At 70.6% G+C, this 54760-nt stretch carries 58 protein-coding genes and 2 pseudogenes (2 of these 60 running past the window's edge); 25 read left to right on the top strand and 35 right to left on the bottom strand.

The features are described from left to right. Positions 1–979: pseudogene (locus tag NBT67_RS04185) on the top strand (ABC transporter ATP-binding protein); its annotated part reaches 233 nt to the left of the window's first position; the annotation flags it as partial. A 326-nt stretch (positions 980–1305) separates the two neighbouring features. Here NBT67_RS04185 and NBT67_RS04180 read toward each other — a convergent pair. After that, the gene (locus tag NBT67_RS04180; RefSeq protein WP_251343552.1) at positions 1306–1587 is read right to left on the bottom strand and encodes a transcriptional regulator; all 282 of its coding nucleotides are present in this window, start codon (positions 1585–1587) and stop codon (positions 1306–1308) included. A gap of 98 nt (positions 1588–1685) precedes the next feature. Here NBT67_RS04180 and NBT67_RS04175 point away from each other — a divergent pair, with 98 nt between their 5' ends. Then, positions 1686–2654, top strand: a complete 969-nt coding sequence (locus tag NBT67_RS04175) for a nucleotidyltransferase family protein (RefSeq protein WP_251343551.1) — start codon at positions 1686–1688, stop codon at positions 2652–2654. Here NBT67_RS04175 and NBT67_RS04170 read toward each other — a convergent pair. The 15 genes from NBT67_RS04170 to coaBC all read right to left on the bottom strand — a co-directional run bounded on the left by NBT67_RS04170 (position 2651) and on the right by coaBC (position 15819). Then, a complete protein-coding gene (locus NBT67_RS04170) occupies positions 2651–3382 on the bottom strand; it encodes a diphthine--ammonia ligase (protein ID WP_251343550.1) in 732 nt (243 codons plus the stop codon). The genes NBT67_RS04175 and NBT67_RS04170 overlap by 4 nt on opposite strands. Positions 3383–3465: 83 nt before the next feature. Continuing rightward, positions 3466–4434, bottom strand: a complete 969-nt coding sequence (locus tag NBT67_RS04165) for a phosphoadenosine phosphosulfate reductase family protein (RefSeq protein ID WP_251343549.1) — start codon at positions 4432–4434, stop codon at positions 3466–3468. Positions 4435–4498: 64 nt separating this feature from the next. Beyond that, the gene (locus tag NBT67_RS04160) at positions 4499–5209 is read right to left on the bottom strand and encodes a Stp1/IreP family PP2C-type Ser/Thr phosphatase (RefSeq protein ID WP_251343548.1); all 711 of its coding nucleotides are present in this window, start codon (positions 5207–5209) and stop codon (positions 4499–4501) included. 3 nt (positions 5210–5212) lie between these two features. Then, a complete protein-coding gene (locus NBT67_RS04155; RefSeq protein ID WP_251343547.1) occupies positions 5213–5908 on the bottom strand; it encodes a hypothetical protein in 696 nt (231 codons plus the stop codon). Between the two features lie 96 nt (positions 5909–6004). Continuing rightward, positions 6005–6436, bottom strand: a complete 432-nt coding sequence (locus tag NBT67_RS04150) for a type IV pilin N-terminal domain-containing protein (RefSeq protein ID WP_251343546.1) — start codon at positions 6434–6436, stop codon at positions 6005–6007. A 42-nt stretch (positions 6437–6478) separates the two neighbouring features. Then, complete coding sequence (locus NBT67_RS04145) at positions 6479–8224, bottom strand: Na(+)/H(+) antiporter subunit D (protein ID WP_251343545.1); 1746 nt, start codon at positions 8222–8224, stop codon at positions 6479–6481. Further along, positions 8224–9915 (bottom strand): proton-conducting transporter transmembrane domain-containing protein, encoded by a 1692-nt coding sequence (locus tag NBT67_RS04140; RefSeq protein ID WP_251343544.1) that lies wholly within the window; start codon positions 9913–9915, stop codon positions 8224–8226. The genes NBT67_RS04145 and NBT67_RS04140 overlap by 1 nt, the downstream gene beginning before the upstream one ends. After that, complete coding sequence (locus NBT67_RS04135) at positions 9912–11402, bottom strand: proton-conducting transporter transmembrane domain-containing protein (protein ID WP_251343543.1); 1491 nt, start codon at positions 11400–11402, stop codon at positions 9912–9914. The genes NBT67_RS04140 and NBT67_RS04135 overlap by 4 nt, the downstream gene beginning before the upstream one ends. Next, a complete protein-coding gene (locus tag NBT67_RS04130) occupies positions 11395–11760 on the bottom strand; it encodes a sodium:proton antiporter (RefSeq protein WP_251343542.1) in 366 nt (121 codons plus the stop codon). The genes NBT67_RS04135 and NBT67_RS04130 overlap by 8 nt, the downstream gene beginning before the upstream one ends. Continuing rightward, positions 11761–12309, bottom strand: a complete 549-nt coding sequence (locus tag NBT67_RS04125; protein ID WP_251343541.1) for an MnhB domain-containing protein — start codon at positions 12307–12309, stop codon at positions 11761–11763. Next, the gene (locus NBT67_RS04120) at positions 12306–12842 is read right to left on the bottom strand and encodes a DUF4040 domain-containing protein (protein WP_251343540.1); all 537 of its coding nucleotides are present in this window, start codon (positions 12840–12842) and stop codon (positions 12306–12308) included. Before NBT67_RS04120 ends, NBT67_RS04125 begins: the two co-directional genes overlap by 4 nt. Beyond that, positions 12839–13177, bottom strand: a complete 339-nt coding sequence (gene mnhG, locus NBT67_RS04115) for a monovalent cation/H(+) antiporter subunit G (RefSeq protein ID WP_251343539.1) — start codon at positions 13175–13177, stop codon at positions 12839–12841. Before mnhG ends, NBT67_RS04120 begins: the two co-directional genes overlap by 4 nt. Beyond that, positions 13174–13455, bottom strand: a complete 282-nt coding sequence (locus NBT67_RS04110) for a cation:proton antiporter (protein ID WP_251343538.1) — start codon at positions 13453–13455, stop codon at positions 13174–13176. Before NBT67_RS04110 ends, mnhG begins: the two co-directional genes overlap by 4 nt. Position 13456: 1 nt before the next feature. Next, positions 13457–14524, bottom strand: coding sequence for a monovalent cation/H+ antiporter subunit E (locus NBT67_RS04105; protein WP_251343537.1), 1068 nt, complete (start codon positions 14522–14524; stop codon positions 13457–13459). Positions 14525–14664: 140 nt separating this feature from the next. Then, positions 14665–15819: a bifunctional phosphopantothenoylcysteine decarboxylase/phosphopantothenate--cysteine ligase CoaBC gene (coaBC, locus tag NBT67_RS04100; protein WP_251343536.1), complete on the bottom strand. Its 1155-nt coding sequence runs from the start codon at positions 15817–15819 to the stop codon at positions 14665–14667. 102 nt (positions 15820–15921) lie between these two features. Here coaBC and NBT67_RS04095 point away from each other — a divergent pair, with 102 nt between their 5' ends. The 4 genes from NBT67_RS04095 (at position 15922) to NBT67_RS04080 (ending at position 19818) form a co-directional block, all read left to right on the top strand. After that, positions 15922–16173 carry a hypothetical protein gene (locus NBT67_RS04095; protein ID WP_251343535.1) on the top strand — a complete coding sequence of 84 codons (252 nt, stop codon included), beginning with the start codon at positions 15922–15924 and terminating at the stop codon, positions 16171–16173. Positions 16174–16213: 40 nt separating this feature from the next. Further along, entirely contained in the window at positions 16214–16756 is a 543-nt protein-coding gene (locus NBT67_RS04090) for a type II toxin-antitoxin system RatA family toxin (protein ID WP_251343534.1), read from the top strand. A 70-nt stretch (positions 16757–16826) separates the two neighbouring features. After that, a complete protein-coding gene (gene trkA, locus NBT67_RS04085) occupies positions 16827–18164 on the top strand; it encodes a Trk system potassium transporter TrkA (RefSeq protein ID WP_251343533.1) in 1338 nt (445 codons plus the stop codon). A gap of 49 nt (positions 18165–18213) precedes the next feature. Continuing rightward, the gene (locus NBT67_RS04080; protein ID WP_251343532.1) at positions 18214–19818 is read left to right on the top strand and encodes a TrkH family potassium uptake protein; all 1605 of its coding nucleotides are present in this window, start codon (positions 18214–18216) and stop codon (positions 19816–19818) included. Between the two features lie 366 nt (positions 19819–20184). On the opposite strand, the gene NBT67_RS04075 is transcribed toward NBT67_RS04080, so the two are convergent. Genes NBT67_RS04075 through gatC form a run of 4 tightly spaced genes read right to left on the bottom strand, consistent with a single transcriptional unit; the run spans position 20185 to position 24110 of the window. Next, a complete protein-coding gene (locus NBT67_RS04075; protein WP_251343531.1) occupies positions 20185–21837 on the bottom strand; it encodes a TrkH family potassium uptake protein in 1653 nt (550 codons plus the stop codon). Continuing rightward, positions 21837–22517: a potassium channel family protein gene (locus tag NBT67_RS04070; protein WP_251343530.1), complete on the bottom strand. Its 681-nt coding sequence runs from the start codon at positions 22515–22517 to the stop codon at positions 21837–21839. Before NBT67_RS04070 ends, NBT67_RS04075 begins: the two co-directional genes overlap by 1 nt. Positions 22518–22563: 46 nt before the next feature. Then, positions 22564–23835 carry an Asp-tRNA(Asn)/Glu-tRNA(Gln) amidotransferase subunit GatA gene (gene gatA, locus NBT67_RS04065; protein ID WP_251343529.1) on the bottom strand — a complete coding sequence of 424 codons (1272 nt, stop codon included), beginning with the start codon at positions 23833–23835 and terminating at the stop codon, positions 22564–22566. Continuing rightward, entirely contained in the window at positions 23832–24110 is a 279-nt protein-coding gene (gatC, locus tag NBT67_RS04060) for an Asp-tRNA(Asn)/Glu-tRNA(Gln) amidotransferase subunit GatC (protein ID WP_251343528.1), read from the bottom strand. The genes gatA and gatC overlap by 4 nt, the downstream gene beginning before the upstream one ends. Positions 24111–24224: 114 nt before the next feature. Between gatC and trpB the strand changes: the two genes are divergently transcribed. Beyond that, the gene (gene trpB, locus NBT67_RS04055; protein ID WP_251343527.1) at positions 24225–25376 is read left to right on the top strand and encodes a tryptophan synthase subunit beta; all 1152 of its coding nucleotides are present in this window, start codon (positions 24225–24227) and stop codon (positions 25374–25376) included. 3 nt (positions 25377–25379) lie between these two features. Here the strand turns inward: trpB and NBT67_RS04050 are convergent, their stop codons facing one another. Further along, positions 25380–27749 (bottom strand): xanthine dehydrogenase family protein molybdopterin-binding subunit, encoded by a 2370-nt coding sequence (locus NBT67_RS04050; protein WP_251343526.1) that lies wholly within the window; start codon positions 27747–27749, stop codon positions 25380–25382. A gap of 569 nt (positions 27750–28318) precedes the next feature. Between NBT67_RS04050 and NBT67_RS04045 the strand changes: the two genes are divergently transcribed. From NBT67_RS04045 to NBT67_RS04035, 3 genes are all read left to right on the top strand, one after another. Next, complete coding sequence (locus NBT67_RS04045; protein ID WP_251343525.1) at positions 28319–28768, top strand: GlcG/HbpS family heme-binding protein; 450 nt, start codon at positions 28319–28321, stop codon at positions 28766–28768. A gap of 5 nt (positions 28769–28773) precedes the next feature. Continuing rightward, the gene (locus tag NBT67_RS04040; protein WP_251344335.1) at positions 28774–29931 is read left to right on the top strand and encodes a glutathione-independent formaldehyde dehydrogenase; all 1158 of its coding nucleotides are present in this window, start codon (positions 28774–28776) and stop codon (positions 29929–29931) included. Between the two features lie 62 nt (positions 29932–29993). Next, a complete protein-coding gene (locus NBT67_RS04035; protein WP_251343524.1) occupies positions 29994–30146 on the top strand; it encodes a hypothetical protein in 153 nt (50 codons plus the stop codon). On the opposite strand, the gene NBT67_RS04030 is transcribed toward NBT67_RS04035, so the two are convergent. Beyond that, positions 30143–31240 (bottom strand): CobW family GTP-binding protein, encoded by a 1098-nt coding sequence (locus NBT67_RS04030; RefSeq protein ID WP_251343523.1) that lies wholly within the window; start codon positions 31238–31240, stop codon positions 30143–30145. The two genes, NBT67_RS04035 and NBT67_RS04030, sit on opposite strands and share 4 nt — an antisense overlap. Positions 31241–31424: 184 nt before the next feature. Between NBT67_RS04030 and NBT67_RS04025 the strand changes: the two genes are divergently transcribed. Then, entirely contained in the window at positions 31425–32411 is a 987-nt protein-coding gene (locus NBT67_RS04025) for a transcription initiation factor IIB (RefSeq protein WP_251343522.1), read from the top strand. A 19-nt stretch (positions 32412–32430) separates the two neighbouring features. Here NBT67_RS04025 and NBT67_RS04020 read toward each other — a convergent pair whose 3' ends face one another. Further along, complete coding sequence (locus tag NBT67_RS04020) at positions 32431–32577, bottom strand: hypothetical protein (protein WP_251343521.1); 147 nt, start codon at positions 32575–32577, stop codon at positions 32431–32433. An 87-nt stretch (positions 32578–32664) separates the two neighbouring features. On the opposite strand from NBT67_RS04020, the gene NBT67_RS04015 reads away from it, so the two are divergent. Further along, the gene (locus tag NBT67_RS04015) at positions 32665–33138 is read left to right on the top strand and encodes an NUDIX hydrolase (protein WP_251343520.1); all 474 of its coding nucleotides are present in this window, start codon (positions 32665–32667) and stop codon (positions 33136–33138) included. Here NBT67_RS04015 and NBT67_RS04010 read toward each other — a convergent pair. Then, positions 33135–34223, bottom strand: a complete 1089-nt coding sequence (locus NBT67_RS04010; protein WP_251344334.1) for an asparagine synthase C-terminal domain-containing protein — start codon at positions 34221–34223, stop codon at positions 33135–33137. The genes NBT67_RS04015 and NBT67_RS04010 overlap by 4 nt on opposite strands. Then, entirely contained in the window at positions 34223–34906 is a 684-nt protein-coding gene (locus NBT67_RS04005) for a PHP domain-containing protein (protein WP_251343519.1), read from the bottom strand. The genes NBT67_RS04010 and NBT67_RS04005 overlap by 1 nt, the downstream gene beginning before the upstream one ends. Before the next feature lie 123 nt (positions 34907–35029). Between NBT67_RS04005 and purL the strand changes: the two genes are divergently transcribed. Beyond that, entirely contained in the window at positions 35030–37153 is a 2124-nt protein-coding gene (gene purL, locus NBT67_RS04000) for a phosphoribosylformylglycinamidine synthase subunit PurL (protein WP_251343518.1), read from the top strand. A gap of 62 nt (positions 37154–37215) precedes the next feature. Here the strand turns inward: purL and epsC are convergent, their stop codons facing one another. From epsC to NBT67_RS03985, 3 genes are all read right to left on the bottom strand, one after another. Further along, positions 37216–38088 (bottom strand): serine O-acetyltransferase EpsC, encoded by an 873-nt coding sequence (epsC, locus tag NBT67_RS03995; protein ID WP_251343517.1) that lies wholly within the window; start codon positions 38086–38088, stop codon positions 37216–37218. A 60-nt stretch (positions 38089–38148) separates the two neighbouring features. After that, positions 38149–38307: a DUF7550 family protein gene (locus tag NBT67_RS03990; RefSeq protein WP_251343516.1), complete on the bottom strand. Its 159-nt coding sequence runs from the start codon at positions 38305–38307 to the stop codon at positions 38149–38151. Between the two features lie 74 nt (positions 38308–38381). Next, entirely contained in the window at positions 38382–39056 is a 675-nt protein-coding gene (locus NBT67_RS03985) for a hypothetical protein (protein WP_251343515.1), read from the bottom strand. Positions 39057–39169: 113 nt separating this feature from the next. On the opposite strand from NBT67_RS03985, the gene hisF reads away from it, so the two are divergent. Next, positions 39170–39985 (top strand): imidazole glycerol phosphate synthase subunit HisF, encoded by an 816-nt coding sequence (gene hisF / locus NBT67_RS03980; protein ID WP_251343514.1) that lies wholly within the window; start codon positions 39170–39172, stop codon positions 39983–39985. On the opposite strand, the gene NBT67_RS03975 is transcribed toward hisF, so the two are convergent. The 3 genes from NBT67_RS03975 to NBT67_RS03965 all read right to left on the bottom strand — a co-directional run bounded on the left by NBT67_RS03975 (position 39982) and on the right by NBT67_RS03965 (position 41810). Further along, positions 39982–40266 (bottom strand): DNA-directed RNA polymerase subunit L, encoded by a 285-nt coding sequence (locus NBT67_RS03975; RefSeq protein WP_251343513.1) that lies wholly within the window; start codon positions 40264–40266, stop codon positions 39982–39984. The genes hisF and NBT67_RS03975 overlap by 4 nt on opposite strands. 366 nt (positions 40267–40632) lie before the next feature. Continuing rightward, positions 40633–41259 (bottom strand): uracil-DNA glycosylase, encoded by a 627-nt coding sequence (locus NBT67_RS03970; RefSeq protein ID WP_251343512.1) that lies wholly within the window; start codon positions 41257–41259, stop codon positions 40633–40635. A 77-nt stretch (positions 41260–41336) separates the two neighbouring features. After that, positions 41337–41810, bottom strand: a complete 474-nt coding sequence (locus NBT67_RS03965) for a DUF5793 family protein (protein ID WP_251343511.1) — start codon at positions 41808–41810, stop codon at positions 41337–41339. Between the two features lie 256 nt (positions 41811–42066). Between NBT67_RS03965 and NBT67_RS03960 the strand changes: the two genes are divergently transcribed. The 10 genes and pseudogenes from NBT67_RS03960 to NBT67_RS03915 form a co-directional block, all read left to right on the top strand. Beyond that, positions 42067–42591, top strand: a complete 525-nt coding sequence (locus NBT67_RS03960) for a DUF7549 family protein (RefSeq protein ID WP_251343510.1) — start codon at positions 42067–42069, stop codon at positions 42589–42591. 224 nt (positions 42592–42815) lie between these two features. Then, on the top strand, positions 42816–43712 hold the full coding sequence (dapA, locus tag NBT67_RS03955; RefSeq protein WP_251343509.1) for a 4-hydroxy-tetrahydrodipicolinate synthase: 897 nt from the start codon (positions 42816–42818) through the stop codon (positions 43710–43712). Further along, positions 43709–44467 carry a 4-hydroxy-tetrahydrodipicolinate reductase gene (gene dapB / locus NBT67_RS03950; RefSeq protein WP_305881854.1) on the top strand — a complete coding sequence of 253 codons (759 nt, stop codon included), beginning with the start codon at positions 43709–43711 and terminating at the stop codon, positions 44465–44467. Before dapA ends, dapB begins: the two co-directional genes overlap by 4 nt. Beyond that, positions 44464–45297: a 2,3,4,5-tetrahydropyridine-2,6-dicarboxylate N-succinyltransferase gene (locus NBT67_RS03945; RefSeq protein WP_251343508.1), complete on the top strand. Its 834-nt coding sequence runs from the start codon at positions 44464–44466 to the stop codon at positions 45295–45297. Before dapB ends, NBT67_RS03945 begins: the two co-directional genes overlap by 4 nt. Next, the gene (gene lysA, locus NBT67_RS03940) at positions 45294–46550 is read left to right on the top strand and encodes a diaminopimelate decarboxylase (RefSeq protein WP_251343507.1); all 1257 of its coding nucleotides are present in this window, start codon (positions 45294–45296) and stop codon (positions 46548–46550) included. The genes NBT67_RS03945 and lysA overlap by 4 nt, the downstream gene beginning before the upstream one ends. Continuing rightward, entirely contained in the window at positions 46547–47428 is an 882-nt protein-coding gene (gene dapF / locus NBT67_RS03935) for a diaminopimelate epimerase (protein WP_251343506.1), read from the top strand. The genes lysA and dapF overlap by 4 nt, the downstream gene beginning before the upstream one ends. Beyond that, entirely contained in the window at positions 47425–48537 is a 1113-nt protein-coding gene (locus NBT67_RS03930) for a M20 family metallopeptidase (RefSeq protein ID WP_251343505.1), read from the top strand. Before dapF ends, NBT67_RS03930 begins: the two co-directional genes overlap by 4 nt. Positions 48538–48576: 39 nt before the next feature. Further along, a complete protein-coding gene (locus NBT67_RS03925; RefSeq protein ID WP_251343504.1) occupies positions 48577–49272 on the top strand; it encodes an RNase P subunit p30 family protein in 696 nt (231 codons plus the stop codon). Next, positions 49256–49858: a class I SAM-dependent methyltransferase gene (locus tag NBT67_RS03920; protein ID WP_251343503.1), complete on the top strand. Its 603-nt coding sequence runs from the start codon at positions 49256–49258 to the stop codon at positions 49856–49858. Before NBT67_RS03925 ends, NBT67_RS03920 begins: the two co-directional genes overlap by 17 nt. Next, positions 49855–50196, top strand: a pseudogene (locus NBT67_RS03915) (Rpp14/Pop5 family protein); the annotation flags it as partial. The gene NBT67_RS03920 and the pseudogene NBT67_RS03915, both read left to right, overlap by 4 nt. On the opposite strand, the gene NBT67_RS03910 reads toward NBT67_RS03915, so the two are convergent. Next, entirely contained in the window at positions 50196–50645 is a 450-nt protein-coding gene (locus NBT67_RS03910) for a DUF5518 domain-containing protein (protein ID WP_251343502.1), read from the bottom strand. The pseudogene NBT67_RS03915 and the gene NBT67_RS03910 overlap by 1 nt on opposite strands. Before the next feature lie 279 nt (positions 50646–50924). On the opposite strand from NBT67_RS03910, the gene psmA reads away from it, so the two are divergent. After that, positions 50925–51764, top strand: coding sequence for an archaeal proteasome endopeptidase complex subunit alpha (gene psmA / locus NBT67_RS03905; protein ID WP_251343501.1), 840 nt, complete (start codon positions 50925–50927; stop codon positions 51762–51764). An 89-nt stretch (positions 51765–51853) separates the two neighbouring features. Here psmA and NBT67_RS03900 read toward each other — a convergent pair whose 3' ends face one another. The 3 genes in view from NBT67_RS03900 to folP are tightly spaced (at most 51 nt apart) and all read right to left on the bottom strand, a layout consistent with a single transcriptional unit that may run on beyond the window. Continuing rightward, positions 51854–52216, bottom strand: a complete 363-nt coding sequence (locus NBT67_RS03900) for a helix-turn-helix transcriptional regulator (protein ID WP_425498894.1) — start codon at positions 52214–52216, stop codon at positions 51854–51856. Between the two features lie 51 nt (positions 52217–52267). Further along, positions 52268–53047 carry an NRDE family protein gene (locus NBT67_RS03895; RefSeq protein ID WP_251343499.1) on the bottom strand — a complete coding sequence of 260 codons (780 nt, stop codon included), beginning with the start codon at positions 53045–53047 and terminating at the stop codon, positions 52268–52270. 33 nt (positions 53048–53080) lie between these two features. Then, positions 53081–54760: the 3' portion of a dihydropteroate synthase gene (gene folP, locus NBT67_RS03890; protein WP_251343498.1), read on the bottom strand. It continues 771 nt past the right edge of the window; the window shows 1680 of its 2451 coding nt (coding positions 772–2451); the start codon falls outside the window, past its right edge — the gene reads right to left on this strand; the stop codon is at positions 53081–53083.

Raw genomic sequence — 54760 nt, 5'->3', positions numbered from 1 at the left:
GGACGTGACGGCGTACGACGACGCGGCGCTCAAGCGGTTCCGGCGCCGCGCCCAGATGGTGTTCCAGGACCCCACGTCGAGTTTCGACCCGCGGATGAGCGTCGGCGAGTCGGTGGCCGAACCGCTCCGGGTCCACGGGATGCGCGACCGGGAGCGCCGGCGGCGCATCGTCGGCGACCTGCTGGAGCGGGTGGGACTCGACGCCGCCGACGTGGACCGCTACCCCCACGAGTTCTCGGGGGGGCAGAAGCAACGGATCGGGCTGGCGCGCGCGCTGGTCATCAACCCCGACCTGATCGTCGCCGACGAACCCGTGAGCGCGCTCGACGTGAGCGTGCAGGCGGACATCCTCGACCTGATCGACCGCCTCCAGGAGGCGTTCGGCCTCGCCATCCTGGTCATCAGCCACGACATGGGCGTCGTCCGCGAGGTGTGCGACCGGGTGGCGGTGATGTATCTGGGCGAGATCGTCGAGACGGCCCCGACCGAGGACCTGTTCGAGGATCCCCGTCACCCGTACACGCGGGCGCTGCTGGGATCGACGCCGGTGGCCGATCCGCGGCGCCGGGGGCAGGGAACGAACCTCACCGGGGACGTGCCGAGTCCCTCGGATCCGCCGCCGGGCTGTCGGTTCCACACCCGGTGTCCCGAGGTGATCCTCGACGAGGACTACGACCTCGACGAGTCGACGTGGCGGTCGGTGTTGAACCTCCGCCTGCGGGTCGCCACCGAGGGCATCGACGTCGACGCCGTCCGCGAGTACGCCGCCGAGGGCGACGACCCCGCCGACGCCGACCCGGACGCGGTGCGGGCGGCGATCCGCGAGGAGTTCGACGTCCCCTCCGAACTGGCGGACGCGCGCGCCGAGGCGGCGCTGTCGGACGCGCTGGATCGGATCGTCGTCGAGGACGTCGACGGCGCGGCCGACCGACTGGCCGAGGCCTTCCCGACGGTGTGTCGACGGGAGCGTCCGGGTCTCGTGCCCGGCGACACGGCCCTCTCGGCCGACGAGTGGGCGGCGATCAAGGGGTTCCGGGTGTGGGTGGCGACGCTCGTCGACGCGCCGTCGGCGGCGGTGACCGACCGCCTCCGCGAGCGGTGCGTCGAGGGGAGCGACCGGGAGGGCGGGATCGACCGCCTCGCGGTGCGGGCGGCCTTCCGCCTCCCGGAACCCCTCTCGGACTCGGACGCCGAACGCGCCGTCGGGGCGGCGATCGACGCCCTCCTCGCCGGGCGGGCCGACGACGCGGCCGACGAACTGTACGGCGCGTTCGGCCCGCTCCGGGAGAGCGCCTGTCATCTGGACTAGTCGACCCGGAAGGCGGGCTCGGCGACGCTCTCGCTCCGGCACTCGGGGCAGTTCGAGGGGTGGTTGATCGGGTCGTCGAAACCGTCGAACCCGCAGTCCCGACAGGTCGGCGGCGAGACGAGCAGTCGCTCGTCGGTCCCGGAGAGCGAGCGGGCGACGTGTCGGAGATGGTCGTAGACGGCCGACCGGGCGGTGTCGACGCGGGCGGAGAGTTCGCTCGGCGTCGCGGCCTCCTCCCGGAGGGCGGCCACGATGCGCTCCCGTGTCGTGGACTCCATACCCCTCGTTCTCGGGTGGCGCTCAAATCCCTTTCTGCGACGGCCGACCGGGACGGCGATACAAAACAAACTTGGCACTGTAGTCGGTCGGTCTCCGTATGAAGGCTATCGTTCTGGCTGGCGGGTACGCGACGCGGCTCTGGCCGATCACCAAGCATCGGCCGAAGATGTTTCTCCCCGTCGGCGAGTCGACGGTCATCGACACGGTGTTTGCGGATCTGGAGGCCGACGACCGCGTCTCGGAGGTGTACGTCAGCACCAACGAGCGCTTCGCCGACGAGTTCGCCGACTACATCGCCGACAGCGAGTTCGAGAAGCCGACGCTCTCCGTCGAGGAGACGACGGCCGAGGACGAGAAGTTCGGCGTCGTCGGCGCCCTCGCCCAGCTCATCGACCGCGAGGGCGTCGAGGAGGACCTGCTCGTCGTCGCCGGCGACAACCTCATCAGCTTCGACCTCTCGGAGTTCGTCGACTTCTTCGAGGCCACGGGGACGCCCGCCCTCGCGGCCTACGACGTGGGGTCGAAGGAGCGCGCCAAGTCCTACGGGCTGGTCGACATCGACGGCGACCGGGTCGTCGACTTCCAGGAGAAACCCGACGACCCCAAGAGCACGCTCGTCTCCATCGCCTGTTATGCCTTCCCCGCGGACACCCTCTCCCTGTTCGAGGAGTATCTGGCGGCGGGCGAGAACCCCGACGAACCGGGGTGGTTCGTCCAGTGGATTCAGGACCGACGCCCCGTCCACGCCTTCACCTTCGACGGCGCGTGGTTCGACATCGGTACCCCCGAGAGCTACCTCGACGCGGTGGCCTGGCATCTCGACGGCGACGTGCGCGTCGATCCGACGGCCACCGTCGAGAACGCCACGCTCCGCGGGAACGTCCACGTGATGGCGGGTGCGGAGGTGGCCGACTCGACGCTCGAACGCACCGTCGTCTTCCCGAACGCGACCATCCGCGACGCGGACGTCCGCGGATCGATCATCGACGAGGAGACCCGCATCGAGAACCTCGACCTGGCGGACGCGCTCATCGGCGCGCACTCGACGATGACGGACGGGGCCTAACCGCTCGATCCGTCGGTCGGAGCGAGGCGTGCGTCCGTGATCTTCAGATGGCCGCGCGTCCCCTCCCACACCGGTTCCCACGCGAGTTCGATCGGTCGGCGCATGTGGGGCGCGTCGGTCACGAGCGTCTCGAACTCCCCGCCCTCGCCGAGGGGGTGGACGCCGTACGCCTCGTTGAGCGCGACGAGTTCGTCGAGGGCGTCGGCGTCGAGGCGGCGACCCAGCCACGACTCGTCGAGGCCGGCGGCCGCCACCTGGACGATCCGGATCTCGAACCCGGCGTCGAGCATCGCCTCGCCGAGTTCGACCGGATCCCGCTGCCAGAGCGGCGCGAACAGGTCGATCCCCAGGCGCTCACACATCGCCTCGATCCGACTCGTCTGGAACTCGCTCTCGACGGCACCGGCGGTGACGCCGGCGAGATCGATCTCGGCCGCGAGGTCCCGGAGCGCCGCTTCGAGGGGTTCGAGTTCGGCGTCGCCCTGGGCTCCCGCGTCGGTCGCCGCCGCGGCGCCCAGGTCGTCGGGGTCGACCTCCAGCAACTCGATACCGACGCTCTCGGCTGCGAGGGCGGCGAGGTCCGTCGCGGGGACGTGATACATGTAGGAGTCCTCGCCGGGGTGGACGGTCACCAGTCGCTCCACGTCGAGGCCGCGTTCGAGCGCGCGGTACAGCGCCCACGAGGAGTCCTTGCCGCCGGAGAAGAGGCTGGCCCACTTGTCGGTCATCGGCGGCGATAGGAGGCGGGTGGGGTTAGGGACTGCGGTCCGTTACCGCCCGCCGACGTCGCGCGGTTCGGGGCGACGGATCCTCACATGTAGCCCAGGTCGCGGAGGCGCTCCATGAGGTCCTCCTTGTCCTGGGCGCGGCCGGCGCGCTCCGTCGTGTTCTCGATGTCCTGGAGCCACGCGGGTTCCTCCTCGGACTTCTCGGTACTGACCTCGCTGCCGAGCGACCGGAAGCCCGCGAAGTACTTCGGACTGACCGGGATGTCGGCCTGCGTGAGGCCGTTGGGCAGGTCGTCGTCGGCCTGCGGGACGTACCCGTCGTCCGGGAACTCCGCGACCGTGTCGGGGACGACGTAGTTCCAGAAGGCGTCCCACACGTCCCGCTCCGCGAACTGGAGGATCGGCTGGATGCGGTCGTGGGGTGGGTAGATGTCGGGGTCGTGACGCGGGCTGAAAAAGGTCTCGTCGGCGCGGGCCTCCTGTTCGTCCCAGCGGACGCCGGAGATGACGCCGTCGATGCCGTACTCCTCGAGGGCGTCGTTGAGCGCGACGGTCTTCAGCAGGTGGTTGCCGACGTAGGTGTCGAGCAGGAACGGGAAGGTGTCCTCCTCGTACTCCAGGATCTCGCGGACGTGGTGTCGGTTGTGCTCGGAGAGGTCCGAGACCGGAATCTCGTCGCCCGGCTCCAGGTCGTGTTCGTCGACGTACGCGCCCACGTCCTCGTTGCGGGCGTAGATGACGTCGAGGTCCCACTCCTCGGCCCAGTGGTCCACGAAGTCGTGGATGGCGTCGAAGTGCTGGTAGTGGTCGATGAACACCGCCGGCGGCGTCTCGAGGTCGAACTGCTCGGCCACCTCCTTGATGAAGTAGAGCGTGAGCGTCGAGTCCTTCCCGCCGGTCCACATCACGGCGGGGTTCTCGTACTGCTCGAGGCCCGTGCGGGTGACCGCGATGGCCTTCTCGATCTTGTCTTCGAGCGTCGGATAGTCGTCCGGCGTCTCGCCCTCGCCGTCGGTGTAGTCGACGTCGAGGTAGTCGGGGAACTCGGTCATCGTGTAATGAGATATAATTACCGGAGGTAAAGTGCCTTATGCATCGCGTTTCGGGCGACCGTCGTCACTCCTCGGCGAGAACGACGGTGACGTTGTCGCTGCCGCCGTTCTCGTTCGCGGCGTCGACGAGTCGGTCGACGGCGGCGTCCGGGGGCTCGTCGGCGACGACGTCGCGGATGGCGGCGTCGGACACCTCCTCGGTCAGCCCGTCCGAACAGAGCAGGAGGGTGCCCTCGACCGACCGCTCGTAGACGTCCGGTTCGACGTCCTCGCTCGTGCCGAGGGCCTGCGAGAGGACGTGTCGCTGGGGGTGGTCGTCGGCCTCGGACTCGTCGATCACCCCCTCCTCGATCAGGGACCGCACGACCGACTGGTCGGTCGTGATCCGGTCGATGGCGGACTCGGTGACGTGGTACGCGCGGCTGTCGCCGACGTTGACGACCCTCGCCTCGCCGTCCCGGACGAGGGCGGCGACGAGCGTCGTTCCCATCCCCTCCCGGCCGTCGGTCGCCCGCTCGCGGACGCGCTCGTTCGCCGCCGCGACCGACGCCCTGAGCGACGCCGTCACGTCGTCGGTCCCGCCGAGACGGTCGACGAGCGCCGACTCGAACCCCTCCAGGGCGGTTTCGCTGGCCACGTCGCCGGCGCGGTGGCCGCCCATCCCGTCCGCGACGGCGAGGAGCGTCCAGTCGCCGACGGCGGTCACCAGCAGGTCGTCCTCGTTGTGGTCGCGGGCCCGTCCGACGTCGGTCGCGGCGGCGGTGGTTCGCGTCATCCGTCACGCCGAGCGGCGACACTCCGGGCAGGCGTCGCCGACGTAGGTTCGCTGGTGGCGCTCGCAGAACTGCCTCGTGTCGGTGGCGTCGCCCCGGTCGCACTCGGGACAGGCGCCGTCCCCGGTCAGTTTCGCCCCGCAGTCGACGCAGTAGGACGGCCCCGACCCGCCCCGTTCGGACGTGTCCACGGCGTCTGCCGCGCCGTCGCCGTCCCCGCCGAGCGACCGGTTGATGACGTTGTCGTCGCCGACGGTCCGGCTCCGGTCCACGTTCGTCTGATCGCCGACGACCACGTCGCCCTCCCCCTGGTGGACGACGTTCCGTTCGACGCTCGCCTCGCGCTCGACGGTGAGCCGGAGGGTCGTTCGGTAGCCGAGTGTGATGGTCGCGTCGCGGGCCACCGTCTCGACGAACCCCTCCTCGACGTCGAACTCGTCGCCGCCGGTCGTGACCGTGACGCCGTTGGTGTTGCCGTCGTTTCTGATCTCCACGAACTCCGAGCGCGGGACGAGGGTCACCGGCGCCCGGCCGTCCGTCTTGCGGGACACCGTTGCGTCGGCCACCCCCAGCGGCCGGACGGTCCCCTCCGACTCCGCGACCACCCGGTTGTTCTCGTCGGCCTTCCGATACAGTTCCGTGCGCGAGTCGAGCGGAATCCGCCCCCCGTCCGCGTCGGCCGCGGATAGATATCCCCTCATAGGCGTGTGTGACTATCACGCGTGTCACAATGTAAAACGTCGGGACACGGTTCGGCGCAGTCGACCGATTAGCGTCGTCGTCCTCGCGGACACCCGTCACGACGTGGGCGCCCGCTCCCGGGCGATCACCGCCGACGTCTCGCCGTCGGCGCTCCGCCACGCGACGCTGACCGTCTCGCCGTCCCAGGGGTCGACCCCGCCGTCCCGGTGGGTGAGCGTGACGTTCGCCCCCGACTCGATGGGGCCGTCGAGGGCCGCCCAGTCGTCGCCGGCGAGCGTCCCCTCGCTGACGCGGGTCCGGAGCGTCCCGTCGGTCGTGACCGTGTTCCCGCCCTCGTGGGTGATCGTCACGTCCGACTCGCCGAACTCGAAGTCGAGCGCCAGCCGCGGAATCTCGCCCGTTCCGACGAGGCCGAACGCGAAGACGCCGACGGTCGAGGCGACGACGACGGTGATGGCGACCAGCAGGACGGTCCCGACCACCTCGCTCTGGGCGCCCTCGGCCGTCACGAACCGGTGCAGGTCCATCGATTCCACGGAGGGAATCCACCGACAAAAGCGTACGCCCGATTACACGATGCCAAGCCACGCCAGCACGCCGCCGAGGACGACCATCAGGATGAAGATGCTCCCGCCGATGTTCGCGCGGAACCGCGAGAGCGCCGCGGGGTCGGCGCGGACGGCGGCGGCGCGGTCGGCGAGGCCGACGGCCACCCGGTCGACGGCGGCGTACGTCTCGGTGACGCCGACGACGAGCGCGCGCGTCCCGTAGAAGACCAGCGGGTTGTAGCCCGCGTCGACGTCGGGCACCCGTCCGACCGTCGACAGCGGCTTCTTCAGGACCGCGAAGCCGACGACGCCCGCCGCGGCGAGCGCGAGCCCCTCGATCACGTGGGGGACGGTGTAGGTGTGATAGACGTGCGCGACGACGGCTTCGTCGGTCACGTCGAACGGGAGCAGGCCGAACAGCGCACCGTCGAAGACGCCGTAGAACACGCACAGCCCGGCGACGAGGACCATCGCGGTCTGCTGTGCCCGCGGCGCCGGAGTCACGGCGTCGCCCTCCCACGGCCCGTGGAGGAAGGCGTAGTAGCCGAACTTGATAAAGGAGAGGAAGGTTCCGACGCCGCCGATCAGAAGCAGGAGTTCGAGGGTGTAGACGTCGCCGACGACGAGCGGCCCCTTCACGAAGGTGTAGTGGCTGGCGGAGATGACGATGCCCTTGCTGACGAAGCCGTTGAACCCCGGGAAGCCGGCGATGGAGAGCGCGGCGACGGTGAAGGCCGCGGCGGTGACGGGCATCTTCCGGGCGAGACCGCCGAGGTACTTCAGGTTCTCCTCGCCGGTGCGGTAGACGACGGCGCCGGCGGTCATGAACAGGAGGCTCTTGTAGAGGATGTGGTTGAAGACGTGGCCGAACGCGCCCGCCTGCGCCAGCGCGCTGCCGATGCCCACGCCGGCGACCATGTACCCGACCTGCGACTGGATGTGATAGGAGAGCAGGCGACGCATGTCGTTCTGGAGGAGGGCGGCGGCGGCGCCGAAGACGGCCATCGCCCCGCCCATGTAGGCGATCCAGAGGTGGCCCTCGGGGAAGGCGCGGTACATGGCGTAGACTCCCGTCTTGGTCGTGTAGACACAGAGGAAGACGCTCGCGGCGATGTGTGGTCGGGGGTAGGTGTCGGGCAGCCACGCGTGCAGACCGATGAAGCCGACGTTGACGCCGATGCCGATGGCCGCCAGGAGTTGGGGAATCGTCCCGACCATCCCCCCGGGGGCGGCCGAAAAGAGGAAGGAGCCGACCTCGACGTAGTGCCACGCGACGGCCCCGAGGACGAGGCTGCCGCCGATGCCGTGGAGGACGGCGTAGCGAAAGCCCGCCCGGACGGCCTCCCCGCCGTAGTCCCAGACGAGGATCGTACTGGTCACGGCCATCAGCTCCCACCACACGACCATCGTCAGCCAGTCGCCGGCGAAGACGGCGCCGAGGCTGGAGCCGACGTAGGTGAGGGCGTAGGCGGTCTGGCGCTCGTTCGCGTCGGTCGCCCACGAGTAGCCGACGGCGACGGTGGCGATGAAGGCGAACACGAGGCCGACGACCCGCGAGAACGGGTCGACCCGGAGGAAGACGGCGTCGAAGCCGAACAGCGTCCCGGTCAGGTGGGTCCCCTCGGGGAGGAGCCAGATCCAGGCGGTGACGAGCGCGGTCGTGAGGCCGCCGACGAGGTGGCCGAGACGCCGACCGGCGACCCCCGTCACGAGCGCCGCGGCGAGGACGACGACGACGGGCGGCAGGGCGGTGAGCGCGCTCGCCATCAGACGGCCACCCCCGTCGCCGCGGTCACGATGACCTTCACGAGGCGGAGGAAGACGGCGGTGCCGGGGACGACGCCGAGGACGACGGCGCCGGTCATCGCCGCGAGGATGGGGCCGAGCATGAACCACGTGCTCTCCCCGCCGGTCCAGCCGCGGCGCTCCCAGCCGTCGGCGGGCGGGCCGCCGTGGTGGCTCTCGTGACCGCCGTGAGGCGCTTCCTCGGGGGCGTCTCCGTCGTCAGCGCCGTCGGCGTGGCCCCCGTCGGTCACGGGGTCGGGGTCGTAGGTCGGCTCGTCGGGCAGGATGGACCGCGACTCGCCACCGAGGGGGAACTCGACGAGGGGTTTGGCGTCGTGGTCGTCCTCGCTCTCGAAGAAGGCCTGGTAGAAGACGGGCCAGAAGTACGCGACGTTGAGGACGCCCGAGAGCAGGAGGACGACGGCGAACAGCGGTTGGCCGGCGCCGACGCTCCCGAGCAGGAGGTACCACTTGCTGACGAAGCCGGCGACCAGCGGAATGCCGGCCATGCCCGCGGCGGCGACGCCGAACGCGAGCATCGTCAGCGGCATGCGCTTCCCGATGCCGGCCATCTCGCTGATGTCGTCGGTGTGGGTCTCGACGTGGATGGCGCCGGCGGTGAAAAAGAGGGTGAGCTTCATGAACGCGTGGGCGGGGATGTGCAGCAGGCCGCCGACGATGGCCTGCGGATCGAGGATGGCGATGCCGAGGACGATGTAGGAGAGCTGGCTCACCGTCGAGAACGCCAGCCGGCGCTTGAGGTTGTCCTGCCGGAGCGCGATGACGCTCGCGAGCAGGAGGGTGGCGGCGGCGACGGCGGCGAGCGGGAGGCCCATCCCGAGCGACCCCGTCAGATCGACGCCGTAGACGTCGAGGACGACCCGCGCGATGCCGAACACGCCGCTCTTGACGACGGCGACGGCGTGCAGCAGGCCGGAGACGGGCGTCGGCGCCACCATCGCGTCGGGGAGCCACGAGTGAAGCGGCATGAGCGCGGCCTTGACGCCGAAGCCGGCGATCAGGAGGACGAACGCCGCCCGCGCGAGCAGCGGGTCGGCGCCCGCGAGGGCGGCGATGCCGCCCGCCGTGAAGTCGGTGGTGCCGGTCGTCGTGGCGATCAGGACCGTCCCGGCGAGGACGGCCACGCCGCCGCCGAAGGTGTACGCGAGGTACTTGCGACCGGCGGCCCGGGCCTCGGGCGTCTCGTCGTGGGTGACCAGCGGGTAGGTGGCGACCGTCAGGAGTTCGTAGAAGACGAAGAGGGTGACGAGGTTGGCCGCGAAGGCGACGCCGAGGGCGGCGGCGACGCTCGCGGCGAACGCCGCGAAGTAGCGGGTCTGTTCGTCCTCGTCGAGGCCGCGCATGTAGCCGACGCTGTAGAAGCTGGTCACCAGCCAGAGCAGGCTGGCGACGGCCGCGAAGAGCATCCCGAGCGGGTCGGCCCGCAGGGAGAGTTCGACGCCGGCGACCAGGGGGCCGAAGTTCGAGACGCGGACCGTCCCGGCGAGGGCGCCGGGGAGCATGCTGGCGACGAGGGCGAAGGCGCCCCCGGCCGCGAGTATCGTCCACGCCTCCCGGAGGTTCGGTCGGCGCGCGGACGCGAGGATCGGTACCACGGCGGCCGCCGCGACGGCGACGGCCAGGGCCGGTCTGAGTGAGGCGACGTCGGTCATTGAGAGAGGAGCGTGTCGATGGTCGGTTCGAGTGCGGTCTGGAGGTCGGTGACGGCGACGCCGAGGACGAGCGCGACGGCGGCGGCACCGATCACGAGGGCGAGCGCGCGGCGACTCGGCCGTGACGGGTGGTCGTCGCTTCCCCCGTCGGTCGCCGCCTGGACGCTCGCGGAGGCGGGAGCGACGAACATCCGCTCGACCAGCAGCGCGAAGTACGCGAGCGTCAGGAGCGTCGAGCCGAAGATGACGACCGCGACGGGCCAGGTGCCCGCGCGGACGGCGCCGAGCGCGATGTACCACTTGCCCGCGAAGCCGACGGCCGGCGGGACGCCGACCATCGCGAGCATGAGGACGGCGCTCGCCCCCCCGAGGACGGGGAAGCGGTCGGCCAGACCGGCGTACTCCTCGACGGTCCGGGCGCCGGTCAGATCCGCGACGGCGCCCGCGGCGACGAACAGGCCGCCCTTCATGATCGCGTGGCCGACCAGGTGGACGACGGCGCCGAAGACGGCCGCCGGCGTCCCGATGGCGACGCCGACGACGACCAGTCCGTACTGCGACACCGAGGAGTACGCCAGCATCCGCTTCACCTCGGACTGGGCGACGGCGAGGACGCTCCCGACGACGATGCTGATCGCCGCGACGGCGACCAGCGCGTCGCGGGCGACGGGCACGGCGTCGAAGAAGGCCGGCGTGTAGACGGTGTAGACCAGGCGAAGCAGGGCGTAGGCCGCCACCGTCGAGACGAGAGCGGCGATCAGCGCGCTCACGCTGTCCGGGGCGTCGCCGTAGGCGTCCGGCTGCCAGGTGTGCAGCGGGAACAGCGCCGCCTTGGTCGCGAGGCCGACGACGATGAAGCCGAAGGAGGCGAGCACGAGCGGCGAGTCGTAGCCCACCCGCGCGAGTTCGACCGCGAGGTCGGCCATGTTGAGCGTCCCCGTCGCCACGAGCGCGTAGCCGACGCCGAGCAGGTACAGCGAGGCGGCGACGGTGCCGAACAGCAGGTACTTGAGCGCCGACACCGCCGAGCGGCCCGTCCCGGCGGAGGCGACCAGCGCGTAGGTCGCCAGTCCGGTGATCTCGAGAAAGACGTAGAGGTTGAACACGTCGCCCGTGACGGACATCCCCGAGAGGCCGGCCACGAGCAGGAGGTACTGGGCGTAGAAGGCGGTGCCGCCGGGGTCGTCCTCGGTCACGAACGCGAGCGTGGCGAAAGAGACGACGGCGACGAGGACGACCACCACCGCCGACAGGCCGTCGACGACGAGTTCGATGCCGTACGGGGCGGCGAACCCGCCGACGGCGACCGAGAGGGAGCCCTGCGCGAGGGCGGTGCCACCGATCCAGACCGCAAGCAGGGTCTGGACCCCGAGGACGAGTCGGGCGACCAGCGCGGGGCCGCGGGTCGACGCCAGCCCCGTCGCCACGGCGAGCAGGGCGCCGAGCAGGGGCACCGCGACCAGCAGGGGGAGGTACGTCTCAGTCATTCGCCCGCACCTCCTCCAGGGTGTCCTCGTTGATGGTGCCGTAACTCTCGTAGATGCGGACGACGAGGCCGAGCGCCACGGCCGTCAGGCTCACGCCGACGACGATGGCGGTGAGGATCAGGACGTGTGGGAGCGGGCTGACGAAGGGGCCGCCGCCACCGCCGCTCCGAACGACCGGCGAGCGCCCGCCCGCGCGGTACGCGGCGGAGATGAAGAACACGAAGATGCCCGTCTGGAAGATGTTCATGCCGATGATCTTCTTCACGAAGTTGTCGCTCTCGATCATGACGTACGCGCCGATGGCGAGCAACACCACCACCGTGAGGTACGTGTACTTGGTCGTCAGGAGTTCGATCATCTATCCGTCCTCCGATCCGGGTTCGGTCGCTTCACGGGCGGTGTCGACGCCGGTGCCGAGCAGGAAGAAGAGCCCGGTGATGACGCCGGCGACGATGACGCCGATGCCGATTTCGACGACTTCGATGCTGTACTTGCTACCGTGGTGAACGAGCGCCTCGTAGGCCGGCACTTGCAGGAACGTGCCGCCGAGGAGGTAGCCCCCGAAGCCGACGAGGAGGAAGGCACCTAACCCCGAGAGGACGAGGCCGGCGAGGTGGTAGTTCCGGAGGCGGGCCGCTATCGGTTCGATGCCGAACGCGAACCCGAGCATCACGACGGTCGTGGCGGCGATGACGCCGCCCTGGAAGCCGCCGCCGGCGGAACTCGCGCCGTGGAACATGACGAACACCCCGAGGGTCAACACGAAGGGGGCGATGACCCGCACCGTCGTCATGATGATCGTGCTCTCGACGTAGGGCGGGCGGTCCTCGGCGGGGCGGGTGAGGCGGCCGTCGGCGTCCGCCGCTGTGTCCGCAGTCTCCGGCCCCGACGCGTCACGCTCGCTCATACGAACGCCTCCCGTCGAAGCACGAGCAACATGGCGATGCCGGCGGCGAAGACGACGGCCGCCTCGCCCAGCGTGTCGAACCCGCGGTAGCCGACCAGCACGGCCGTGACGACGTTCGTCACGCCGGTCTCCTCGTAGGCGCTGTCGAGGTAGTGCTGGCTCACCTCGCCGGCGAGGACCGGGGTGTCGGCGGCTCCCACGGCAGGGAGGGCCGGCACCGTCGCGCCGACGGTGGCGACGATGGCGACGACGGCCAGGGTCGACCGGAGGCCGATCCCCTCGAACCGCTCGGAGCGCGAGACGGAGGTTCGGGCGATGGTGAGCAAAAAGAGCACCGTCGTGATGCCGGCGCCGACGGCCGCCTCGGTGAGCGCCACGTCGGGCGCCCGCAGGAACGCCCAGAGGACGGCCACGCCGAAGCTGTAGCCGGCGAAGGCGACGATGCTGCCGACCACGTCCCTGAGGACGGCGGCCGCGAGCGCGCTCCCGATCATGAACACGAGGACCACCGCGACGGGGGCGGTGAGGCTCATCTCGCCTCACCCCCGTCCTCGTCGCGCCAGGCGGCCTCCTCGCCGACGGGGTCGACCTCCTGTTCCTTGCCGGCGCGGGCGATGGCGTGGGCGGCGGTGGGGCTCGTCAGGAACAGAAAGAGCACCAAGAACAGCATCTTCATCGACTCGGTGGTGAGGCCGAGGGCGGCCGCCGTGCCGGCGATGGCCAGCACCGACCCGAGCGTGTCGCTCTTGGAGGCGGCGTGGAGCCGCGAGTAGAGGTCGGGCAGGCGGAGCAGCCCGACGGTGGCGACGAAGCCGAAGAAGACGCCGCCGATGACGAGCGCGGCCGCGAGGTACTCGACGGGCGTCATATGACGCCACCCCACTCGACGGTGAACTTCGAGACGGCGATGCTCATGACGAAGTTGAGCAGGGCGTACACCAGCGCCACGTCGAGGTAGCCGTACTCGCCGAGGGCGACGCTCACCAGCGCGATGACGATGACGGTGTTCGTCCCGACGACGTTGATGGCGACGATGCGGTCCTGCGTGGTCGGGCCGCGGACGACCCGGTAGAGCAGGGCCACCGCGAACAGCGCGAACGCCCCGGCGGCGCCGAGGAATATCGTCGAGAGGGTCTCCGAGACCATCTCAGCTCCCCCCCTCGTCGTCCCGGCGTTCGAGCGGGGACGGGATGCGCGCGGACTCCCGGCCGTAGAAGACAAAGCGGACGAGGCGTTCGAGCGTCCCCTCCAGCAGGTCGTCCTCGGCGTCGGGGATCAGCGCGTGGACGATGAAGTGCTGTCGGCTCACGTCGACGGTCAGCGTCCCCGGCGTCAGCGTGATGGAGTTCGCGAGCGTCGTGACGGGCATGTCGCCCCACACCGCGGCGTCGAACTCGACGGTTCGCGGCTCGATGGGGAGGCTGGGATGGAGGACCACGTACGCCAGCGCGACGTTCGCCTTCGTGATCTCCCAGAGCAGGATCGGCGTGTAGGCGGCCATCCGGAGGACGGTGGCGCCGATGTACCGGAGTCGCGGCACCTCGCTTTTCATCGTCACGCGGGCGAGCGTGAGCGTCACGACCCCCGCCGTCGCGACGCCCGTGACCAGTTCGTAGGCGTCGGTGACGTGCCAGCCACCGAGCGCCAGATAGAACAGCAGCGACGCGGCGAAGACGAGGAGGAACTCGGGCAGGCCGATTTCGGTGAAGGGGAGGCGGCGACGGGTCTGACGAGTGACCGGCGCCTCGAACACGTCGAACCCCCGTTCGGCGAGCTCTTCCTCGAAGGAGCGCAGCAGGGGAACGCTCCCGCCGGGACGGAACGAGGGGTCGACGACGACGCGACCGACCTCGTTCGCGTCGGCGTAGCGGGCGATCACCGCGGCGAAGTCGCCGGGGCTGAAGACGTACTCGTCCGTGCCGACGGTCGCCGTCTCGAAGGCGACGGTCGCAATCTGGTCCTCGCCGATCAGCCCGTCGAGGTCCTCCTCGGCCCAGGCGACGACCCGGTCGAGCAGCGACGACGCGGAGGCGACGTTCTCCCGATCCGTCTCGTAGATGCGCCAGCGGGCGGGGAAGACGAAGTGGATCGTCGTCCGCTCGCCGGCGTCCACGGCCGCCTCGTGGGCGCGTTCGACCGCGTACGTCACTGTCCGCCGAAGCGTCTCCGAGTCGCCGACCGGGACGAGCACGTCTCGCTCGTGGTCAGCCGCCATCCGGTGGTCGACCTCCGGCGACCCGAGCGGTGGCTCCCCCGTTCATCCTTGTCATCGTGTAGGCTTCGGTTCCGCTTTCATAACTATTGCTATACGGTGAGCCAGCGGGGGGCGTCCGGGGCCGCGACCGGGTCCGCCGCTCAATCGAGGCGGTCGGCGAGGTCCTCGGCGATCCGACCCCCGAGGCCGAGTTTCGACCCCTCGTAGCGGTCGACGGCGTCCGCGTCGACGAGCAGGGCCCGGGTGTCCGCCTCGCGCATCACCGAGGCGTCGTTCGCGACGACGAAAGCGAGGCCGACGCGGTCCCGGAGCGCCCGCGCCCGCTCGACCATCGCGTCGTCGTCGCCGCTCGTCTCCGCCTTGAACCCGACCATCGTGAGGTCGGGGTGGTCCGCCCGGACCGTGTCCAGCAGCTTCGGCGTCGGCTCGAGTTCGAGGGTGATCGGCTCGCCGGAGCGGATCTTCTCCGGCGCGCGCTCGACGGTGAAATCGGAGACGGCGGCGGCCGAGACGAGGGCGTCCGCGCCGTCGACGGCCGACCTCACGGCGTCGAGCATCTCGGCCGCGCTCTCGACCCGCCGAACGTCGGCGTAGTGGACGTCGGGGCCGTCGTGGACGAGCGTCACGGACGCGCCGCGGACGTGACAGGCGCGGGCGACCGCCCGCCCGGTGCGACCCGAGGCGCGGTTCGAGAGCGTCCGGATGGGGTCGACCGACTCCGTGGTGGCGCCGCTGGTGACGACGACCTGTCTGCCGGCCAGCGGATCCGGCGTCGTCGCCCGCGCGAGGGCGGTGACGACGGCGTCCTCGCTCGCGATCTTGGCCTTCCCCTCCTCGATCCGCGGGTCGACGAAGTCGACGCCCCACGACTCGACGCGCTCGATGGCGTCCAGTACGCCGGGGTGGTCGTACATGGGTTCGTGCATCGCGGGCGCGACGACGACGGGCACGCCGGCGCCGAGGGCCGTCGTCGCACAGGTCGTCACGGGCGTGTCGTCGACGGCCGCGGCCACCTTGCCGACGGTGTTCGCGGTGGCGGGAGCGATCAGCAGGACGTCCGCCCACCCCTCGCGCCCGCAGAGGTCGACGTGTTCCACCGCGCCCGTGAGTTCCGTCACCGGGGGGTGGTCCGTGGCGAACTCCAGCGCCCAGGGGTGGACGATCCCGCGGGCGGCGTCGGTCATCACGGCGCGTACGGACGCCCCGTGGCGCCGGAGTTCGTGAGCGAGTTCGACCGTCTTCACCGCCGCGATGCTCCCCGTCACTCCGAGCGCGACGTGTGTCCCCTCGAGCATTCGTCCGGCCGTTCGCGGCGAGGGCTCTTAAGCGTCGGTTCGACGACGGCGCGCGTCGTCGTCACCGAAACCGGCTTTCGGGTGGGCGGTGTACGGGGAGCCGTGACCCGGGAATCCGAACTCATGCTGTACGTCCTGCTCGGCCTCCCCGCCGCAGTCGTCGGCTTCTTCCTCCTCATGATGGGTCCGGTCGGCTGGTTCGTCGCCGGCTTCCTCGGCATCGCCGTCATCGGCGCGGCGGCGATGCTCGGCGAGTCGGACGACCGGGACGGCCCCGACCGGACGAACTGCCCCCAGTGCGGATCGCGGACGGCGGCCGGCGAGGCCTGCGAGTACTGCGGCGAACCGCTCTAGGCCGCGGAACGCTTACCTCGCCGCGGTCCGACGGGTCCACGTGGACCGCATCCACGTCAGCACGGTCGTCCGCCTGCCGGCCGCGGAGGTGTACGACTTCCTCGTCGACTTCCCGCGGTACGCCCGGTACTCCGAGTACCTGACCGACGTGCGCGCCGAGGGCGACGGGTCGCCGGGCACCCGGTATCACCTCCGGTTCGCGTGGTGGAAGCTCTCGTACACCGCCCACACGACGGTGACCGAGGCCGACCCGCCGGAGCGACTGGACTGGCGGGTGACCGAGGACGTCGACGCCCGGGGGCGGTGGCGGGTCGAACCGCTCGACGCCGTGCCCGCGACGCTGCCGGACGCGACGGGGCCGGCCTGTCGCGTCCACCTGGAGGTCGAGTTCGACCCCGACTCCGTGGGTGGGGACGCCCTCGACCTGCCGCGGTTCGTCTCCCTCGACTGGGTGGTCGAGAAGGTGAAACCGGTCCTGGTCGAGGAGGCCGAACGGGTCGTCGAGCGCATCGTCGCGGACCTCGAAGGGCGACGCCGGGAGGTCGAACTCGTCGTTCACGAGGAGCCGAGCGGCGTGGGCTGAGCCCGCGAAGCGAAATCGTGAAACCGCGGGCGCGACGATTCGGGCGCATGCACACCGGGAGCGGTCGAGCGTGCGCATAATCATCGTCGGCGCCGGACAGGTCGGATCGAGCATCGCCGCCGACCTCGCCGGGTCGCACGACATCGTCGTCGTGGACCGGGACGGCGACCGGGTCGAGGAACTGACGTACTCGCTCGACGTGCTGACAGTGCAGGGCGACGGCACCTCGCTCTCGACGCTGGAGGAGGCCGGCATCGACGAGGCCGACATGGTCATCGCCAGCACCGACGACGACGAGACGAACATCGTCATCTGCGGGACGGCCCGTGCGGTGAGCGACGCCTTCACCGTCGCCCGCGTGAAGAACACCGAGTATCTGCGGACGTGGGAGCGCTCCGAGCGCGCCTTCGGCATCGACTTCGTCGTCTGTACGAACCTGCTCGCGGCGGAGTCCATCGTCCGAGTGGTCGGCATCCCGGCCGCCCGCGACGTCGACTCCTTCGCGGACGGGCGCGTCCAGATGGCGGAGTTCGAGATCCCACCGGGGAGCCCGGTGACCGACCAGTCCGTCGCCGAGGCCGACCGCTTCGACGACCTCACCTTCGCCGCCATCCTCCGGAACGGGGAGGTGGAACTCGCCCGCGGCGACTCGTTGCTCAAGACGCACGACCGGGTGGTCGTGATCGGCAACCCCGAGGCAGTCCGGGAGTTCGCGACGACCATCGCTCCGGAGGAGCGCCCCGGACGGGCCGAGGAGGTGGTCGTCGTCGGCGGCAGCGAGATCGGCTACCAGGTCGCCCGCCTGCTGGGCGACCGGGGGTTCACGCCGCGACTGATCGAACGGGACCCCGAGCGCGCCCGACGCCTCGCCGAGGAACTCCCGAACGCGGTGGTGATGGAGAGCGACGCGACGGACATGGACTTCCTGGAGCGCGAACACGTCGGCGACGCCGACTTCGTCGTCGCGGCGCTCGACTCCGACGAGAAGAACCTGCTGGTGTCGCTTCTGGCCCGACGGCTCGGCGTCGACCGGACGGTGGCCGTCATCGACGCGTCGGAGTACGTCGAACTGTTCGAGACGGTCGGCGTCGACGTGGGCGTCAACCCGCGGGAGGTGGTCGCCGAGGAGATCACGCGTTTCACCCGCGACGGCGGCGCCGAGAACGTCGCCATCATCGAGAGCGACCGGGCCGAGGTGCTCGAAGTCGAGGTGGGCGAGGAGAGCGTCCTCGCGGGGCGGCCGATCCACGAGTCGGTGGCCGACCTGCCGGACGGGGTCGTCATCGGCGCCATCACCCGCGAGGAGTCCCTCATCACGCCGCGCGGGGACACGGTGATCCAGCCCGGCGACCACGTCGTCGTCTTCCTCGACGCCTGCGTCGCCGACGAGGTGACGCCGGCGCTGTGACGATGTCAGCAGTTTCAAGCCCCCTCCGCCGGACAGCGACGTACGAACCTTGCCCCTCCGTGTCGACTACCGGGCGAGTCTGAGCCTCGTCGGGAGCGTCCTCAAGTACCTGTCGGTGCCGCTGGCGATCCCGCTGGTCGTGGGGCTCGCCTACGGCGAGTCGGTCGCGCCGTTTCTCGTCACCATGCTGGTGACCGTCGCGGTCGGTTGGGGGCTCGAACGCCTGCGCCCCGATCCCGACATCGGCGCCCGCGAGGGGTTCCTGATGGTCGCGGCGACGTGGCTGGCGGTGTCGGTCGTCGGCGCCGTGCCGTACCTGGTCGAGGCCCACGGACTGCCCCCCGTGGTCCCCGCGGCCGCCCCGGCGTCGACGCTCGCGAACCCCGCGAACGCCCTGTTCGAGAGCATGAGCGGCTTCACGACCACCGGCGCGACCGTCCTCGGACGGATCTCGCTGGACGCCCACGGCCACGGGATCATGCTGTGGCGACAGCTCACCCAGTGGCTCGGCGGCATGGGCATCGTCGTCCTCGCGGTGGCCATCCTCCCGGAGCTCTCGGTCGGTGGGGCGCAGTTGATGGACGCGGAGGCGCCGGGGCCGGGCATCGAGAAGCTGACGCCCCGCATCGCGGAGACGGCGCGGGCGCTCTGGGGGGCGTACCTCGGATTCACCGTCCTCGAAGCGATCCTGCTCTACGCCCTCCACCTCGGCGGGATGGCGGACGCGATGACCGCGTACAACGCCGTCTCGCACGCACTGACGACGATGCCGACCGGTGGTTTCTCGCCCGCGGCCCGGAGCATCGAGGCCTTCTCCGCGGCGGTCCAGTGGCTCGTCATCCCCTTCATGATCGCCGCGGGGACCAACTTCGCGCTGTTCTGGCACGCGCTCACCGGCGATCCGAAGCGCCTCCCCGGCGACACGGAGTTCCGGTTCTACGTGGGCGTCGTCGCGGTCCTGACGGGGCTCGTCGCCGCCCTGCTGTTCGTCGGCGAGGGGCTGGTCGAGTTCGTCGGCACGGGCGCCTCGTTCGACTCCGCGTACCTCGCCGGCGTCCGCGCGACGCTGATCGGCGAGGTCGAACCGGCGCTCAGACACGCGACCTTCCAGGTCGTCTCCATCGTGACCACCACCGGCTACGCCAGTATCGACTTCAACACGTGGAGCGGGCCGGCGCAGTACCTGCTCCTCTTTGCCATGTTCGTCGGCGGCTCCGCCGGATCGACCGGCGGCGGGATCAAGATCGTCCGGTGGTACGTGATCCTGAAGTCGCTTCGCCGGGAGCTGTTCACCACGGCCCACCCCGACGCCGTTCGGCCGGTTCGCCTCGGCGGCCGGACGGTCGACGAGCGGGCGATCCGTGGCATCTACGGGTTCACGCTCCTCTATCTCGTGATCTTCTTCGTCGCGACGATCCTGGTCTTCCTCGACGCCAGTCGAACCGGCCTCTCGCTGTCGGTGCTGGAGGCGATGAGCGCCGTGGCCGCCACCCTCGGCAACGTCGGTCCGGGGTTCGGCCTCGTCGGCCCGATGGGGAGTTACCTCGACTTCTCGGCGGCGTCGAAGCTGTTCATGATCGCGCTGATGTGGCTCGGCCGGCTGGAGATCCTCCCCGTGCTGGTGCTGCTGACGCCCGAATACTGGCAGCAGTGACGCCCTCGACTGGTGGACACCACCTCGACGTGGTCACCGGGAGTTCCGAGGGAGCCCGAACCGAGGGCACGAACGACCCCGGCCGCGTCGCCCCGGAGGACCGATCCGGGCGTCGGCGGCGACGGCGAGCGACACTCAATATCCGGAAATAATATCCGATAGTTGGCCTGCCGTCGTCCGATTTTGAAGTATCAGTACTGAGAATTCAGGCCGTAACGTTATGTGAATCGAGGGTCGGGTTCCGGGTGGGCATTCCGATCCGACACCGACCCGCCCTTTCGCGGTCGGTGCTGGACACGACGCGGCTCCGGGGGGAACGCGTCGCCCGTCGGATCGGGTGCCCTATCGCGTGTGACTCTGCGTTCGCTACGGGTCGAGGCCGTAGAGCGCCGACCGGACGAACACGAGGACGGGGATGATCTCCAGTCGGCCGATCCACATGTTGAGGACGAAGGCGCCTTTCGCGAGTGGCGACATCGTGGGGCCGGTGATGCCCGTCGAGAGGCCGACGTTCCCCTGCGCGCTCGCCACCTCGAAGAGGGCGTCGGCGTAGGTGAACTCCGGTCCGGCGAGGTTCACGAGGAGGAGGCTGCTCGCGGCCAGGAGGATGAGCCAGAGCAGGGAGACGATGGCCGCCTCGCTGAACTCGCGTTCCATGGTCTCGCGATCCAACAGGCGGCCGTCGATGCGGGCGTTGACGACGGCGTTGGCGGGCAGGAAGACGCGCGAGAACTGCCACTCGATGCCGCGGACGATGGTGTACCCCCGGACGATTTTCAGGCCTCCGACGGTCGACCCGGCGGCGCCCCCGAGGGTCATCGCGCCGGCCAACAGGAGTTTCCCGCCCGCCGCCCACTCCCGGATCGGCGCGGACTGGAACCCCGTACACGTGAGGGCGCTGACGAACTGGAACGTCGAGTCCCGGACGGCGTCGGTGCCGGCCGCCGAGAGGCCGAGGAACGGGAGGCCGGCGTCGCTCGCGCTGCCCGAGAACGCCCCGGCGGGCAGGGTGAGGAGGTTCTGTGCCGACAGTGCGAGCGCACCGACCAGCAGGAGGACGAACAGCCACCGGGTCTGGAGGTCGGTCAGGAGCCGCCTCGGGTTGCGGTTCGCGAGGACGCCGTAGTGAACCGGGAAGGCGATGGCACCGAGGGTCATCACCGGCAGCAACACCGTCTCGATGAGCGGCGAGCCGTAGGTGGCGACCGAGTTGTCGGTGACGCTGAACCCGCCCGTCGAAAGCGCCGTCATGGCGTGATTGAGGGCCTGCCAGCCGGCCTGTCGGAGCGGGAGAGTCGAGCCGTACTCGCTGGCGCGGATGGCGAGAAAGAGCACGACGACCGAGAGCAGGGTGTAGAGGAGGAAGATCTTCCAGACCGTTCGCACCGTCGAGACGACGCTCGGGTGGATGCGCTCCTCCCGGGTTTCGCTGCGATAGAGGGCGTAGCTTCCGCTCCCTGGCCGCGAGAGGATGGAGACGGTCAGGACGATGACGCCCACGCCGCCGACGTACTGGATGAGCGACCGCCACCACTGGATCGCCCGCGGCAACGAGGGCTCGTGGGGGGCCATCGTCAGTCCGCTACCGGTCCACCCGCTCATGCTCTCGAAGAGGGCGTGGAGAGGGTTGCGGAACACTCCGAGGCTGGAGGCGGCGTAGTCGGCGCCCGCGGGGACGAACCCCGCGGCGACGGCCGGCGGAGTCAGGTGGGCGGTGAGGAGGAACGGGAGAGCGCCGAAGGTCGCCGTCGCGAACCACCCCGCCGCCGCCACGACCATCCCGTGTTTCATTCGGGGCTCCGGGGCCTCGGCGAACCGCCGTCGGGTCCCGAGGCCGACGGCGGCGGTCAGCGCGGCCGCGAGCAGGAACGCGGCCGCCGCGTACGGTTCGCGGGCGAGGACCGCCACGGTCACCGAGAGCGCCATGAGGCCGCCCTGCATGGCGAGCAGCGACCCCACGTCCCGGGCGATGGTCGCGAGGTCGGCCGGGACGCCGGCGACCGTTCGACGGCGGGGCATCAGTCCGACTCGCCCTCGCCGCCGAACGCCTCGGTGACGGCCCCGGTCGCCCCGTCGGCGGCGTAGACGGTGACTCGGTCGCCCGCGTGGATCGTCGTCGACCCCCGCGGGACGACGGGTCCGTCCGACCCCTCGCGTTCGATGGCGACGACGAACGCGTCCTCGGCGAGGATGCCCGAGTCGACCGCCTCGGCGATGGTGGTGCCGACGATTGGTGCGTCGTCCGTCACGTCGATTTCGACCACCTCCGCCCGCTCGCCGACGCGCATGTAATCGACGATGGAGGGGCGCTCCACGGCCCGGTAGAGGTACTCGGCGATGAGGCGCTGGGGGTTCTGCATCGTGTTGACGCCGATCCGCTCGAAGAGGCTCATGTGATCCGGGTCGTGGACGACGGAGACGACGTTCGGCACCTCGAGTTCCTGGCTGAGCAGACAGACCATGACGTTGACGGCGTCGCGATCCGTCGTCGAGATGAGTGCGTCGGCCCGGTCGGCGCCGGCGTCTTCGAGCGTCTCCTTCACCGTCGCGTCGTCGTTGATGACCAGACAGTCGTAGGCTGCGGCACGTTCGGCCCGCTCCTCGTCACGTTCGACGACGACCACCTCGTTGCCCCCCTTCGTCGCGACTTCGATCAGTGGGGTTCCGATGTCGCCCGCGCCGACGATGACGATGTACATTCGTGGAGGGCTGCGAGGGGTGACGCCGAAAAAGTACCGTCCGCGGTCAGTTCTCGACGGCGCTCGCGGCCCGGATGATGTCCCGCTCGCCGAACGTCGGTCCGATCAACTGCAGGCCGACGGGGAGGCCGTCGGCCCGGCCGGCGGGGACGGAGATGGCGGGGAGGTTCGCGAGGTTGACGGGCACCGTGTTGGCGTCGGCGAGGTACATCTGGAGCGGGTCGTCGAGGCTCTCGCCGAGTTCGAAGGGGAGGACGGGCATCGTCGGCGACGCCAGCACGTCGGCCTCGGCGAGCGCCTCGTCGAAGTCCCGCTTCAGCCACGCGCGGGCGTCCTGGGCCTTCGCGTAGTACTTGTCGTGGTAGCCGGCGGAGAGGGCGTACGTGCCGAGCAGGATCCGCCGTTTCACCTCGTCGCCGAACCCCTCCTCGCGGACCCGGGCGAACGACTCGTTCCAGTTGCCCTCGACGTCGGCGTCGGGGCCGTAGCGCACCCCGTCGAACCGCGCGAGGTTCGAGGACGCCTCGGACATGGCGATGACGTAGTAGGCCTGGACGGCGCGTTCGACCGACGGGAGGCTCACCTCGTGGGTCTCCGCACCCCGTGCCTCTAGGTCGTCGAGCGCGGCGCGGAACTGCTCGACGACGCGGTCGTCGGCGCCCTCGATCAGTTCGGTCGGGACGCCGATCGAGAGCCCCTCGACGTCGCCGTCGGCGGCGCTCGCGTAGTCGGCGTCGGCCCCCTCCTCGCGGGTCGTCGCGTCGCGCTCGTCGGGGCCAGCGATGACCTCGAGGAGTTCGGCGGCCGCCTCGACGGTGGGCGCCAGCGGCCCGATCTGTTCCAGCGAGTTGGCGTAGGCGACGAGGCCGTACCGCGAGACCAGCCCGTAGGTGGGCTTGATGCCGACGACGCCACAGAAGGCGGCGGGACAGCGGATGGAGCCGCCGGTGTCGCTGCCGAGGGCGACGTCCGCCTCGCCGGCGGCGACGGCCGCGGCGCTGCCGCCGGAGGACCCGCCGGGCACCCGGGACTCGTCGACCGGGTTCTTCGTCGGGCCGAACGCCGACGTCTCGGTGGTCGTCCCCATTCCGAACTCGTCCATGTTGGTCTTGCCGACGACCGTCGTACCGGCCGCCTTCAAGCGCTCGACCACCGTCGCGTCGTACGGCGGGACGTACTCCGCGAGCATCTCGGAGCCACAGGTAGTCCGGACGCCCTCCGTCGAGATGTTGTCCTTGACGGCGACGGTGCGCCCCGAGAGCGGGCCGTCGTCCGCGCCCTCGATGGTCGTCTCCGTGATGAACGCGTCGACGCTCATGAGACGTTCGGCCCCTTGAAGTAGCCGTCCTCCGTCTCCGGGGCGTTCTGCAGCGCCTCCTCCTGGGAGAGCCCCTCGCGCACCTCGTCGGCGCGCATGACGTTCACCAGGTCGGCCTCGGCGTCCACCTCGGGCACGTCGTCCAGCGCGTCGAAGTAGGAGAGGATGTCGGCGAACTGCACGGCGAAGCGGTCCACCTCGTCCTCGTCCAAGTCGATCCGGGCCAGATCCGCCACGTGACGGACCTCCTCGGGATCGACGGGCGTCTCGCTCATGTGTGTGGGGACTTCCGGCCCGGCACTAAGGGTTTCGGTCCACCCGCCCCGGATCCGCTGCCGACCGGCGACGGCCAGTAGCGTTTATGTGTCCCCGGCGAGCATCCAGTCCCCATGGCAGACGGTACCTTCGACGGCTACGGCGGCCGTCACGTCCCCGACGCGCTGGAAGAGCCCCTCGAACACCTCGCGAACGCGTACGACGAGGTGGCGGGCACCGAGGCGTTCCAGTCGGACCTGCGCGACCTGCTGGAGACGTTCGCCGGGCGTCCGACGCCGCTGTACCACGCCCGCAACCTCAGCGAGCGGTACGGCGCCGACATCTACCTGAAGCGGGAGGACCTCCTCCACGGCGGCGCCCACAAGATCAACAACACGCTCGGGCAGGCGCTCCTCGCGAAGCGAGCGGGCAAGGAGCGACTGATCGCCGAGACCGGCGCGGGACAGCACGGCACGGCGACGGCGATGGCCGGCGCCCTCCTCGACCTCGACACCGAGATCTACATGGGGACGAAGGACGTCGAGCGTCAGAAGATGAACGTCTTCCGGATGCGGCTGATGGGGGCGACGGTCAACGAGGTGACCCGCGGCGGGGCGGGCCTCGCCGACGCCGTCGACGCCGCCCTGGAGGACATGGCCGCGAACATCGAGGACACCCACTACCTCGTCGGGAGCGTCGTCGGTCCCGACCCGTTCCCGCGCATGGTGCGTGACTTCCAGTCGGTCATCGGCGAGGAGGCGCGCCAGCAGGCCCTCGACCGGATCGGCTCCCTGCCCGACGCGGCGGTCGCCTGCGTCGGCGGCGGGTCGAACGCCATCGGCCTCTTTCACGCCTTCCGCGACGACGACGTCGCCTTCTACGGCGCCGAAGGGGGCGGCGAGGGCGAGGGGTCCGGCCGCCACGCCGCCCCGCTCGCCGACGGCGAGGACGAGGTGATCCACGGGATGAAGACCCGGGTGATCGACGAGGACACCGAGGTTCACTCCGTCTCCGCGGGGCTGGACTATCCGGGCGTCGGCCCCGAACACGCCATGTTCCGGGCCGTCGGTCGCGCCGAGTACACCGCCGTCACCGACGACGAGGCGCTCGCGGCCTTCCGCGAACTCTCGGAGACGGAGGGGATCATCCCGGCGCTCGAATCGAGCCACGGCGTGGCGCTCGCCATCGAGTTGGCCGAGGCGGGCGACCACGACAGCATCCTCGTGAACCTCTCGGGGCGCGGGGACAAGGACATGGAGACGGCGGCGGCGCACTTCGACCTGTAGGGCTCACTTCCCGACAGCCGACCAGACGCGCTCGGCGGTCAGCGGCATGTCGATGGTGCCGACGTCGAGTGGGTCGAGGGCGTCGTGGACGGCGTTGACGACGGCCGGCGGGGCGGCGATGGCGCCCGCCTCGCCGACGCCTTTCACCCCCAGCGGGTTGTGCGGACACGGCGTCACCGTCGAGTCCCACTCGATCTCCGGCACGTCAGCCGCCTTCGGCATCGCGTAATCCTGCAGGGACCCGGTCAACAGGTTGCCGTTGTCGTCGTAGACGGCCTCCTCCTGAAGCGCCTGGCCGACGCCCTGGGCGACGCCGCCGTGGATCTGTCCCTCGACGATCTTGGGGTTGATCTGCTCGCCAACGTCGTCGACGGCGACGTACCGCTCGATGTCGATTTCGCCGGTCGATGGCTCCACTTCCACGACGGCGACGTGGGTGCCGAACGGGAAGGTGTAGTTCGAGGGGTCGAAAAACGTCGTCTCGTCGAGTCCCGGTTCCATCCCCTCGGGGAGGGCGTCGACGCCCTCGTAGGCGACGCTCGCGACCTCCCGAAAGCTCATCGACCGCTCCGGTGCGCCGGCGACGAAGAAGTCGCCGTCCTCGAACCTGAGGTCCGCGTCGGCGACTTCGAGGCGGTGGCTCGCTATCCGGCGGGCCTTCTCGACCACCTTCTCGGCGCTTCGCTTGATCGCGCTTCCCCCGACGGCCATCGCGCGACTCCCACCGGTGCCGTTGCCCTCGTCGATGTCTGCCGTGTCGCCTTCGCGCACCGCCACGTCGGCGGCCGGGACGCCCAGTTCGTGCGCGACGATCTGAGCGTAGCCGGTGTGGTGGCCCGTCCCGATTTCGGCGGTCCCGGTTTTGACGATCACCCGGCCGGAGGGTTTGACGTGGACCGCACCGTTCTCGTACATCCCGGGGGCGTTACCACAGGCCTCGACGTAACACGACAGGCCGATGCCGAGATACCGACCCTCCTCGCGGGCCGCGGCCTGTCGCTCCCGGACGTCCTCGTAGCCGACGGTCTCCAGGGCGCGCGTGAGCGTCGCGTCGTAGTCCCCGGAGTCGTAGGTGCGCCCCAGGCCGGTCTCGAAGGGGAAGGCGTCGACGGGGATGAAGTTCCGACGGCGGATGGCCACGGGGTCCAAGTCGAGTCTCCGCGCCGCCTCGTGGACGAGTCGCTCGATGAAGTAGGTTGCCTCCGGGCGGCCGGCGCCGCGGTAGGCCGAGAGCGGCGCCGTGTTGGTGAACACGCCCGTCGTGTGGACGTAGGCGCCAGGCACGTCGTACTGCCCGTTGGCCATCAGCCCGAGGTTGGTCGGGACGCCGGAGCCGGCGGGGACGAGGAAGCCGCCGACCGGAGCCGTCGTCTCGGCGCGGAACCCCCGCAGTCGGCCGTCGTCATCGACCCCCGCCTCGGCGTGGACGAGGTGGTTACGGGCGTGGATCATCGACAGGAAGTCCTCGGTGCGGGGCGCGACCCACTTCACCGGCCGCTCGACGTGCATGGCACACCACCCGGCGAGCAGGTAGCCGGTGTACGGGAAGAGTTTGGCGCCGAAGCCGCCGCCCACGTCCGGGGCGCGAACCCGGATGCGGTGGTCGGGGACGCCGAGGGTGGACGAGAGGTCGCCCTGCATCCCGTGGGGTTTCTGCGTCGAGAGCGCGACGTCGAGGGCGTCGTCGGACGGTCGGTACCGCGCCACCGCGGCTCGCGGTTCCATCGCGGTCGGGATCACTCGGTTGATTTCGAGGTCCAGTTCGACCACGTTGTCCGCGGCGTCGAGCGCCGCGTCGGCGGCCGCCTCGTCGCCCGTCTCCCACGTGAACGCGACGTTCCCCGGCGCGTCGTCGTGGACCGTCGGCGCGTCCTCGGCCGTCGCCTCTCGGGGATCGACCACCGCGTCGTGGCGGTCGTAGGTCACGTCGATGCCGTCGAGCGCGTCGTGGGCGCGGTAGCGGTCCTCGGCGACGACGGCGGCGACCGGCTGCCCCTGATACACGACCCGGCCGTCGGCCAGCAGGGGCTGGTCCGGCGACGTCGCGCCCGTCTCGGCGTCCGACTCGGTCGAGCCACCTTCGGGGTCGTCGGTTCGGACGTACCCCGGCGCGTCCGAGGCGTCGATGTCCGACCACGTGAGGACGGCGAGGACGCCGTCCATCGCCGCCGCCTCGCTCGTGTCGACGGACTCGACGGTGGCGTTTCCGTACTGGCTCCCGAGCAAGGCGAGGTGTGTCTCGTCGGGATACCCGAGGTCGTCGGTGTACTCCGCGTCGCCGGTGAGGAGGTGTGGGTCCTCCCGACGCTGCACCGCGGAGCCGAGCAGCTCGGCCGGGTCCACGTCGTCGGCGTCGACCGTTTCGAAGGCCATCGGTCAGTTCACTCTCCCGCCCGTCGGATACTCCGAAAGACTGTGGCGCATCGATTCCGCTCTCCCGTTGGAGAAACGCAACCAAAAACGATTCGTCGCGTCCGTCACGTGCGCCGACGGTTCGCGAATTCGTAACTTCGAGACGTTACATCCTCCCCGCTCGACGCACTGGTACGGTGGCGGTGCCGACGGAGCGTCGAACGGTCCGTTCCGGCCCGAACGCCCCGGGTCGCCGGCGCACCGTCCACCGCCACCGCCGATCACGTGCTGTGGAAAGACAACTTCTATGCAGTTTGTTTAGGTCTGCCTAAAACGGGCGTAGCGGACGTAAGTCCACGGATTTCGCTCACACAATTAGTAAGTAGTTTCAGTTACTCGCTTCTCGGCACGAACGCGTTCCGATTTGCCGACCCTTGAGACGACGAACGCCGACTCAGTGGGATGATGAGCCTCAAATTCGATTCTTTCGCCATCCACGCTCGACGAAACCGATGTCGACTAGGCGTGTCGAGAGAATCGAGAATGTAAAGGCAAATGTTTATCCGACTGTCTCCGAAACTATCGGCCCGATGGTACACTCCATCCCTCTTGACACGGCGACAGAATTGATCGATGCGGCCGAAGAGCGAGCCGAAGAGATCGACAACCCGATGGTTATCACGGTGGCGAACTCCGAGGGGAACCTCATCGCACAGCACCGGATGGACGACGCCTGGCTGGCCTCGGTCTCCATCTCGCGGAACAAAGCGTACACGTCGGCCGCGCTCGATATGCCGACCCACGAACTCGCCGAACCCTCCGAACCCGGCAACTCCCTGTACGGACTCCAGTCGACCGACGAGGGTCGTATGGTCATCTTCGGCGGGGGGTATCCGCTGTTCGACGAGGAGGGGGACGTGGTCGGCGCGTTCGGCGTCTCCGGCGGTGCGGTCGAACAGGACATGGACGTCGCGCAGGCGGGCGTCGAGGAGTGGGAAGCGATCCGGGACGGCGGGCAACGGTCCGAGGTGAGTCACTGATGTCAATGAACGCCGTGGTCTACAAGGGACCACACGAAGTCGCAGTCGAAGAGGTCGACGAACCGGAGATCGAACACCCCAACGACGTCGTCATCGACATCACGACGACGTGTATCTGCGGGTCCGACCTCCACATGTACGAGGGGCGGACGGCCGCGGAGCCGGGTATCGTCTTCGGGCACGAGAACATGGGCATCGTCAGCGAGGTCGGCGAGGCCGTGTCGAGCCTCGAGGTCGGCGACCGGGTGGTCGCCCCCTTCAACGTCGCCTGCGGGCACTGTGAGAACTGCGAGAAGGGGTACACCGGCTTCTGTACGAACGTCAACCCCGGCTTCGCCGGCGGCGCGTACGGCTACGTCGCCATGGGGCCGTACAAGGGCGGGCAGGCCGAGAAGCTCCGCATCCCCTACGCCGACTTCAACGCGCTGAAACTGCCCGAGGGCGACGAACACGAGGACTCGTTCGCGCTCCTCGCGGACATCTTCCCGACGGGCTGGCACGGCACCGAACTCGCCAACCTCGAGGCCGGCGACTCGGTGGCCGTCTACGGCGCCGGTCCGGTCGGCCTGATGGCCGCCTACAGCGCGAAGCTCAAGGGCGCGTCCGACATCTACGTCGTCGACCGCGTGCCGAGCCGCCTCGATCTCGCCGCGGAGCACTGCGACGCGACGCCGATCAACTTCGAGGAGGGCGACCCGGTCGAGCAGATCAAGGACCTCCACGGCGGCGGCGTCGACAAGGGCGTCGACGCGGTCGGCTACCAGGCCGTCGACCCCGAGAAGGAGGCCGACTCCGCGTACGACCCGGCCCGCGAGAATCCGGCGGTCGTCATCAACAACCTGATCAGAACGGTCAAGCCGACGGGCGAGCTCGGCATCCCCGGGCTCTACGTCCCGGAGGACCCCGGCGCGCCCGACGACATGGCCGCACAGGGCCGTCTCGGCATCGACTTCGGTCTCCTCTTCGAGAAGGGACAGGCGCTCGGCACCGGCCAGTGTAACGTCAAGTCCTACAACCGCGAACTCCGCGATATGATCGTCTCGGGCCGTGCCGACCCCAGTTGGGTCGTCTCGCACCGCGTCGACCTCGAAGAAGCGCCGGAGATGTACGAGGCCTTCGACAACCGCGAGGAGGGCGTGACGAAGGTCCTGCTGGAGCCGTAGGGCGACGGCGCTCCGATTTTTTCGACGACAGAGCTAACACGACGCCGCGAATATCCCCACTCATGTGTCAGTACTGTAGTTATCGCTACCACGACGGCTGGACGCAACTCCTGTCCTACGACGAGACCTACCAGTCGGTGAGCGGTGGAAGCTCACAGTCGACCTACGGCTTCCACGACTCCTGGGACGACCTCCGCGAGGACGTGGGCATCTAGGCCTCGCGGGGGAACGGGTCGGCCCCGGGCGATCCCGCCGTCTCCGCATCCTCGGCCAGACAGTCGTCCAAGGCGGCCGTGACGGCGTCGGCATCGAGGTGACGGCCGATGATGACGAGCCGCGTCGTCGGGTCGTCATCGCCCCACTCGCCGATAGGGCCGGCCTGGACGGCCGGTCCGGCCTGACTCACACCGAGCACGGTTTCGGGACGGCTGGCGACCCACGCGAACCCCTTCAGGCGGACCACGTCGCCCTCCCAGTCGTCGAGCCAGGCGTCGAATCGTTCGGCGTCGAACGGTCGCTCCCGGCGGTAGACGAACGACTCGACCCCGTGGGCGGCGGCCGCGGGCCGATCCGCGTGGTCGTGCCGGTCCTCCTCGGCCGCGGCGAGCGCCCGCTTCCAGCCCTGCTGGCGCCGGGCGTCCTCGAAGTCGAACAGGCCCGTCCCGAGGACGGTGCCCGGATCGACCTCGGAGTAGGTCGTTCGGTGGATCGCCGCCCGGGGCTGGAGTTCGCGGATCGACGCCTCGACCGCGTCGAGTTCGTCGTCCGGAACCATGTCGCATTTGTTCAACAGGAGCACGTCACAGAACTCGATCTGGTCGACGAGCACCTCCGTCAGCGGGCGCTCGGGGGACGGCGCCGCGTCGGGGAGCGACTCGGCGGGATCGAACGCCTTCCAGAACCCGTAGGCGTCGATCACCGAGACGGTGGTGTCGAGGCGGATCCCCGCCGGTGGTCCGGCCTCGTCGGTCCCCGTCGTCAGCGTCCGGGCGATGGGGATGGGTTCGCTGATGCCCGAGGCCTCGATCACGAGGTGATCGAACGACCGTTCCTCGGCCAGCCGAGTCACCTCGGTCACGAGGTCGTCGCCGAGGCGACAGCAGATACACCCGTTCGAGAGATCGATCACCCCGTCGTCGGCCTCGCTCTCCAGCAGTTCGGCGTCGACGTTCACCTCGCCCATGTCGTTGACGACGACGGCGATGCGTCTGTCCCCCGGATCGTGCAGGAGGCGGTTGACCAGCGTCGTCTTCCCGGCCCCGAGCGGGCCGCTGACCACCGTCGTCGGAATCTCCGTCGTGTCTGCCATCGTTCGCGTCCACGTGACCGACCGTCATCAACCCCCGCAGTCCCGTCGCGTCCCGCGCACCGTCGGATCGGCGGTCGGCGAATTGACTCTCGACAGGTATCGAACGTAGTCCAAAGTCCGTCAGGTTTAAATATCTTCGCTCGGAACTGTCTGTATAGAGCCGTTTTGCTCACGATAACAACCAATGACCGATAGCGTACGCGGTTACACGACCGAACGCGCACGCGCGCGCGAAAGCGAGGACGAGACGGAGAGTACCGACGACAGCGAACAGCTGCGCTGTCCGGAGTGTGGCGGCCAGCTCGCCACGGACACGGAACACGGGGAGACGGTGTGTGCGGACTGCGGGCTCGTGGTCGAGGAGGACGAGATCGACCACGGCCCCGAGTGGCGCGCCTTCGACTCCAAGGAGAAAGACCAGAAATCCCGGGTCGGCGCACCGACGACCCAGATGATGCACGACAAGGGGCTGTCGACGAACATCGGCTGGCAGGACAAGGACGCCTACGGGAAGACCCTCTCCTCGCGCCAGCGCGAGAAGATGCAGCGCCTGCGCACCTGGAACGAGCGGTTCCGCACCCGCGACTCCAAGGAGCGCAACCTCAAGCAGGCCCTCGGCGAGATCGACCGCATGGCCTCGGCGCTGGGCCTCCCCGAGAACGTCCGCGAGACCGCCTCGGTCATCTACCGGCGCGCCCTCTCGGACGACCTGCTGCCCGGCCGCTCCATCGAGGGCGTCGCCACCAGCGCCCTCTACGCCGCCGCCCGACAGGCCGGCACCCCCCGCTCCCTCGACGAAATCGCCACCGTCTCCCGCGTCGACAAGGACGAAATCGCCCGCACGTACCGCTACGTGGTCCGGGAACTCGGCCTCGAGATCCAGCCGGCCGATCCCGAGCAGTACGTCCCCCGATTCGCCTCCGAACTCGACCTCTCGGACGAGTCCGAGCGCCGCGCCCGCGACCTGCTGAAGACGGCGAAAGAGCAGGGCGTCCACAGCGGCAAGAGCCCGGTAGGCCTCGCGGCCGCCGCCATCTACGCCGCCGCGCTCCTCACCAACGAGAAGGTGACCCAGAGCGAGGTCAGCGAGGTGGCCAACATCAGCGAGGTCACCATCCGCAACCGATACCACGAACTGCTCGAAGCCGAGGAGCAGATTCAGGTCCCGTAGGCTCCTTTCGCGCGGTGCGTCACCGGTACTCGACCGTCACCGATGCGTCCGCCGGCAACACGACGGTGTTCTCCTCGCCGGACAGGTCGATCTCGATAGTGCCTATCGTCGATTCGACGGGGACGGTGCGGTTCAGGCGGTCGTCCTTGATGCTGACGTGACTCATGGAGGGCACCTGACGGGAGTATCCGTGTCATCTGTGAAAAAGCTACGCGGTCGGAAGGACGATACGTCGCCCGATCCTGTCACCCCCATGGAGACGACCCGACATTTCACCGCGTCGATCTATCTGGTCGCGGACGGGGCGACGGCGCTTCACGAACATCCGGGCCTGGGCCTGCGACTGCCGCCCGGCGGCCACGTCGACCGGGGGGAACTCCCCCACGAGGCGGCGCTCCGCGAGGCCCGCGAGGAGACGGGGCTCGATCCGACGCTGCTGGCCGACACCGCCGACGTCTCCTCGCCGACGGCACGGGCCATCCCCCGGCCGCGACACCTGATGCTGGCGGACGTGAACGTCTGTGACGGCGAGGTGGGCCACCAGCACGTCGATCACGTCTACTACGCGACAGCCGGATCGCGGGACATCGACCCCGACCCGGACGAACCCGGCCCCGAGGCGTGGGCGTGGTACGACCCCGCGGACCTCCGGACGGCGGACGTCGACCCGGACGTGCGGGAACTGGGACTGGAGGCCATCGAGGTGGCCGCGGCGGCGGACGCCTAGCCGCCGACCAGCGACTCGACGTACCGGTCGACGTGGCGGTCCATCCGTCGCTTGAATCCGGCCTGCCGGGCGAGACGGTCGAGTTCGCGCGAGACGAGGCTCCCGTACTGGACGGCCTTCTTGTCGGTGGCGACGACGGAGTCGGGGAGCCAGCCCGCGGCCGCCCGCCGGAGCGCCACCTTTCGCTCGTCGGGCGTCGCGAGGAGGCGGCCGGGCAGGGGGAGCGCCGACGCGACGACCCGGTCGGTCAGGAGCGGCGTCACGGGCGCGACGCCCGCGGCCCGGAGGGTCAGGGTGTCGCGCTCCAACTGGTCGGGGAGCGACCGGATCACCTCGCGGGTCGCGCCGCGGACCGTCGTGGCCGCGACCCGGTCGTCGTTCCCCGGATCGACGACCTTCGCGTACCCGCCGAACAGTTCGTCGGCGCCCTGTCCGACGGCGAGGCGGTCGAAGCCGTCCGCGGCGGCGCGCTCGGCGACGAGATAGAGCGGGAGGGCGATGCTGACGGTCATGGCGTCGGTCCGCCCCGTCGCCGCGACCACCTCGGGGACGGCGCGTTCGAGGGCGTCGTGGTCGAGTTCGACGACCCGGAGGTCGCGATCCATCGCCGCGGCCGCGTCCCGCGCGGCGGTCACGTCGTGGGCGTCGGGGAAGCCGGCGACGTAGCAGGGGGCGTCGGGGACGCCGGCGGCGACGAGGGCGGAGTCGACGCCGCCGGAGAAGGCGACGGCGAGGTCGCTCCCGTCGACGGCCGAGACGGCCCCGCGGACGGCCCGGGAGACGGCCCCGACGGCCGCGTCGTCGTCCGTTTCGGTCGGCGGGTCGGGGAGCGACCAGACGCGGCGGTCGACGAGGTGGCCGTCGACGCGTTCGCGGACGTGGCCCGCCGGGACGGGCGAGGAGTCGGGGCCGGTCACGTCGTCGGGCGCGAACCCCCAGTCGGCGGGCGTCCCGAACAGGGGTCGGCGGCCGAGGACGTCGCGGACGAGGCGGCCGTCGAGGCGGCCGGCGAAGCCGCCGGTGCCGGGGAGCGGATCGCCGGCATCGAGGGCGCGGCGGACGGTCGCGGGGTCGGCGCCGCGGATCACAGCAGGTTACCGAGCGCGCGCATCAGCCGGCGTTTCGCCCCGCCGGCGGCCTGCCGGAAGCTGATCCGCCACGGCGTGCGCCGGCCCACGACGCTCGTTCGACCGGCCGCGATGGCGTCGAGGATGCTCTCGGCCGTGCGCTCGTCGGCGTCGACCTCGGTGATCGCTTGCCCGACCATCTCGGCGATGTGGGCGTCGCTCCCGGCGGTCATCGGGAGGTCGTGAGTGGCGGCGAAGCGCTCGGCCTTCCGGTTGGCTCGCCCGGTCAGGAGGCGGGAGTTGTACACCTCGATGGCGTCCGCGCTCGCGAGCGCCGGCCCGGTGACGTGTGGCGCGACGCCGTGGCGGGACGCCTGGAAGGGGTGGGGGATCACGGCGATGCCGCCCTGTTCGTGGATGCGGTCGAGGGTCGCCTCGAAGGGGAGGCCGGCGGGGATCAGGTCCCGGATCCCGAACGCGAGGACGTGGCCGGCGGCGGAGGTGATCTCCATCCCCGGGATGCCGATCAGGCCGTAGTCGGGGGCCTTCTCGACGGCGTCGAGGCTGGCGTCGATCTCGTCGTGATCGGTGACGGCGAGGGCGTCCAGACCGACCGACGCCGCCTGTTCGAGCAGGTGGTCGACCGGATCGCGGCCGTCGTGGGAGAGCGACGAGTGCGTGTGCAACTCGACCGATAACACGGTCGTACAGTGGGATGCCGGCAGTAAAAAGGCCGCCGGTCCGCGGCCCCGGCGGGGAGCCGGAGGCCGAGGTGTGGCACACATGGAAAGACATTACCTCCGGAGCGCGAAAGACGGGAGTGAATGAGCCTGTCCGACCCGGATCACGACCTCGTCGCCGCCGAACTCGGGCGGGACCCCACGCCCGCCGAGGCGGCGCTCTTCGAGAACCTCTGGAGCGAACACTGCGCCTACCGGTCGTCCCGGCCGCTGCTGTCGGCGTTCGACAGCGAGGCGGAACAGGTCGTCGTCGGCCCGGGCGACGACGCCGCGGTCGTCTCCCTGCCCACCCACGCCGCCGACGGCGAGGAGACCTACGTCGCCATGGGGATCGAGAGCCACAACCACCCATCCTACGTCGACCCGTACGACGGCGCGGCGACGGGCGTCGGCGGCATCGTCCGCGACATCCTCTCGATGGGCGCCTACCCCATCGCGCTGACCGACTCCCTCTACTTCGGCGGTTTCGACCGCGAACACTCCCGCTACCTCTTCGAGGGGGTCGTCGAGGGCATCGCCGACTACGGCAACGCCATCGGCGTCCCCACCGTCGGCGGCAGCGTCGAGTTCCACGACGACTACGAGGGCAACCCCCTGGTCAACGTCGCCTGCGTCGGCCTGGTGGACGAGGATCGCCTCGTCACCGCCGAGGCGAAGTCGCCGGGCAACAAACTCGTCCTCGTCGGCAACGCCACCGGCCGCGACGGCCTCGGCGGCGCCTCCTTCGCCAGCGAGGACCTGAGCGAGGACGCGGAGACCGAGGACCGACCCGCCGTCCAGGTGGGTGACCCCTACACGGAGAAACTGTTGATCGAGGCCAACGAGGCGCTGATCGACGAGGGGCTGATCCGGGCGGCCCGCGACCTGGGCGCCGCGGGCCTCGGCGGCGCCTCCAGCGAACTCGTCGCCAAAGGCGGGTTGGGCGCCGAGATCGAACTCGACCGCGTCCACCAGCGCGAGCCGAACATGTCGGCCCTGGAGATCCTGCTCGCGGAGTCACAGGAGCGGATGTGCTACGAGGTGCGCCCCGAGGACGTCGACCGGGTCGCGGCGATCGCGGACCGCTACGACCTCGGCTGTTCGGTCATCGGCGAGGTGACCGACGGCAACTACGTCTGCACGTTCGAGGGGGAGACGGTCGTCGACGTGCCCGCCGAGTTCCTCGCCGACGGCGCGCCGACGAACGACCTGCCGATGGAGGACCCCGAGGAGGCGCCCCGGGACCTGCCCGACGTCGACCCGGCCGACGCCTTCGACGCCGTCGTCGCCAGCCCCAACACGGCGAGCAAGGAGTGGGTCTACCGGCAGTACGACCACGAGGTGGGGACCCGGACCGCCCGACGGCCGGGCGACGACGCCGCGGTGATGGCGATCCGCGAGGCCGGCACGGGACTGGCGCTCTCGGCCGGCGCGATTCCGGCGTGGACGGACGCGAACCCCTACGAGGGCGCCCGGGCCGTCGCCCTGGAGAACGCGACCAACCTCGCGGCCAAGGGGGCGATCCCCCACGCCGCGGTCGACTGTCTCAACGGCGGCAACCCGGAGAAGCCGGACGTCTACGGCGGCTTCGGCGCCATCGTCGACGGCCTCGCGGACATGTGTCGCGACCTCTCGGTGCCGGTCGTCGGGGGCAACGTCTCGCTGTACAACGACTCCGCGGCGGGACCCATCCCGCCGACGCCGACGGTGGCGATGATCGGGGTTCGCGACGGCTACGACGCGCCGCCGATGGGCGCGACGGGCGAGGGCACGCTCCTCGAAGTCGGCGCGCGCGGCGGCGCGCTCGGTGGGTCGGAGTACCTCGCCCAGGTTGGCGGGACCGACCGCTTCCCCGACCTGCCCGACGACGCCGGGTCGACCGTCGACGCCCTCGCGACCGTCGCCGACCTCGACTCGACGCTCGCGACCCACGACGTGAGCCACGGCGGCCTCGCGGTGACGCTCGCGGAGATGGTGACCGACGACGTCGGCGTCTCGGCCACCGTCGCGGACGCCGAGGCGCTGTTCGACGAGACGCCGGGACGGGTGGTCGTCGAGACGACGGACGTGCCCGCGGTGGAGGCGGCGGCGGGCGACCTGCCCGTCCGGGATATCGGTGCGGCGACGGCCGACGCGCGGCTGACGCTGTCGGTCGGCGGCGAGCGACTGATGCGGGACGCGGCCGACATCGGCGACCTGCGGGCCGTGATCGAGCGCGAACTGGAGTGACTCGGGCGGGGCCACCGTCGAGTGATCCCGTCGTCCGGGCTCCGGCCCCGTTTCGGCGCCACCTATCCGTTCGGCTTCCGCTCTTGCTCGGGGTGATCGGAGATGAAGACGCTCGTGTCGTCCGGGACGTCGTCGGTCACCCAGGAGTTCGCGCCGATGCTCACGTGATCGCCGATCTCCACTGGCCCGAGGACGTTGCTCCCGGCGCCGATGACGACGTGATCGCCGATGTCGGGATGGCGCTTGTATCCCTTCGCCAGCATGTGTTCCTCGCCCTCCTCTTCCTCGAAGTGGAGCGCGCCGAGCGTCACGTTCTGGTAGATCCGGACCCAGTCACCGACCGTGGCCGTCTCGCCGATGACGACCCCGGTCCCGTGATCGACGAAGAAGTAGTCGCCGATCTCCGCACCCGGGTGGATGTCGATGCCCGTCTCGCTTTTCGCGTACTCGGCGAGTTCGCGTGCGTACTGGAAGTGCTCGGCCTCGTAGAGGACGTGTGCAACTCGGTGGGTCAGGGTGGCGTGAAACCCGGGATACGACCGGATGATCTCACAGTAGCTTCTGGCCGCGGGGTCGCCCTTGTACGCGGCCTCGACGTCCCGCTTGAGCGTGTCTCGGATCTCCGGCAGTCGGTCGAGCGTCTCGTCCACGACCCCGGTCAGGGAATCCCCATCTCGATCCGCGTAGGCCGTGATGCCTTTGTGGATGCACGTCCCGAGCCGGGTCAGGCGGCGACGCGTTTCGTCCGGATCGTCCAGCAGTTCCGTCGCGTTCCAGCACTGGGGGAACAGGAGCTGTTTGAGGAGGAGCGGCTCGTCGCGCAGAAAGTCGCGGCGGGGATACTCCCGCGAGGAGTCCGTCGGGAAGGGCGATTCGTCCGCTCGATAGGCGTCGACGAGTTCTCGGTCGGCGTCGCCGGTGTAATCGTACCCCATGTGTGTGACTAGTACTGTCGTCGAGTAACGTAGTCCTTCCACTTCGCACCGCTCGATCGGTCAGAACAGCAGCGGCAGGCCGAACGTCACCGCGAGGCCGACCAGCAGGACGACGAAGCCGACGCCGACCTGGCCGGTCGTGAACTCCTGCATGGGCGAGGTGACGCGCCCCTCGTCGTCGCTGTGCGAGTCGTGATCCTCGTGGGCGTGGTCGTCCATACGAGCCACTCGGACGGCACGTTACAAAAAGACACCTGAACGGCGCGGGACGCCGCGGGGGCGCCTCGCGCCGTTCAGTCGAACTGCTCCGCCAGCTTCCGCGGGAGCGTCCCGTTCCCCCGGAACACGTACCGGTCGTCGGTCGAGTCGACGAGTTCCCACCCGTCGCGCTCGACGCGGGAGATGGCCCACGAGAGCATCGTCTCGCGGCCGGTCTTGACGCCGCGCTGTTCGGCCTTCGCCTCGCCGTACTCCATCAACACGTCCCGGGAGAGGGCGAACGTCGCCCGGTCCTCGGCACAGGAGATGGAGTAGTTGAGGGTGTACGTGATGTTGGAGTCGTTGCCCGATCCGGACTGCGCGCCGGCCCCCCAGTTGTCCGGCTCGCCCCACACGTGCGTAAAGCCCGGGAGCGGGTCGTCGAAGACGGGGTCGTCCTCGACCCCCGAGACGACGAGTTTGATCGTCGACGTCTCGGCGGGCACGTCGACGAAGAAGGTCTTCCCGATGGAGTGGGTCCCCACCTCCAGGCTGTCGTTGACGTAGGTCTGCACCTGCCCGTTGACGGTGAACGTCCACGTCGTCTCCAGCGCCCCGCCGAGGAACCCGTCGTCGATCTGTGACACTTCCATGCTCTCGACGGTCAGCCGATACTTCGTACAGCGCCGTGGCGGCTCCGGTTCGCCGGCCGGCGGCTCCGGGGCGGTCTCCTCCCGGTCCATCGGTCCACAGCAGCAACAGCAGCTCATGGGTTCATATCACCGATAATAGATTAATTTATTAACATATATACGTTGCTATCGGGCGGGCGCCGACACCAGACGGCTTTTGTCGGCCGCCGACGGATACACCGCCACGAGTAATGGCCGTAACCAAGCGCATCATCCCCTGTATCGACGTGGACCTCGACGAGGACGGCGACCCGGCGGTGTACACCGGCGTCAACTTCGAGGATCTGAAGCACACGGGCGATCCGGTCGAGATGGCCCGCGAGTACAACGAGGCCGGCGCCGACGAGTTCGTCTTCCTCGACATCACGGCCAGCGCCGAGGGCCGGGAGACGATGCTCCACGTCGTCGAACGGGTGGCCGACGAGGTGTTCATCCCCCTCACCGTCGGCGGCGGCATCCGCACCCGCGAGGACATCAAGGAGACGCTGCGGGCCGGGGCGGACAAGGTGTCGATCAACACCGCGGCCATCGAGAACCCCGACCTGGTCGACGCCGGCGCGGCCGCCTTCGGCAGTCAGTGCATCGTCATCAGCGTCGACGCCCGCCGCCGCTACGACGAGGCGGGCGAGCATTACGAGCGGATCGACGGCGAGTCCTGCTGGTTCGAGTGTACGATCAAGGGCGGCCGCGAGGGCACCGGCGTCGACGTGGTGGAGTGGGCACGCGAAGTCGAGTCGCGGGGCGCGGGCGAACTGTTCGTCAACTCGATCGACGCCGACGGCACCAAGGACGGCTACGACATCCCCCTCACGCGCGCGGTCTGTGAGAGCGTCTCGACGCCCGTCATCGCCTCGTCGGGGTGTGGCGGTCCCGAGGACGCCCACGAGGTGTTCACCGAGGCCGGGGCCGACGCCGCCCTCGCGGCCTCCATCTTCCACTTCGACGAGTACACGATCCGCGAGGTCAAGGAGTACCTAGACGAACGGGACGTTCCGGTTCGGCTCTAGGCCGCCGCGTCGAACGCGGCCACGAAGTCGTCGGTGAGTTCCTGCACGCGACGGGTGGCGTCGCCCACGGCGTCGAGGGGATCGGTGCCGTCCTCGGTCTTGACCGAGAGGATCGGGTCGGTCTGGCCGCCCGACTGTTCGGGGTTCATGTCGTACGTCGCGGCCATGACCCCCGGCGTCTCCAGCAACGCCCCCTTGAGGACGTTCATGAACGTGTGATCCTCCCCCGCGATCTCCATGCGAAGTTCCTCGTCGGTCTTCTCGATGACCCGCAGTTCCATACCAACCGATACCGGCGGTTCGCGTTTCAAGGTTTCGTAAAGCACCGAATGATTTGCTCTCCGAACGAACGGGCGACGCCGGAGTGGCGTCCCCCGCACGGAGAACGTACGGGACCACACATGGTGGTCGTCCGACTGACCAAGCCACTGCGAGGAGCACCTGACTCGCAATGTGCTATGCGATACGTGACGCGTCGGGCCGGAGGCCGTTCGCGTCGGTTCCTAGATTTACGTATGTAGTGAAAAAGCTGTTGGCTAGACCAATATCTTCCACAAATAGAAATCGAAGTGTTCGAATGTCCGCGTTTGTGGTGTTAGGGTGACATTCGCAGTAGATGCGGTCGCGGAGCGGCGGGATCGGTCCGGTCAGCGGACGAGGTACGGCTCGTTGCCGGCGATGAAGCGTCCGAGGTCGGTCTCGCGGCGATAGTCGGTCGACCGGAGGCGGTCGATGGCGTCGACGAGTCGGCCGGCGTCGTCGGACTCCCACGCCGTGGGGTCCCGGACGGGCATCACGAGCCACCCGCTCCCGAGGAGTTCCGTGGCGTGGAGCGCCGAGAGGTCGAGGTCGGTGGCGTCGTGAGCGGTACACGTTTCGAGGACGTGTCGGGTCGCCCGCTCGCCCACCGGGAGGAGGACGTGCGCGGCGATAGCGCGGAGTTCGGCGTCGAAGAAGGGCTCCATGGCGGCGTACTCCTCCTCGGTCGGCGTCCCCTCCGGAACGCAGGTGTGGAGATAGGAGAGGAACGTGTTCTCGACGGTCGGTTCGTCGCCCGTGGTCCGGAGCAGACCCGCGTCGTGGAGCGCCCGCTGGAGGCGCCGCCCGGCGGGGTGGCCGGTGAAGGGAACGCCCGTCTCGGCGCCGCCGTGGACGCCGGGGTGGTCGCCGACGACGTGGAAGTGGGCGTTGGCGTCGCCGTAGCCCGGGACGAACCGCTCACAGGGCGGATCCATGCCGAAGGGGTTGCTGACGCGGTCGGTGACGTTTCGCACGGGTACCGCTACGCGTCCAGGAACCTAAATCTATAGAAGAGACACGGCGAGTGCCTCGGGGCTCGGCCCCGAGGCGGTCACAGTTCGACGCCGGAGGGGATGAGGCTCTTCGACCGGAGGAGGCTCCCGTTGGCGTCGTAGACGAGGAAGGTACTCTTGGAGTAGGTGGCGACCGTCTCGCCGTCGATCCGGAGGACGACGCTGTAGCGGCCGGCGTCGTCGTCCGTCGACTGACCGTACTCGCGGGCGGCGCGAACGAACCGCAACACGTCGTCGGCGTCCTCGTTGAGTTCGAGGAGGAAGTCGCCGGTGATCCGGTCGGTGACGCTGACGACCCCCGTCGCGTCCGGCGAGTCGAGGGAGTCCTGCAGTCGGAAGGTGACGTCCGTCTCCCCGGCCTCCAGGAGGTCACCTTCCGCGTCGGTCAGTCGATCCGTCAGCGTCTCCTTCGGCCCGTGGAAGTCGATAACGACGCGGGGCTCGGCCGGCGGCTCCCCCGTCTCCACCCAGTCGACGTTGTGTGCTTCCAACTCGAAGTGGTCGCGGCGCATTCCGTACTGCAGCCTTTGGGTTCAGAGGGTATGAACGTAACGCCCCGCGTCTGACGCGTCCGACACCCCGACGAACCGTCCGCTCCGAGTCTCCCGTGGACCGGGAACGCGGGGGCCGGACGGGCGCGCCGACGCGCTCGGTGACGGGACCCGCGGGGGGTCCGTTCCGGTCGGCGATGCCCACGGAACCCCTCGGTCGGCCGACGGGGGACGACGCCGATGGGTTTTATTCCGCGGCCGGTCGTCGACCACGCGTATGTGGGTCCGGTCGGAGTACGCTGGCGAACTGGCGGTCCTGACGACGTGGCTCTCGGCGCTGATCCCGTGGAATCTGACGTACGTCTCGGGGGTCGCGGGCGGTGCGTTCCTGTTCGTCCGCTTCCCGCTCCTGCAGGTGCGGTACAACTTCGGCGTCCCGCTGGCCGCCGGGGTCGCCGTCGCCGACCCGCTCTCGGCGGCCGCCTTCCAGCGCGGACGGGGGCTCGAACTCGCCTATCAGGTCTGGGGGGTCGGTGCGGCGCTCTTCCTGGCGGCGCTCGCCGTCTCCGTCGTCTACTACCGCCGCGAGTCGTGGGCCGAATCGTGGCCGGTCGACCCCGTGCGCCTCCTCGGCGCGCTCCTCCTCGGCACCGGCGTCGTCTTCGCGGCGGCGACGTCCCTCCTCCTGTCGCGGGGGTTCCCCGGCCTCCCCATTCCGCTCGGCGTCGTCTTCCTCCTCCTGTTCGGCGGCGTCCTCCTGACGGTGGACCGGACGGAGCGAGGAGAGCGGTCGTCCCCGTGACACAAAGTATAAATTCGGTGCCACCGCCATTGTACGTGTGACCCCGCCACCCGTTTCCGCGCTCGCGTCCGACGACGTTCGGACAGCGACGGGTGGCCTCGCGGCTCTTCTGAAAAAACGGGACCGGTGACACCGCTCGCGGCGGGAGTGGCGACCCCGTCCCGGGCGTCTTTCGGCCGATCCGTTCCGACACGACTAACAGCGCAGACGACACCCACCCAACAATGACGCTATCCGAGTTCCGCGGGGTCTACCCCGCCATGACCACGCCGTTCCACGAGGACGGCAGTATCGACTTCGAACTGCTCCGCGACGACGCCCAGCGGCTCGCCGACGCCGGCGTCGACGGCCTCGTCCCCGTCGGCTCGACCGGCGAGAGCGCGACGCTCAGCCACGACGAGCACGTCGAGGTCGTCGAGGCCGTCGTCGACGCCGTCGACGTGCCCGTGATCGCCGGCGCCGGATCGAACAACACCGCCGAGGCGCTCTCGCTCTCCCGGCGCTCCGCCGAGGCCGGCGCCGACGGCCTCCTCCTCATCTCGCCGTACTACAACAAGCCCGAACCGGCGGGGATGTACGAGCATTACCGAACCATCGCCGACGAGGTGGACCTGCCACAGATCGTCTACAACGTCCCCGGACGGACGGGCCGGAACGTCGATGTGGACACGACGGTCGACCTCGCCGCCCACCCCAACGTCCGCGGCTACAAGGCGGCGAGCGGCGACCTGAATCGGGTGTCCGAAATCGTCGAGCGCACCCGCGACGAGGAGTTCTCGGTGCTCGCGGGCGACGACGGCCTCATCCTCCCCACGCTCTCGGTCGGCGGGGCGGGAACGATCAGCGTCGTCGCCAACGTCGAACCCGAGCGGACGGTCGACCTCGTGCAGTCGGCGCTCGACGGCGACTACGAACACGCCCGCGAGCGACACCACGAACTCGGGCCGCTGATGCGCGCCCTGTTCTGGGAGACCAACCCCATCCCGGTCAACGAGGCGATGGCCATCCGCGGCTACGGCCCCGGGAGGGTCCGGTCGCCGCTCACCCGCCTCTCCGAGGACCTCCGCGCCGACCTCGAGGCCGTCCTCGCCGACCTCGATCCGGTGGAGGCCGAAGCGTGATCGAGGTGGCCGTCACCGGCGCCGGCGGCCACATGGGCCGGGAGGTCCTCGCCGCGGCGACCGACCGCGAGGGGATGGACGTCACCCTCGCCGTCAACCGCACGGCGGTCGGCCCCGTCGAGGGGATCGAAATCGAGGACGAGGCCGACCTGCCGCGCCTCCTCGACGAGCGCGACCCCGACGTGCTGGTGGACTTCACCGTCCCCGACCCGAGCGCCCGGTACGTCGAGGCCTGCGCCGACGCGGGCGTCGCCGCCGTCGTCGGCACGACGGGCTTCTCCGAGTCGCAACTCGCGGTGATCGCCGACGCCGCCGAGGCGGTCCCGGTCCTCCGGGCCGCGAACTTCGCCCGCGGCGTGGCGGCGCTCCGGCGGGCGATCCGCGAGGCCGTCGCCGCCGTCCCCGACTACGACGCCGAACTCACCGAGACCCACCACAACCGCAAGCGGGACGCACCCTCGGGGACGGCGCTGACGATTCTGGACGACGTCGACCGGACACGGGACGGGACCGCCGACCGCGTCCACGGCCGCGAGGGCGAACAGCCCCGCGAGGAGGGCGAGGTCGGCGTCCACGCGCGCCGGGCGGGCGACGTCACGGGCGAACACGAACTACTACTTGCGGGGAACCACGAGGTACTGACGCTCACGCATCGCGCCGAATCCCGCGGCGTCTTCGCCGAGGGTGCGCTCGATGCCGCCGACTGGCTCGTCGGCCGCCCGGCCGGCGAGTACGACTTCGAGGACGTACTATGACACTGGAATCCGACGTCTCCGATCTGTGGCAGCGCTACGACGACGACGAGGTCGACGCCGAGACGGCCTCCCCCGACGACCGCGACACGCTCGATGCCTTCCTCGACGGGCTAGAGGCGGGCGAGGTTCGTGCCGCCGAGAAGCGGGGCGGGGAGTGGGAGGCAAACGAGTGGGTCAAGCGCGGCATCCTGCTCAACTTCGGGCTCCGCCCCACCGAGGCACGCGCCTACGGCGGCGTCGACTACCACGACGTCCTCCCGCTCCGCGAGACGGCCGACCTCGGCGAGCGCGGAACCCGCAACACGCCCGACGGCACGACGATCCGTCGCGGCGCCTATCTGGGCAGCGACTGCATCATGATGAGCCCCTCCTTCGTCAACGTGGGCGCCCACGTCGGCGACGGCACGCTCGTCGACTCCTGTGACACCGTCGGCTCGTGTGCGCAGATCGGCGAGAACGTCAAACTGGGCGCGAACACGCTCATCGGCGGCGTCCTCGAACCCGTCGAGGACGCGCCGGTGATCGTCGAGGACGGCGCCTCGCTCGGTGCCGGCTGCCGGGTCACCTCCGGCTTCGTCGTCGGCGAGAACACGGTCGTCGGCGAGAACACGCTGCTCTCGCCGCGCATCCCCGTCTACGACCTCGTCGAGGAGGAGGTGATCTACGGCCACCTGCCCCCCGAGCGCCGGGCCTTCACCCGGATGGTCGAATCCTCCATCGGCGACCACGACATCTTCGCGGGCGGCGCGTACAAGCCCGCCGTCGTCGCGACGGACATCGAGGCCGAGACGCGCGACGCCACGCGGCGGGAGGAGGCGCTCCGGGAATGAGCGAGGAGGCGGCCGCCGGCGACGCCGGCCCCGACGTGCGGCGCCTCGCCGACTGGTCGGCCGCCGACCTGCGGGACTTGGCCGCCGAGTACGACACGCCGCTCTACGTCACCGACCTCGACCGGGTGCGGGAGAACGCACGGCGCCTGCGGGCGGCGTTCCCCGACGCGGACGTCCGCTACGCCGTGAAGGCCCACACCGGCCGGGCCGTCCTCGAAACCGTCCGCGAGGCCGGCCTCGGGGCCGAGTGCGCCTCGGCGGGCGAGGTGGTCCGCGCCCTCGACGCCGGCTACGAGGCGGTGCAGTACACGGCGGTCAACCCGCCGGCTGCGGACCTCGACACCGTCGTCTCGCGGTGGGCGGACGGCGCCGACCTGACCGTCGTGGCCGGCGCCCGCGACACCCTCACCCGACTCCGCGACCGGGGGTTCGACGGCCGGCTGGCGATCCGCGTGAACCCGGGCGTCGGCGCCGGCCACCACGAGAAGGTGACGACGGGCGGGCACGCCAAGTTCGGCGTGCCCTACGACCGCGCCGCCGACGTGGTGGCCGACGCCCGCGCGGACTTCGACGTGGTCGGGATCCACGCCCACGCCGGCAGCGGCATCAGCGGCGACGACCTCTCGGCTCACCGCGAACTCGTCGCCCGGATGGGCGACCTGGCCCGCGAGGTCGGCGACCTGGAGTTCGTCGACGTGGGCGGCGGCTTCGGCGTCCCCTACCGCGAGGACGAACCACCCCTGGATCTGCCCGCCGTCGCCGCGGCGACCCGGGAGGCGCTGGGCGACGTGGACGCCGCCCTCGCCGTCGAACCCGGGCGCTACGTCGTCGCCGACGCCGGCGTCCTGCTGACCCGCGTCAACACGGTCAAGCCCGTCGACGACGCGGGGTCGACGGGCGCGGTTCCCGTCGTCGCCGGGGTCGACGCCGGCATGACGGACCTGCTCCGCCCGGCGATGTACGACGCCTACCACGCCATCCGGAACCTGACCGAGGAGCGCCCCGAGCGCCCGGTCACCGTCGCCGGCCCCGTCTGCGAGACGGCCGACCTGTTCTGCGAGGAGCGCCGGCTGCCGACGCCGCGTCGGGGCGACCTGCTCGCCGTCGGTTCGGCCGGCGCCTACGGCTACGAGATGGCGAACACCTACAACTCCCGTCCCCGACCCGCGGAGGTCGTGATCGACGGCGACCCGCGACTCGCCCGCGAGCGCGAGACGCTCGACGACCTGACCGCGCTGGAGGGTGACCGATGACGACCGTCGCCGCCGAGAAGTACCACGGCACGGAGAACGACTTCCTGGTCGTGGACGCCGACGCGCCGGTCGTGGACCGGGCGGCGTTCGCGGCGACCCACTGCGACCGGGAGACGGGCGTCGGTGGCGAGCGAACCGGCGCCGACGGCGTGCTCTTCTGCTCGCTGGACCCGACCGCCTCGCCCGTCCGGGTGACGATGACGCTCGTCCAGCCGGACGGGTCGATCGCCGAGATGTGCGGCAACGGCGCGCGCGTGACGGCGACGTGGGCGGCCCGCGAGACGGGCGCCCGCGAGGTGGTCGTCGAGACGCCCGCCGGCGACCGTCGCGCCGTCGTCCGGAGCGGGGGCGTCACCGTCGAGATGGGTCGGCCATCGTTCGACCCGGCCGACGTGCCGCTGACCCACGACCACGCCGGGCCGCTGATCGAGGCGGACGTCGAGGGCCTGACCGTCACCGCGGTGAACACGGGCGTCCCGCACGCCGTCGCGTTCGTCGAGGACGTGGACGCCGTCGACCTCGAAACCCTCGCCCCTCCGGTTCGCCACGCCGACGTCTTCCCCGAGGGGACGAACGTCACGCTCGCCTCGCGGGTCGACCTCGACGACGGCGCGACGGCGGGCGCGCCGGGCGCCCCCGAGGCCTACCGCCAGCGGACCTACGAGCGGGGCGTCGAGGGCGAGACGCTCGCCTGCGGGACGGGTGCGGTGGCCGTCGTCGCCGCGGCGAAGCGCACCGGCCGCCTCGACGCCGAGGGGCCGATCCGGGTGTCGCCCCCGGGGGGCGACCTCGTCATCGTCGTGCCCGACGACGGCCCGGCGACGCTGACCGGCCCCGTCGAGCGCGAGTTCGACGTCGACCTGGAGGTCCCCGCGTGACCGACGCTTTCGACCCCGTCTCCTTCCTCGACGCGGCCGTCCGCATCGAGTCCCACGAGGACGTGAGCGAGATGCGGGCGTTCCTCGTCGACACGCTCCGGAACCACGGCGCCGATCCCATCGTCGACGACGCGGGCAACACGCTCGCCACGACGGGGTCGGGATCGCCACACGTCGTCCTGAACACCCACGTCGACACGGTGTCGCCGCACGTTCCCTACGACCGCGACGACGGGCGCATCCACGGCCGCGGCTCCTGCGACGCGAAGGGGCCGCTCGCGGCCATCCTCGCGGCGTTCTTCCGGACCGACCCCGCGGCGGGACGGCTGACGCTCGCGGTGACGCCCGACGAGGAGGTGTACTCCACCGGCGCGGCGGCGCTCGACCTCTCGGTCCTGCCGGGCGTCGACGCGCCGGACGGCGACGCCTACGTCGTCGGCGAACCGACCGGCCTCGACGTGTGTACGGCCGCCAAGGGGCGGTTCGAGGGGACGGTCGCCCTCTCGGGGGTCACCGCCCACGCGGCCGAACCGGAGACGGGCGTCAACGCCGTCGCCGCCGCGGAGGGCGCGCTGTCGGCGATCCGCGCCTTCGATGCCGACCGCGACCCCCACCCCTCGCTCGGCCCGGCGACGCTGACGCCCACCGTCGTCGAAGGCGGCGAGGCGACGAATCAGGTGCCCGCGGACTGCGCGATCACGGTCGACCGACGGAGCGTCCCGCCGGAGTCCGCCGACGGGTTCCGCGAGGCGCTGGCGGCGGCCGTCGACGACGCCACCCCCGACGCCGTCGGCGTGGACGTCGCGCTGACCGAGCGCCCCACCCCCTTCCTCGAGGCCTTCGCGACCGACGCCGACGAACCGGTCGTCCGTCACCTCTCGGCGGCGGCAGAGCGCGTCACCGACGGCGCGGCCGGCGAGGTCCGGCCCTTCACGGCCGCCACCGAGGCGTCCTACTTCTCGCCGGCGCCGACCGTCGTGTTCGGACCCGGCGTCCTCGCCGACGGGACCGGTCCCGTCGCCCACGCCGACCGGGAGTACGTCCGGGTCGCCGAGGTGGAGCGGGCGGCCGATGCGCTGACCGAGGCGCTCGCGGCGCTGGTGGACTGAAGCGCAACCCCCAAGCGCCCGGGGCGTCTGGACGCCACCATGTACGAGGCGGTCCACGTCGCGCCGGACGGCGACTCGCCGGCGACCCGCGTCGCCGAGACGGCGGCGCGGCTCGGGTTCGACGGCGTCGTGATCCGGGCGCGGGAGGCGTCGCCCGACCTCGACGCGCTCCGGGCGGAGACGGACATCGACGTCGTCGACGGGGCCGAGGTGACCGCCGCCGATCCGGAGGGCGCGAGCGGCGCCGTCGGCGGCCTCCGCCCGAAGCGGACGGTCCTCGTGGTCCGCGGCGGCACCGACCGCCTCAACCGGTTCGCCGTCGAGAACGAGCGGGTCGACGTGCTCTCGCGGCCGATGGCTGACGACGGCGACGTGAACCACGTCCTCTGCAATCGCGCCGCGGAGAACGGCGTCCGGATCGAGTTCGACTTCGGGCCGGTCCTCCGGTCGACCGGCGGGCCGCGGGTGCAGGCGCTGCAGGACCTGCGGAAACTCCGGGAACTCGTCGCCGACGCCGGGGCGCCGTTCGTCGTCAGCGCGAACCCGGCCTCCCACCTCCAGTTGCGCGCGCCGCGGGAACTCGTCGCCGTCGGCGAGGCGGTCGGGTTCGACCCCGACACCGTCCGTGCGGGGCTCCGCGAGTGGGGCGACCTCGCGGCGCGCAACCGCCACCGGCAGTCCGAGTCGTTCATAGAGCCGGGGGTCGAACGGGGGCCGTATGAAGAAGACGCTTGAGGAACACGCCGAGCGCTTCTCCGAACTGGCGCCGGAGTACGACGAGGAGGCGTCCCCCGAGTACCGCGCCTGTGTGGACCTCGTCGTGTCCTACGCCGACCCGTCGCCCGAGGACGTGGTGCTGGACCTGGGGACCGGCACCGGCGCCATCGCACTCGCCCTGGCGTCCGACGCCGACCGGGTGGTGGGCCGCGACATCAGCGCGGGAATGCTCGACGAGGCCCGCCGGAAGGCCGACGAGCGCGGCCTGGACAACGTCGCGTTCGGCGAGGGGCGGTTCCGCGACCCCGACTACGACGGCCCCGCCGACGTCGTGGTCTCGAACTTCGCCATGCACCACCTGAGCGACGCGGAGAAACGCGAGGCGATCGACGTCGTCGCCGCGCTCGACCCCCGCCGGTTCGTCCTCGGCGACGTGATGCTCTTCGAGGCGGTCGACCCCGAGTCGGGCGTCTACGACCCCGAGGTCGACGACCCGGCGCGGGCGGGCGTTCTCGCGGACGCCCTGACCGACGCGGGGTTCGTCCTGACGGCGGTGGATCGGGTGTCGGCGGCGGTCGGCGTCGTCGCCGCCGAGCGCCGATGAAGCACCTGCCCAAACACCTCCGCCCGCGGTGGCGATACCTCGCGGTGGGGCTGGAGACGTCGCCCGACGCCGCCGTCTCGCGGGGGGCGTTCCAGCGGGCGGTGTGGTACGCCGCGGGCAACCTGCTCGGCGACCCCGGGAGCGCGGACGCCGACCTGCGGGTGTTGCGGTTCTCCTTCGGCGATGGCGAGGGCGAGGCGGTGGTGCGGGCACGCCGCGGCGAGGTGGGGCCGGCCCGGGCGGCGCTCGCCTGCGTGGCCGAGGTGGACGGCGAGCCGGTCGGCGTCCACGTCCGCGGCGTCTCCGGGACGCTCCGGGGCTGTACGGAGAAGTACCTTTAAGCGCTTCCGGCGGACGGGGGATCCGGCCGTCGGCCGACCTTGCCGGCCAGCCAGCCGCCGACCTTCCCGCCGATCAGGCCGGCGACGACGCCGATGACGACGGCGGCGAGTCCGAGGCCGAGGGCGAGGACGACCGCCCCGACGGTGAAGGGCGTCGGCCCCGCGGCGCCGAGGGCCGCCGGGATCGACTCGGACAGAGCCCACGCGACTGCGGGGATCGAGCCGACGAGGCCGGCACGCACGCCCGCGGCGGTGGCGTCGGCCGACCGCGACCGGGCGGCGAGATAGCCGGCGATCAGGCCGCCGACGGCGACCATGTTGAGCGAGAAGTGACTGCCCATGCCGGAGAGCCAGTAGGCGCCCACGGTCAGGGGAATCGAGGCGCCGCCGCCGACGAGGGCGTACGTCCACGTCTCGGAGAGCGGGAGGGGCTTGCGGGGGGCCATCGACGGAGCGTCACACCGACGACACAAAAAACCCACTCCACGGTCGCGGGTGGGGAGAGGCGTCGCCCGCCGGCGCGAGCGCCGTCCGGCGCGTATTCGCCCGCCCGACCGCCCGAGTAAGAAAGGTATTTAGGACGCCGGGCCGGAGTGGCGACGCGAGAGACGCGTCGTGTTCGAGACCGGCCGCCGGCAGGGCGTCGTCCACGGTGTGGACGGGACCGGGTCGGCGGCGCTCGGACGCGACCGAACTCGATTTCGAGTCAGAGTCAACGTGATACAATGCAGGGACAAGCCCAACAGCAGGCCTACGACCGCGGGATAACGATCTTCTCGCCCGATGGCCGCCTCTATCAGGTCGAATACGCCCGAGAGGCCGTCAAGCGAGGGACAGCGAGCATCGGCATCCGAACCGAGGACGGCGTGGTACTGGCCGCGGACAAGCGCTCCCGGTCGCCGCTGATGGAGCCGACGAGCGTCGAGAAGATCCACAAGGCGGACGACCACGCTGGCATCGCGTCGGCCGGTCACGTCGCCGACGCGCGCCAGCTCATCGACTTCGCCCGCCGGCAGGCTCAGATCAACCGCCTCCGGTACAGCGAGCCCATCGGCATCGAGGCGCTCACGAAGGAAGTCACCGACCACATCCAACAGTACACGCAGGTCGGTGGCGCCCGCCCCTTCGGCGTCGCCCTCCTCATCGGCGGCATCGAGGACGGTGAACCCCGCCTCTACGAGACCGACCCCTCGGGGACGCCCTACGAGTGGAAGGCGGTCTCCATCGGCGCGAACCGCGGCGACCTCCAGGAGTATCTCGAGGAGAACTACGAGGACGGCCTCGACCTGGACGGCGGGATCGAACTCGCGCTCCGGGCGCTCGCGACCAGCAACGACGGGAGCCTCGAACCCTCGGGCGTCGACGTGGCGACCGTCAGCGTCGACACCGAGGCGTTCCACGAACTCGACAACGACGAGATCGAGTCTCACCTCGACGGCTTCGACCTCCTGCCGGGCGACGACGAGGACGCGGACGGCACGGACGCCGACGGCACGGATGCCGACGGCACGGACGCCGACGGCACGGATGCCGACGGCACGGACGCCGACGGCGACGAGGAGTAACGCCCTCGACGCCACCGACCAACCGTCTTCTCTCCGGTCGGTGTGTCTCCGATTCGAGGGGACGGATTCGCGACCGCGACGCCGCGCGTTCAGTACTCCTCGTAGGCCAAGTTCATCAGCCACTGCGAGAAGGCGTCGCTCCGAGGATCGACCTCCTCCTCGCCGATGAACGGCGAGAGCATGTCCCCCGCCATCAACAGCGAGAAGTCGAGGTCCCCGGTCGTCGGCATCAGGAAGTACGTGTTGTGTCCCTGATAGACCGTCTCCGCCCGCCGGATGAGCCCCGCTTCGACCAGCGATTCGGCGATGCGGCTCCCCTTCCGCGAGGAGATGTCGAGTTCCTTCCAGAGTTCGCTCTGGTGGATGCCCCGCGTCTCGAGCACCAGGTCGAGCGCCGCTCGCTCGTCGTCCGAGAGGTCGGCGTCCGGGTCCTCGGCCGCGCTCATCGGCACACCTCCGGGTCGGCGAGTCCGTTCATACACGCACAAACCGGTGCGGCGGGTTTAAACTTGACTTTCGTCGGTACCGACGGGGCGGTACGGCGTCTCGCAGGGCGGGCCGTCCGCGAACCGGTAGCTTCCGCCGTCGTCGTCGAGGCGGATCAGTGAGGACGACCGGGTGCCGTAGCCGTTCTCGTGGATGCAGACGCCGTACTCGTGGTCCGCGAGGACCGCCGCCGCCCGGTCGAGCCACGCGTCGGCCGCCTCGCCGGGTTCGGGCGTCAGCGCCGTCCGCACCGCGCGGGCGTTCTCCGCCTGTTCGGTCGCGCGCTCGACGCGCTCGGTCGGCCCGTCGGGCGTCCCGAAGGCGTCGACGAGGGCGCCGCCGCCGCCGAGCGCCGCACCGCTGTTGACGACGACGTGGACGCCCGGATCCAGTTGGTGGGTCCGGAGGCGGCCGTCCCACTCGAAGAGGTAGGCGGCCGTGCGGTCGGCGACGACGAGGTTGAACCCGTCGTAGTCGTGGGCGTCGACCGATCGCTCGACGAGTCGCGCCGCGGACCGCGCGTCGGGCTCCCGGAGGGCGTCCGCGACGAGCAGCCCCCGGGAGCGCTCAGCCGCCGGGTCGGCCAGCCAGCGGTTCGTGATGCCGACGAACACGCCGGCGTCGTTGTAGCCGATCCACGTGCCGCCGGCCTCGGCGTCCCGCGGCGCGACGACCGCCGGATCGGCCTCGGTTCGCGACGGTGGTTCCGAGGGCCGGTCCCGCCGCTCGTCGCGGTTAGCGGCGACGAGGACGGGGGCGTCGGGGAACACCTGCCAGGCGAGGGTGAGCGTGCACACGGGTCGGTGTAGGCGGGCCGGCCCCTTAAGGGGTCATTCCCGCCACGCGTCGGGCGTTCCCGCTGCGTCAGCCGTCGCCACCGCGGTGCGGACGGCGGCGACGTTCTCCGCGACGTCGTGGACGCGGACGACGTCGGCGCCGCGGTCGACCGCGAGCGCCGTCGCGGCCACCGTGGCCGGCAGACGCTCGCCCGCCGCCCGCCCCACGTGGCCGAACATGGACTTGTGGGAGTGACCGAGGAGGATCGGACAGCCGAGCGCACGGAACTCGTCGAGGCGGTCGAGGAGTTCGAAGTTCTGGACCGCCGACTTCCCGAAGCCGAGACCGGGATCGACGATCACCTTCTCGCGGTCGAGGCCGGCGCGCTCGGCCAGCGCCACCCGTTCGGCGAGTTCGTCGATCACGTCCCCCACCACGTCGTCGTACGGGACGGCCCTGTCGGGGACGACCGGCGCGTCGATGCTGTGCATCACGACGACCGGCACGTCGTACTCGGCGGCCAGGAAGCGCATCTCGGGGTCGGCCAGCCCCGTCACGTCGTTGAGGACGTCCGCTCCGGCCTCCAGGGCCGCCCGCCCCACCGCGGCCTTGCGGGTGTCGATGGAGACCAGCGCGTCCAGGTCGTCGAGCGCCTCGATCACCGGGCGCACCCGCTCGATCTCCTCGTCGACGGGGACCGGATCGGCGCCCGGGCGAGTGCTCTCGCCGCCCACGTCGATCACGTCCGCGCCCGCCGCGACCATCGCCTCGGCACGCTCGACGGCGGCCGTGGGGTCGAAGTACTCGCCGCCGTCGTGGAAGCTGTCGGGCGTCACGTTGAGGATGCCCATCACGGACGGGCGCTCCTCCCAGGGGTAGCCGTGTTCGGGGGCGCCGTCGCCGAGGCCGATCCGGTCGCGCAGGCGGTCGGCGAGGCCGGCCAGTCGTCCGTCCCCGGCGAGTCCGTCGACGACCCCCCGGAGTTCGGCGCGCGTCCCGGCGATCACCGTCTCCCGGAGTTCGCGACCCGTGCGGTACTCGGAGGTGACGGCCGTCGCGCCCGCGCGGCCGGCCGCGAGCTCGACCGCCCTCGCCTCCCGGCGGTCGAGACGGATCGTCACGACGCGGTGGACGCCCTCCTCGGTCACGTCGGCGTTCGCGTCCGCGTTCGACCGGTCGAACAGGGCCGCCGCGTCGTCGACGGTGTCGACCCGGTGGGAGACCGCGAGCCGCGACCAGATCCGTCTGGCCTCGGCGACGGCGAACAGCGATCCGACGACGAGGACGCAGTCGTCGGGATCGGCGGCCGCCCGGGCGCGGTCGAGGCCGGCCGCGACCGTCGGGGCGGTCGACACGTCGCTCCCGCTCGCCGCCTCGAAGGCCGCCGCGAGGACGGCGGGGTCCGCGGCGCGTTCGTGGTCGGGCGCACAGGCCTGGACGGACGCGGCCTCGGGGAGGGCGGCCACCATCTCCCGGTGGTCCTTGTCGTGCATCGCGCCGAAGACGAGGTGGAGGTCGGCGTAGTCGCAGTCGTCGAGGGTGTCGGCCACGGCCCGACAGGCCCCGGGGTTGTGCGCGCCGTCGAGGACGGTCAGCGGGTCGCGCTCCATCACCTCGAACCGGCCGGGCCAGTGGGCGCCCCGGAGCCCCGTCGCGACGGCCGCGTCGGTGACTCGGTCGCCGCCGGCCTGCCGGGCGAGCACGGCCGCGACGCCCGCGTTCCGCGCCTGGTA

The sequence above is a fragment of the Haloplanus sp. GDY1 genome (assembly GCF_023703775.1).
Classification (GTDB): domain Archaea; phylum Halobacteriota; class Halobacteria; order Halobacteriales; family Haloferacaceae; genus Haloplanus; species Haloplanus halophilus.
This window is presented reverse-complemented; position numbering and strand designations above follow the sequence as displayed.

Bases quoted from the DNA above. Each gene is read 5' to 3' on its own strand.
- NBT67_RS04180 (WP_251343552.1), bottom strand. From the start codon at position 1,587: ATGGAGTCCACGACACGGGAGCGCATCGTGGCCGCCCTCCGGGAGGAG.
- NBT67_RS04175 (WP_251343551.1), top strand. From the start codon at position 1,686: ATGAAGGCTATCGTTCTGGCTGGCGGGTACGCGACGCGGCTCTGGCCG.
- NBT67_RS04170 (WP_251343550.1), bottom strand. From the start codon at position 3,382: ATGACCGACAAGTGGGCCAGCCTCTTCTCCGGCGGCAAGGACTCCTCG.
- NBT67_RS04165 (WP_251343549.1), bottom strand. From the start codon at position 4,434: ATGACCGAGTTCCCCGACTACCTCGACGTCGACTACACCGACGGCGAG.
- NBT67_RS04160 (WP_251343548.1), bottom strand. From the start codon at position 5,209: ATGACGCGAACCACCGCCGCCGCGACCGACGTCGGACGGGCCCGCGAC.
- NBT67_RS04155 (WP_251343547.1), bottom strand. From the start codon at position 5,908: ATGAGGGGATATCTATCCGCGGCCGACGCGGACGGGGGGCGGATTCCG.
- NBT67_RS04150 (WP_251343546.1), bottom strand. From the start codon at position 6,436: ATGGACCTGCACCGGTTCGTGACGGCCGAGGGCGCCCAGAGCGAGGTG.
- NBT67_RS04145 (WP_251343545.1), bottom strand. From the start codon at position 8,224: ATGGCGAGCGCGCTCACCGCCCTGCCGCCCGTCGTCGTCGTCCTCGCC.
- NBT67_RS04140 (WP_251343544.1), bottom strand. From the start codon at position 9,915: ATGACCGACGTCGCCTCACTCAGACCGGCCCTGGCCGTCGCCGTCGCG.
- NBT67_RS04135 (WP_251343543.1), bottom strand. From the start codon at position 11,402: ATGACTGAGACGTACCTCCCCCTGCTGGTCGCGGTGCCCCTGCTCGGC.
- NBT67_RS04130 (WP_251343542.1), bottom strand. From the start codon at position 11,760: ATGATCGAACTCCTGACGACCAAGTACACGTACCTCACGGTGGTGGTG.
- NBT67_RS04125 (WP_251343541.1), bottom strand. From the start codon at position 12,309: ATGAGCGAGCGTGACGCGTCGGGGCCGGAGACTGCGGACACAGCGGCG.
- NBT67_RS04120 (WP_251343540.1), bottom strand. From the start codon at position 12,842: ATGAGCCTCACCGCCCCCGTCGCGGTGGTCCTCGTGTTCATGATCGGG.
- mnhG (WP_251343539.1), bottom strand. From the start codon at position 13,177: ATGACGCCCGTCGAGTACCTCGCGGCCGCGCTCGTCATCGGCGGCGTC.
- NBT67_RS04110 (WP_251343538.1), bottom strand. From the start codon at position 13,455: ATGGTCTCGGAGACCCTCTCGACGATATTCCTCGGCGCCGCCGGGGCG.
- NBT67_RS04105 (WP_251343537.1), bottom strand. From the start codon at position 14,524: ATGGCGGCTGACCACGAGCGAGACGTGCTCGTCCCGGTCGGCGACTCG.
- coaBC (WP_251343536.1), bottom strand. From the start codon at position 15,819: ATGCTCGAGGGGACACACGTCGCGCTCGGAGTGACGGGGAGCATCGCG.
- NBT67_RS04075 (WP_251343531.1), bottom strand. From the start codon at position 21,837: ATGCCCCGCCGTCGAACGGTCGCCGGCGTCCCGGCCGACCTCGCGACC.
- NBT67_RS04070 (WP_251343530.1), bottom strand. From the start codon at position 22,517: ATGTACATCGTCATCGTCGGCGCGGGCGACATCGGAACCCCACTGATC.
- gatA (WP_251343529.1), bottom strand. From the start codon at position 23,835: ATGAGCGTCGACGCGTTCATCACGGAGACGACCATCGAGGGCGCGGAC.
- gatC (WP_251343528.1), bottom strand. From the start codon at position 24,110: ATGAGCGAGACGCCCGTCGATCCCGAGGAGGTCCGTCACGTGGCGGAT.
- trpB (WP_251343527.1), top strand. From the start codon at position 24,225: ATGGCAGACGGTACCTTCGACGGCTACGGCGGCCGTCACGTCCCCGAC.
- NBT67_RS04050 (WP_251343526.1), bottom strand. From the start codon at position 27,749: ATGGCCTTCGAAACGGTCGACGCCGACGACGTGGACCCGGCCGAGCTG.
- NBT67_RS04045 (WP_251343525.1), top strand. From the start codon at position 28,319: ATGGTACACTCCATCCCTCTTGACACGGCGACAGAATTGATCGATGCG.
- NBT67_RS04040 (WP_251344335.1), top strand. From the start codon at position 28,774: ATGAACGCCGTGGTCTACAAGGGACCACACGAAGTCGCAGTCGAAGAG.
- NBT67_RS04035 (WP_251343524.1), top strand. From the start codon at position 29,994: ATGTGTCAGTACTGTAGTTATCGCTACCACGACGGCTGGACGCAACTC.
- NBT67_RS04030 (WP_251343523.1), bottom strand. From the start codon at position 31,240: ATGGCAGACACGACGGAGATTCCGACGACGGTGGTCAGCGGCCCGCTC.
- NBT67_RS04025 (WP_251343522.1), top strand. From the start codon at position 31,425: ATGACCGATAGCGTACGCGGTTACACGACCGAACGCGCACGCGCGCGC.
- NBT67_RS04020 (WP_251343521.1), bottom strand. From the start codon at position 32,577: ATGAGTCACGTCAGCATCAAGGACGACCGCCTGAACCGCACCGTCCCC.
- NBT67_RS04015 (WP_251343520.1), top strand. From the start codon at position 32,665: ATGGAGACGACCCGACATTTCACCGCGTCGATCTATCTGGTCGCGGAC.
- purL (WP_251343518.1), top strand. From the start codon at position 35,030: ATGAGCCTGTCCGACCCGGATCACGACCTCGTCGCCGCCGAACTCGGG.
- epsC (WP_251343517.1), bottom strand. From the start codon at position 38,088: ATGGGGTACGATTACACCGGCGACGCCGACCGAGAACTCGTCGACGCC.
- NBT67_RS03990 (WP_251343516.1), bottom strand. From the start codon at position 38,307: ATGGACGACCACGCCCACGAGGATCACGACTCGCACAGCGACGACGAG.
- NBT67_RS03985 (WP_251343515.1), bottom strand. From the start codon at position 39,056: ATGAGCTGCTGTTGCTGCTGTGGACCGATGGACCGGGAGGAGACCGCC.
- hisF (WP_251343514.1), top strand. From the start codon at position 39,170: ATGGCCGTAACCAAGCGCATCATCCCCTGTATCGACGTGGACCTCGAC.
- NBT67_RS03975 (WP_251343513.1), bottom strand. From the start codon at position 40,266: ATGGAACTGCGGGTCATCGAGAAGACCGACGAGGAACTTCGCATGGAG.
- NBT67_RS03965 (WP_251343511.1), bottom strand. From the start codon at position 41,810: ATGCGCCGCGACCACTTCGAGTTGGAAGCACACAACGTCGACTGGGTG.
- NBT67_RS03960 (WP_251343510.1), top strand. From the start codon at position 42,067: ATGTGGGTCCGGTCGGAGTACGCTGGCGAACTGGCGGTCCTGACGACG.
- dapA (WP_251343509.1), top strand. From the start codon at position 42,816: ATGACGCTATCCGAGTTCCGCGGGGTCTACCCCGCCATGACCACGCCG.
- NBT67_RS03945 (WP_251343508.1), top strand. From the start codon at position 44,464: ATGACACTGGAATCCGACGTCTCCGATCTGTGGCAGCGCTACGACGAC.
- lysA (WP_251343507.1), top strand. From the start codon at position 45,294: ATGAGCGAGGAGGCGGCCGCCGGCGACGCCGGCCCCGACGTGCGGCGC.
- dapF (WP_251343506.1), top strand. From the start codon at position 46,547: ATGACGACCGTCGCCGCCGAGAAGTACCACGGCACGGAGAACGACTTC.
- NBT67_RS03925 (WP_251343504.1), top strand. From the start codon at position 48,577: ATGTACGAGGCGGTCCACGTCGCGCCGGACGGCGACTCGCCGGCGACC.
- NBT67_RS03920 (WP_251343503.1), top strand. From the start codon at position 49,256: ATGAAGAAGACGCTTGAGGAACACGCCGAGCGCTTCTCCGAACTGGCG.
- NBT67_RS03910 (WP_251343502.1), bottom strand. From the start codon at position 50,645: ATGGCCCCCCGCAAGCCCCTCCCGCTCTCCGAGACGTGGACGTACGCC.
- psmA (WP_251343501.1), top strand. From the start codon at position 50,925: ATGCAGGGACAAGCCCAACAGCAGGCCTACGACCGCGGGATAACGATC.